Source organism: Bacteroides sp. 14(A) (assembly GCF_000526555.1).
GTDB classification, from domain to species: domain Bacteria; phylum Bacteroidota; class Bacteroidia; order Bacteroidales; family Bacteroidaceae; genus Bacteroides; species Bacteroides cellulosilyticus.
In genome coordinates this window covers 461,372-519,042 of sequence record NZ_JAGH01000005.1, presented here as the reverse complement: position 1 = coordinate 519,042, position 57,671 = coordinate 461,372, and the positions used below count along the sequence as shown (strand labels likewise).

Sequence of the window (57,671 nt, the reverse complement as noted above, 5' to 3'; positions counted from 1 at the left end):
CAACCTGTTTTATCATCAGGAATACGGTCAATACTTCAAAACTCCGCAAGAGTTGACTGAATATCTGAGACAAAAACAGCTCTATCACGAAGGTGGGCGCAATCTTGCTTTTATCTCAGGCATCAGTTTTCCGGTAGAAGGTACCCGCGCCCATGTAGATACCCTGATCTCCCGTCTGACACAGGCAGGTTTCAACATTTATCCCATCACCGGTAGCGGTAAGGGACGCGAAGACCTGATACGTACCCTTCATCCCGACGGATTGATTTATCTGCCTATGGGACGTCTGGGAAATGACTCGCTCATTAACTGGTTACATCAGGAAAATATTCCCCTCTTCATGCCTTTCCCACTGGTACAACCGCGTGAAGAATGGCTGAACCCCAACGTACCTGTAAGTGGAGGTACACTGACGGCACGTGTAGTAGTACCCGAAATAGACGGAGGCATGGCCCCCTTATGTATTTCCACACAAAATGAGAATGAAGAAGGATATATTCTGCACACACCGGAACCGGAACGGATGGATGCTTTAGTTGAGCATATCAGCAAATATATGTCTCTTCGCGATAAATCCAACAAGGACAAACGCGTCGCCATCTGCTACTTCAAGACACCTGGTAAAGATGCCTTGCTGGCAAGCGGCATGGAGGTGATTCCTTCTCTTTATAACTTCCTGAAACGCTTGCGCAATGAAGGATATGACGTAAGCAATCTGCCTGCCACCGTAGAAGAATTCGGAAACAGGATATACCGTGACGGCTCTGTCATGGGTTCGTATGCCAAAGGGGCACAGGAACAATTCCTGAAAACAGCACACCCTGTATGGCTGTCTACCGGACAATATGAAACCTGGGCAAAAGAAGTGATCCTGCCGGAAAAGTACAAGGAAGTGACTGACCGTTATGGAGACGCTCCCGGCAATTTATTAGCCACGGAAGACAGTATCGCCATTGCCTGCCTGCGATTCGGCAATGTGTTATTGTTTCCACAACCCCGTCCGGCATTGGGAGACGACGATTTCAAGCTGGTACATGGCATGCCCGTAGCGCCGCCTCACAGTTATCTGGCACCTTATCTGTATATGCAGAAAGGTTTTAAAGCGGATGTACTGATACACTTCGGTACACATGGAAACCTGGAATATACTCCGGGAAAAAATGTGGGTTTATCACAGGCAGACTGGTCGGAAGCACTGGTAGGTAATCTGCCGCATTTCTATTTCTATACTACGGGAAATGTAGGAGAAGGTATTATTGCCAAACGACGTACACATGCTGTACTCGTCACTCATCTGACTCCGCCGTATGCGGAAAGTGGCATGAGACAGCGATATAACCAATTACTGGAAGATATTCATAAACTTCTGGATGAAGGAACGGAAGGACATCGCATGCTGGGAATACGCGTCAAGAAAGAGACTGTTCGCCTGGGACTTCACCGGGACCTGGAACTGGATTCCGTACCGGACAAACCCTATACTGCCGAAGAACTGGAACGTCTGGATGCCTTTACCGAAGAGATAGCTAATGAGAAGATGCTGGGTGCATACTACACGATGGGTGAACCTTATTCGGAACGTGACTTACTGCAAACCACCTTTGCCGTCAGTGCAGATGCCCTGGCTTACGAAACGGCCAAAGCTGACCGGGATAAAGGCAAGATTACTACGGAACAATTGCAAGACTTTACATATATAGCCCACCATTATCTGCCAACGGCAAAGAAACGACTGACGGCTATGTTACAGAATCCGCCTCATGATACGGTTGCCATTGCCCCGGACCTTCGCCCCGCATTGCGCTATCGCGAACAACTAATAGCTTCTACTGCCAATGAATTCAACGCAATGGTACGCGGTCTGAATGGAGGAACAGTTCTGCCTGCTCCGGGTGGAGATCCGGTATTGAACCCCAATGTATTGCCCACAGGAAGGAATATGTATAGCGTAAATGCTGAAACAACCCCTAATCCACGTGCATGGGAAGACGGAAAACGACTGGCGGAAGCAACCCTGAAACAATACACCGGCAAACATGGGGAATATCCGCGGAAAGTGAGTTATACTTTCTGGGCGGGTGAATTTATCACAACCGAAGGAGCCACGCTGGCACAAGTCTTCTGGATGTTGGGTGTGGAGCCTGTACGCGACGGACAAGGACGTGTAGTAGATTTGAGACTTGTGCCCAGCGAAGAACTGGGGCGACCACGTATTAATGTAGTGGTACAAGTCTCAGGACAGCTTCGCGACATAGCCGGATCACGTCTGAAGTTACTGACGGATGCGGTTCGCCTAGCGTCGGAAGCAAAGGACGAAGCATATCCCAACTATGTGGCATCGGGAACAGTGCTACAGGAAAAGTTACTGGTGGAAAAAGGGACTTCTCCAAAACGTGCACGGGAAATGTCTGTGATGCGTGTATTCGGTCCTGTCAACAGTGGATACAGTACAGGAATCATGGGATATACCGAGCATAGTGGATCATGGGAGGATGAAAAGGAAATCGCCCAAGGATATCTCAATAATATGGGTGCCGCTTATGGTGATGAAGATAACTGGGGCGAGGTTCAGAAAGATTTGTTTGCCTCTGCCCTCTCCGAAACGGATGTAGTGATTCAGCCGCGGCAGAGTAATACGTGGGGACCTATTTCATTGGACCATGTATATGAATTCACCGGCGGATTATCTCTTACTGTAAAAACACTGACGGGTAAAGAACCGGATGCTTATATGGCCGATTATCGTAATCGTACCAACCGCCGTATGCAGGAGACCAAAGAGGCGATTGCTGTGGAGACGCGGGCTACGATATTGAATCCGACATTCATACAGGAACGGATGAAAGGCGGTGCAGGTTCGGCACAAATGTTCGGAGAGATTTTCCGCAATATCTTTGGCTGGCATGTAATGCGTCCGTCGGCAATGGGTAAGGAGATTTTTAATGACCTGTACCGGATGTACATTCAGGATGAAAATAAACTCGGAATACAAGATTATTTTCTCCGGGTGAATCCAGCATCCTATCAGGCTATGACTGCGGTGATGCTGGAAAGTGCACGGAAAGGCTATTGGAAAGCAAGCCCTGAACAGTTGAAAGAAACAGCTGCACTGCACGCACAGATAACCCGTGAGAAGGGTGCCGCTTGCACGGAATTTGTATGCGACAATGCCAAATTACAGTCGTTCGTTGCAGATAATCTGGATGCGAAAGAGAAACAGGAATTCAATCAGGATATGAAAGCAATATATGAAGCCGCTTCGACCAATGGAAAAGATGTAGTATTGAAAGAAAAGAAGCTGACACCGGAACAGGTAGTGCAGAAACGTACTACAAACGGATTAGTGATTGGAGGCGTGGTACTGGTGGTGTTCATTGGACTGGTTGCATTAATTAAAAGAAGAAAAAGTAAATAACTTCATAATGATTAGTGTTTAGTGATAAGTGATTAGCACCATGCGGAGTAATAGCGCAGCCACTAATCACTTATCACTAAACACTAATCACTAACAAATTACCATTCACCCAATAACTATGAATTATGTCATTCCCATATTAGCAATCTTCATCACCCTCAGCTTCCTGCTGAAGGTCGGCTTCTATCCCCGTTGGGGAACGTGGCTGACAGCACTATGTTGTGCCCTATTTGTTTTACTCATTACCCCTTGGGTAACCGAGCAATCTAAGACAGCAATAACAGCCTTTTTCGCTTCCCGGGGAAAAATGCTGGATGTATCTGTTTGCATCACACTGGAAGCCGCCATCCTGATAACCTTTTGCTTCGACTGCTTCTCCGGAATGCGTACAAGAGACACTACATTCAAACGAAGCGTCACCTTTCTGCTCCACCTTTACCCCGGTTTATTGATAGGTGGCGTACTATGCTATGTACTGGCTGAATTATTATTCTCTTTTCCAGGCATTGATTTCAATATGCTCTCATGGACAGTAGCCACCACCACATTCTTACTTATCGGTATCGGTGCCCGATTGCTACAAATCCTATTGGGAGATAAAGCCCTGCGCCTTGAAATCCTTTTTATTGTAAACATATTCATAGTCGTACTGAGCATCATAGCTACCGGCTACTAAATAAACAGTAACTACTAAAATTATAAATATCATTATGGAAACCATTTCAAACTCACTCTTCTGGATATCCAACGGACTACTTGTTCCGGTCATCGTATTATTACTCCTGTTCTTCCTCCGCGCCATTATCCTTGCCGGAGGTTTCTTCGGAGAATTCTACCAACGGATGAAACTGCAAAAACAACTCTCCGAGATGTTGGAAACCATCACTCCTGGAAACATTAACGAACAGTTACAGAGCTTGCCCCAAGCCGGGAAACAACCTTTGCTCCGTTGCCTGAAAAAGCTTGCCGAGCACCGCGATAACGCTGCCTACTGCGAACGCCTGCTTGCCAACTTCGAAGTAGACGCCGAAAAAGAGCTGGGACGCTCGCGCACTTTCATCAAACTCGGCCCGATGCTGGGATTGATGGGAACACTGATTCCGATGGGTCCCGCCCTTGTCGGACTGGCTACAGGAGATATTTCCTCAATGGCTTACAATATGCAGGTAGCCTTTGCCACCACCGTGGTCGGTATGGTGATTGCCGCAGTCGGCGTCATCACTCTGCAAGTGAAACAACGCTGGTATGCCCGTGAAATAAATGATCTGGAATATCTGGACAAGACTCTGCGAAACAAAACCAATGAATAACCCTCAGCCTCATAAAAGAATATGAAACGAAACAGACTGCTCCATAACCAAACGGACTCCGACCCAATGGGTACGGTAGCGAACCTTTTTGATGTAGCCATGGTCTTTGCCGTCGCACTGATGGTTGCCCTCGTCTCCCGCTTCAACATGACGGAAATGTTTTCCAAAGAAGACTTCACTATGGTGAAGAATCCCGGAAAAGAGAATATGGAAATCATTACGAAAGAAGGACAGGAAATCAAGCGATACACTCCCAGCGAGGAACAGGAAACTTCCGGCAAGCGAGGGAAAAAAGTCGGTGTAGCCTACCAACTGGAAAGTGGAGAAATTATCTATGTTCCGGAATAATGATAGACATCCGTCACCCTTTGAATAAAAGTTAAAGAGTCCATACCTATAAACAAGGGTTTTTAACAATAGAAATACCCATCAGTGGGTATTTTCTTGCCCTCATCTTCCCCATATCTTTGCATTTCCAAACAAACGATAATTTTATGATAAAGCAAAGATTCTTAACGACTCTCTTAATGGGAAGTATCGCTGCCGGTGCATGGGCACAGGCTGATAAAGGTGAAACTTCCGTAGATAAAACTGTGGATTTGAATCCTGTAGTAGTAACCGGTACGGGTACGCATCAGCGACTGAAAAATACTCCGGCACCGGTATCCGTCATCACCGCTAACGAAATAAAACGTGCCGGAATCACGGATTTCCAACAAGCCATGACCATGATGGTTCCCTCTCTCTCCTTCTCTCCGAATGCGATGGGTTCGTATCTGATGATGAACGGACTTTCCAATAAATATGTACTGATACTGATTAACGGACGTAAAGTGACGGGGGATATCAGCGGTAATATCGACATCAGTCAGATAGACATGAGCCGTGTGAAGCGTATCGAGGTTTTAAACGGCGCAGCTTCTTCGCTCTATGGTTCGGATGCGATTGCCGGTGTTATCAACATCATCACCAACCAGCCGAAAGATGAAATCTCCTTCACCACCAACAGCCGTTATACAAGAAAGAATCAGTTTTCACAAGGCCTCAACCTGGACATTGCCAAAGGAAAGCTCGCCTCTTACACTGCTTATAAATACGATCACTCGGATGGCTGGCAAAACAGTGGCCTGACCGTAGACAAGAATGATGACCTGGTTGAAACCCTCGATCAGCTTTCCATCGGCTACAGCATGAATAACTTTTCGCAGCAATTCACCTACGATGCTACGGAAAAACTCTCGTTCTATGCCAATGGCGGATATTACTGGCGTATGACCGACCGTCCCGCCAAACGCGACGGCATGACAGGCGGAAATGATTATAATACGCATTACGAAGGCTACAACTGGGGTACAGGAGCCAAGTACAGACTGAATAAACGTTCCTCCATCCAGTTGGATTATGTAGGCAACAATTATACTTCGCGCTACAAATACATGCTGGCAGCCGGTGATTACCAACCGGGGGACTACGCATTCACCAAAAGACAGAAGTTCCATGATGCCGAACTGAAAGGTATCTTCGGTTTCACCACCAACAGTACCACTGTCTTCGGAGTGGACTACCGCAAGGATATTCTTGTTCGTCCCGATGCCGATGTAGACAAAGGAGTATATACTTTGTCGGGCTACGGACAGCATGAGGTAAAACTGTGGGATCACTTCACAGGCATTGTCGGTGCACGCTATGACTATCACGAACAGGCAGGCGGACGTTTCACCCCGAAAGTGGCAGCCATGTACAATATTGGAAACTTCAACGTACGTGCTACATATGCAGCAGGTTTCCGTGCTCCCGGCGTAGACGAATTGTATTACAGCATGTTCAAGAAAATGGGTAGCAAATACACCATCTCCATCGGTGATGCTGACCTGAAGCCTGAACACAGCAACTACTACTCCGTCAATATGGAATACCGCACCAACCGTTTCAGTGCCTCTGTTACGGGATATCTGAATTATCTGACAGATATGGTGTCTTCCAAAGTAACCGCATTCAATGATTTGTCCGCTGAGGCCCAGCAGCAACTGAAGGAAGAATTCCCCGAACTGGCAGACTTATCATCTACCAAGAATGTAAACCTGAAAGAATACATCAACTTTGAAAAGGCTACCGTCCGTGGTTTTGAGGTGAGTTTGTCAGGCAATCCATTCGCCGGCTTTACGCTGAATGGTAACTATACCTACGCTTATGCCCGCGGTAAAGGTGAAGAAGGCTGGCAAAATATTCAACGCAGCATCCGCCACACGGCAACCATCAGCGGAAACTATGCACATTCATGGGGTTACTATACCATGAACCTCAACCTGAACGGCCGTCTACAAAGCAAATGCTACTATCCGGGAGATGCCGACGGAGATGCTCCGGGTTACGGTATCTGGAACCTGAACACTCGCCACTCCTTCGACTGTTTCAGCAGTTTCTTCCTGGAACCCGGTATCGGTATCGACAATATCTTCAACAAGAGAGATATGAGACCTCTGACGAAGAACTTCACCCTGTACTCACCGGGACGTATGTTGGTGGTGAGTCTGACTTTAAAGCTAAAGAATTAACGCATAACAACTTATTATTGATATGAAGCATCTTTTCATCACTCTTTGTTTACTGAGTGTGGCTCTCTTCTCCTCTGCACAGGGGGAGAAGACCGCCCTTCTCATTACCCATTACGGAAGTTCGGACCCTGATACGCGTGCACTGACACTCGACGTAATCACCCGTGAGGCAAAAGAAACTTTTCCGCAGTTTGAAGTGCGCGAAGCGTATATCTCTCCCATCGTTCGGCGCAGGCTGGAGAAGCAAGGCGTTCATAAAGACAGTCCGGTAGACGCACTGCTGAAACTCAGAAGCGAAGGATATTCGCGTGTACTGATACAGAGTACAACACTGATTGAAGGAAGTGAAATGACTTCCGTCCGCCGCGATGCGGAGAGCGTGAAACCCTTCTTTAAAGAAATAAAGGTGGGTAACCCATTGCTTTATACAGTGGAAGATTGCGAAAAGGTTATCGAAATTCTGACACAGGAACAGCCCGGAAAGAAAGAGGACGTCATCTATGTGGGACACGGCAATCAATTGCCAAGTACCGCCACTTACGCCATGCTGGACTATATGATGAAAGCCCACGGACTGAAAAACTTCCACGTCAGCACCATCGAGGGTTATCCTACACTGGACGCTACACTGGCACAGTTGAAGGAGACACGCCCGAAACAAGTGACACTGATACCGTTGTTGCTGGTATGCGGTAATCATACAAAAGAAGACATCGTCGGAGTATGGAAACCGGAAATGGAAAAAGCAGGTTATCAGGCCAATGTCCGCATGCAGGGACTGGGCGAACAACCCGCTATCCGGAAGTTATATATGGAACACATTGAGGCGTTGCTGAAATAGCTACACCCTTTCCCTCTTATGGCTACACCTTTTGCCCCGGATGGCTACACCATTCCAGGCAAAGGGTGTAGCCCTTTTTACACCCTTTTATACCCGAAATTTAGAGAATAGAATGTATCTTTGCATGATAGAAATATAAGCGATATGAAACAGCCAAAGATAATAGTTGCCGGCATCGGACCGGGCAGCGAACAAGACATTACGCCTGCGGTTCTGGAGGCGGTTCGCGAAGCGGATGTAGTAGTGGGATATAAATATTATTTCCGTTTTATCCAGCCTTATCTTCACCCTGAAACAGAATGTATAGATACGGGTATGAAGCGGGAACGCACTCGTGCGGAACAGGCATTTGAATTGGCGGAACAGGGAAAAACGGTTTGTGTCATCAGTTCCGGTGACGCGGGGATTTATGGAATGACTCCGCTGATTTACGAGATGAAGCGGGAACGGAACAGCAACGTCGAAGTAATTGCCTTGCCGGGTATCAGTGCTTTTCAGAAAGCCGCTTCACTGCTGGGTGCTCCTGTGGGACATGATTTCTGTGTGATTTCCCTCTCCGACTTGATGACACCGTGGGAACGGATCGAGCGTCGCATCCGTGCGGCAGCCATGGCTGATTTCGTAACGGCTGTATACAATCCGAAAAGCGAAGGGCGGTATTGGCAACTCTATCGACTGAAAGAGTTGTTTCTCGCAGAAGGACGTACTTCGGAGACTCCGGTAGGTTATGTACGCCAGGCTGGACGGGAGGAACAGGAAGTACATCTGACGACACTCGCCGATTTCAATCCCGAAGAAGTGGATATGTTTACGGTCATCCTGATCGGTAACTCGCAGTCTTATGCGTGGAACGGCAAGTTCATTACTCCCCGGGGATATTATAACCGTCCGGATAAGGATGAACAACCGGCTAAGGGGATAGGTCAGGACATCATGATACAAAGTTTCCGGACCATTGAGTCGGAACTAAAGAATAAGAATATTCCTCTGGATCATAAATGGGCTTTGCTGCACGCCATCCATACCACGGCTGATTTTGAAATGGAAAAGCTGTTGTATACGGATAAAGGTGCTGTGGAAAAGCTTTATCAGAAAATAGCAGACGGTCGGTTGAAAACGATTGTTACGGATGTGACGATGGCTGCCAGTGGTATCCGCAAAGGAGCTTTACAACGGCTGGGGGTAGAAGTGAAATGTTATCTTTCCGATGAACGGGTAGCGGCAATGGCAGCGGAAAAAGGAATCACCCGTACACAAGCCGGTATACGTCTGGCGGTGGAGGAACATCCGGATGCCTTGTTCGTATTCGGTAATGCGCCGACGGCCTTGATGGAACTTTGTGATCTGGTACGTAAAGGAAAGGCTGTACCAAGCGGTATTATTGCCGCGCCTGTGGGCTTTGTACATGTACAGGAATCCAAACACATGGTGAAGCCGTTCATGGAAATACCCAAACTGATAGTGGAGGGACGAAAAGGAGGAAGTAATTTGGCTGCAACACTGGTGAATGCAATCTTGTGCTACAATGATGCGGAACAGTTAAGGCCGGGACGGGATGTGTAACGGGCAAAGCCCGTTAGTTACAAGTTACGAGCTACAAGCTACAAGTTGCTGCGCTATACTCGCTATCACACCGAAAGGCACTCGTAGCTCGTAGCTTGTAGCTCGTAACTTATAAATTCAATAATGATGATACGAAACTTTATTATTATAGGCATGGACGACAACCGGGAACCTTTCTTCCCGCCCGAAGTGCTGCGGCACATCCGGGAAGGAAAAGTTTTCTCCGGTGGTTTGCGGCATCGGGAGATTGTAGAGAAGTTACTTCCGGAAGGTGCGGAGTGGATTTCCATAACAGTTCCACTGGATAACGTCTTTGCCCAATACGAAAACATTTTTGCAGACTTTGAGAAGACTGCTTCCGATGCATCGATTGTCGTATTTGCATCCGGAGATCCTCTGTTTTTCGGCTTCGCCAATACGGTAAAACGAAAACTGCCCGATGCAAAGATACGCCTCTACCCGGCTTTCAATTCCCTGCAAACATTAGCGCACAGACTGGTGATGCCCTACGACGATATGCGTACCGTCTCCCTGACAGGACGCCCGTGGCAGGAACTGGACAAAGCACTCATAGAACGTGCCCACAAAATAGGTGTACTGACAGATCGGGAGCATACCCCTGCCACTATCGCCGCGCGAATGTTGGAATACGGATACACCGATTACACGATATACATCGGTGAACACCTCGGCAATCCCGAACACGAGCGCATTCGTCGGATGAGTCTTGAAGAAGCTGAAAAAGAGACATTTGAGCACCCGAATAACTTGCTGCTCTGCTACGACACCCGTAGGCGGTCAGCTACGACACCCGTAGACGATCAGCTACGGCACCCGTATACGGTCAGCTACGACACCCATAGCAAGGAAGCTCTCCTCCCTATAGATAGTCAGCCCTCCATAACTGAACAACCCCGCCCCTTCGGTCTTCCCGACGAACAATTTGCCCACTTGGACGGACGTGCCCGCATGATTACCAAAGCTCCGATCCGACTCCTTACCTTGCAGGCATTGGAACTGAATCGCCGCCGTGTCTTTTGGGACATCGGTTTCTGCACAGGCTCTGTCTCCATCGAAGCCCGCCTGCAATTCCCGCATCTTACGGTTGTTTCGTTCGAGATACGTCCCGAAGGAGAAGAACTGATGCGCATCAACTCCCGCCGTTTCGGTGCGCCGGGAATCACAGCCTTAATCGGAGATTTCCTGCAAACTGATCTGGAACCTCTCCCCCACCCCGACGCTGTCTTTATCGGCGGACACGGTGGAAAATTAGAAAATATACTGGTACGCCTGAAAGAAGTATTGCAGCCCGGCGGTTGCATCGTCTTCAACTCCGTATCCCCCAATAGCAGGGAATTGTTCCGCAAAGGGGCAGAAAACGCAGGAATGTCTCTGCAACCCTCCCTGCACATTGCACTCAATGATTATAACCCGATAGAAATAATGAAAGTAACCTTATGAATAAAAATAATGAGAGTTGCCCTATGAAGGTAGCTATTATACTGATTTCCGAAAGCAGTTTGCCCATCGCGCGAACGCTGAGTAACGAGTTTCCCGATTCCGAAATAATCACCACGACTCCTGCACCCGACTGCACATACGTTTCTTTTTACGAAGAATTTATGGCTCTGTCTTTCCATCGCTACGATGCCTTTATTTTCATAGGTGCCATGGGCATCTGCGTCCGCACCATCGCCCCGCATGTGAAAGATAAACATACAGATCCCGCCGTGATCTGTGTAGACAGCACTGGCCGCTATGCCGTTTCCGTCCTCTCAGGACACATCGGAAAGGCCAATGAAATGACGGAAAACATCGCCCACATTCTCGGCGCCGAACCTGTTATCACCACCCAAAGCGATCGCACCGGCCTCTGGGCACTGGACACCCTGGGTGATAAATTTGACTGGGCCGCCATTCCCGGTGAGACGGAATATGGTATGATGAATAACATCATCAGCCTTTTTGTGAAGAAAGTTCCCACCGCCCTCTTCCTCGAAGTGCGTGATCAGGGAACGGAATATCTGGAAAAGACCTGCCCGCCACACGTGGATATACATTACGGCTTATTCCGGGATATAGACCTCAGCCGTTACCAGCTGGTTATACTCGTCACTCCTTTCCTGCACAATACGCATGACACCCCTGCGCTCTTTTATGTGCCCAAGGTATTGCATGTCGGCGTAGGTCTGGCACATCAGGCAGGTCCCGTGCATGACATCGTTGAAAACATCCTTGGCACGATGATTAACAGTACCTTCATGCCCCGTGCCGTAAAGTACATCGCCACCATTAACGAGAAACGCAACGAACCGGTCATTAAGGAGCTGGAACGTGCCTATCAGATACGCTATTACAGTGCGGAGGAACTGAAAGAAATCTCCGTCCCCAACCCCAGTCCGGTAGTAGAGAAGCATATGGGTACGCCCAGCGTTTCCGAAGCCGCCGCCTTTCTTTCCGCGAACGGTGGTAAACTTCTGTTGGACAAGCAAAAAGGCGGAAACTACACCATGGCCATAGCCATTGAAGAAGGAGTACTCCGTTACTACGGACATATCGAAATCGTCGGCGCAGGTCCGGGTGATCCCGACCTCATCTCCGTGCGCGGAAGGCAAATGCTGGAGAAGGCAGATCTTATCCTCTACGCCGGCAGCCTCGTTCCCCGCGAACTGACATTCTGTGCCAAACCGGGTGCTACGGTACGCAGTTCGGCTTCCATGGACTTGGAAGAACAGTTTGCACTGATGAAGAAATTCTATGATGAAGGCAAATTCATCGTCCGCCTGCATACGGGTGATCCCTGCATCTACGGTGCCATCCAGGAACAGATGAACTATTTCGACCAGCATCACATGAGTTATCACATCACTCCGGGTATTTCTTCCTTCCAGGCTGCTGCCGCTGCGCTGAAGTCTCAGTTTACCATTCCTGAGAAAGTGCAAAGCATCATCCTTACCCGCGGTGAAGGACGCACCCCCATGCCGGAACGCGAACAACTCCACCTGCTGGCACGCTCGCAAAGCACCATGTGTATCTTCCTCAGCGCCGGCATTGCCGAACAGGTGCAGGAAGAGCTCTTACAGGAATATCCCGAAACCACTCCCGTTGCCGTTTGCTACCACCTTACCTGGAAAGATGAGCGCATCTATCGCGGAGAGTTGAAAGACCTTGCCAAGATAGTGAAAGAGAACAACCTGACGCTCACCACCATGATTGTCGTAGGTGAAGCCATCGACAATCGCGAAGGCCTTTCACGGCTCTACGCCCATGAGTTCAAACATCTCTTCCGTAGATAAGAAGGGAATGATAATGTGATAGGGTGATAAAGTAGCTGTATTATATATCACGGAGTGTTATCCCACTATCACTTTATCACATTATCACATTTTGTTCAACTAAAACCTAAAAGTAATGATATTAATATTAGGCGGAACCACCGAAGGACGCATCGCTGCCCGTACCCTTGAAGAAGCTGGAAAACCATTCTACTACTCTACCAAAGGAGACGAGCAGGAAGTAACTATGCACCACGGTATCCGCCTGCAAGGCGCCATGGACGAACTGGACCTGGAGCGCTGTTGCCGGGAACATAACATTCAATTACTGGTAGACGCCGCCCACCCCTTTGCCATACAACTGCACCAGACCGTAGAGAAAGTAGCCCATACCTTGAACCTGCTTGTCATCCGATTCGAACGTATTTATCCGCCACGCGATGAAGAACACATCATCTGGTGCGAAGATTTTGAAGATACCATCCGGCAAATCAGGAAAGAAGATATCTTCACCCTCTTGGCACTGACAGGCGTACAAAGCATTGCCAAGCTAAAGCCTCTCTGGCAGGAAAGTACCTGTTGCTACTTCCGTATCCTTAACCGTGAGAGCTCCCGCCGCCTGGCCGAACGTGAAGGTTTTCCCGAAAAATATCTGCATTACTACCATGCAGGCGAAGACGAACGCATCCTGTTACAGCAACTTCACCCCGAAGCCATATTGATAAAGGAAAGCGGACTTTCCGGAGGATTCAATGAAAAAGTGGAAGCTGCCCTTCAAGAAGGTATCCGCATTTTTGCAATCCGTCGTCCGCCAATGCCCGGAAGTTTTATGATAGTGAACGGTGAGCATGGTTTGCGCCGGATGATTGAAAAACATTTTCCAGATTTTTATCCTTTGCGTAGTGGTCTGACTACGGGTACTTGTGCAGCCGCAGCCGCTGTAGCTGCAACCTGGGATATTTTCAACGTTCAACGCCAGCCCCGACCCGCAGAATTCCCCGTTATTCTCCCTAACGGAGAAACCATTTATGTTCCCGTCGAAGAGCAAGAACTCTACCCGCATCCCAGCTGTGTGAACGATGACTGGATGCTGGAAGCAGATGCCACTGTCATCAAAGATGCAGGTGATGACCCCGATGTAACCAATGGCATGCAGATCAAGGCCAATGTTGCCGTGCCTTTCCGCTTTGACGATCCAACACCCGCAGAACTTGGAGCTGATGATTATACCGTTATCGTCTGTGGAGGCGAAGGCGTAGGCATTGTCACCCTATCCGGTTTAGGACTGGAAGTGGGAGGACCTGCCATCAACGTTACTCCCCGTAAAATGATTGAAAACAATGTAAAGGCATGCCTTCAACGACTTGGCATTTCCAAACAGCCCAATCCTTTTGCCGTCACTATTTCCGTGCCGGGTGGCGAAGAGATAGCCCGGCGGACTTTTAATCCCCGTCTGGGTATAGAAGGTGGTATTTCTATCATCGGAACTTCGGGCATTGTGAAACCTTTCTCTTCCGAAGCATTTGTAGATTCCATCCGCAAATCCATGGAAGTAGGTCGGGCAACAGGAAGCCCGCGCATCGTCCTTAATTCCGGTGCAAAGAGTGAAAAGTATGTCCGGGGGTACTATCCCGAACTGCCTGCACAGGCATTCATTCATTACGGAAACTTCATTGGAGATACGATAAAGATTGCCGCAGATTTGGAAATCAAACCGGTGACTTTGGGTATCATGATAGGAAAAGCCGTGAAGTTGGCAGAAGGCAATCTGGATACGCACAGCAAACAGGTGACGATGAATAAGGATTTCTTACGTGAAGTGGCCCTTTCTGCCGGATGCGGAGGGGAAACACTTGCAGTTATCGAAAAGATAACTTTAGCCCGTGAGTTATGGACATTGCTCTCTGCTGAAGATTTGCAAGCTTTTTGTTCCCGTTTGCTCGAACTGTGCCATCAATATTGTGACCCGTTGCTACCGGAAGGAGAACTGACGATTCTGCTCATTAGCGAAGAAGGGAAAATAATTACATAGAATAAAAAAACAAGTTTTACATGTAGCCTGTCAGGCTGAAAGCCCTACGCTATATAATGAAAGCCCTTCAGGCTATATGCGAAACTTAAATTAAAAACCTCAAATATGAAACACCCTCAAATAATCCTCGTCACCGGCGCTTCTTCCGGTTTTGGAAGAGTCATTGCTACGCAGTTGGCTGCACAAGGACATATCGTTTATGGCTCCAGTCGGAAAGCAGTATCCGATAACCCCGGCTTCAAAATGTTGCAATTGGATATTACTGATCCTGCATCAGTATCCAATGCCATATCGACAATTCTGAAAGAGCAAGGTAGCATTGATGTACTTGTCAACAATGCCGGGATGGGTATCAGCGGAGCTATCGAACTCACTACCGAAGAAGAGATACAACGTCAAATGAATACGAATTTCACGGGTGCCGTCCGTATGTGTGCAGCAGTACTGCCTTTCATGCGCGAAGCCGGATACGGACGAATCATAAATATCAGTTCCATCGCAGGAGTTCTTGCCGTTCCCTTTCAGGCTTTCTACAGTGCATCCAAGTTTGCGATTGAAGGGTATAGTGAAGCGCTTTATCAGGAAGTTAAGCCACTGGGTATACAAGTTTGCGTAGTCGAACCGGGAGATTTCCAGACTGGTTTCACAGCCCAACGGCAAGTGAGCCAGACCACTCTCTCCCATCCACAATACGAAGAGAGTTTTGCAAAAGCCATGCGAAACGTAGAGCAATCTGAAAACAATGGTTGCCGACCGGAAAAGTTAGGCAAAGCAATCTGCAAACTGGTAAATAGCCGCCGCCCTGCTTTCCGCACAAAGGTCGGTCCATGGGAACAAGTATTCTTTGCACGCATCAAGCCTATGCTGCCGTTTAGTCTGGTAGATTGGTTGATCAGGAAATTCTATTAGTTAGCTGTGTAACCCATCCCCTTTGGGCAAAACTTTATAGAATAACATTTTGTGTGTTCTTTCCAAAACACTACCTTTGTGGCATACCCATTCAAAAAGGAGGATGTATGACAACTTTTGAATTAAAACGTAGTATTTTGCAAGATATCAACGCATTGATGGATGATGAAGCGGCGATGCGCCGTATAAGTCGTTATATACGTCGTTTGCGTAATTCTACATCAACAAAAGATGTAGCACATGAAGACATGATTCCGTATACAATGAATGAATTACATGAGCGAATTGATAAAGCAGAAAAAGCGATCATCGAAGGAAATGTAATTGATTCTGAAACAGAAGACGCCAAATTAGCAGACTTCATGCGCACACTATGAAAATAAAGACTTATCCTGAAGCTACTCAGGAGCTACGCAAGATTGCTGCTTTTTGTAAACAGCAATGGGGCATTGAGATTGCACACAGATTGATTGAAACCTATCAGAGAAACAAAAAACGTCTTTCTTCCAATCCTTATATGGCTCCAATAGAGCCTTTATTAGCAAATCGGGAGTATGTTTACCGAGGATTAGTCATTCATAAATATTGTAAGGTAATATATCGCATAGATGAAACTGCGGGCATAATTTATATCGTAGATGTATGGGATACCCGTCGTGAGCCCCACAAAATATAGCACAGCCACTCGTAGCCCGTAGCTTGTAGCTCGTAGCTTATAATATTCCCCCAACAGGAATTGTATGTAATCATATAATTTATATCTTTGCGAGCAAATAAACATCAACCCCTTACAAGGTTCAAGTAATGAAACAGACTATTCTCACTATTTTCTTTGCAATCATAGCATTGGGAGCAAATGCCCAATCCCCTATCTCATTTCAGGTAAAAGCCGGAGTCGGTACCTCCAACTTCTATGGAGAAAATGTAGAAAGTGACACACGCATCGCCTACAAAGTAGGTGTCGGCATGAACTATGAGCTCAACCGCACATGGGTGGTTCAACCATCACTGAACTTTGTATCGATAGGTGCCCGCGAAGAAGTGGAATATGTAGGCAAAGTGAACATGAACGAGTTGTATATCCAGCTCCCCATCATGATGGCCGCCCGCCTCAACCTTGGAAAGAATTACAGTGCTTCCCTAAGTGCCGGTCCATATATTGCCTATGGCGTAGGCGGAAAGACATCCGGTGAGATGGAGGAATATGATTACAGTAGTGAATACAATCCTAACAGAAGCTACAGATTCCGTATAGATACTTTCGGTAACCGGATAGATGACAAAATGGGAAACAAACGCTTTGACGCCGGCCTTATGTTCGGCCTCAACATAGAATATCACAAATTCATATTCGGAGCAGAGCTTCAATTAGGAATGATCAAGGTAAACGACCAGCTGGATAATCTATTGCAATCATCCGGCATTGAGAAATTCTCTCCCAAGAATCTCGCTTCGTTCTTCACCGTAGGATACCGGTTCTGATTTACAACTGCTCCGCCTGCTTTCGTTTCATTTCATTCAGTACACTGCATGTCAACGGTATGGCAAGAATGAACGTCAGAAGATCAGCAGTAGCCTGACACATTTCCACACCCTGCAACCCCAGATAGTGAGGCAGAATAAAAATCAGCGGAATAAAGAACAATCCTTGGCGGGCAGAAGAAATAATGGTAGCCTTTACCGGTTTACGAATCGTCTGCAACATCATATTACTCATCACAATCCATGAACCCAACGGAAAAGTAATGAACTGCCAACGCAAGGCAGCAGCACCTACTGCAATTACATCCGGGTCTCCCTTACGGAACAAAGAAACAATCTCTTCTGCAAATCCCATGCCTGCCAGCGCGCACACCAGCAAGAAGATGAATCCCACCTTTACACAAAACCAGAATCCCTGACGGACACGCGCATACAACCCTGCACCATAATTGAAACCGCATACCGGCTGGAAACCTTGTCCGAAGCCTATCAGGAAAGCATTAATGAACATTGCGATACGGGTAACAATAGACATGCCCGCAATAGCCGCATCTCCATAAGCCCCGGCAGCCACATTCAGCAAGATAGTAGCTACACTCGCCAGTCCCTGACGGGCAAGCGAAGGAGTACCACCACCGATAATTTCCTTTATGAAAGCCAGTGAAGGCGTGAAGTTCCTGAAACGGATACGGATATTGCCCCCCTTTCTGCACATATACAACAACAGGGAGAAACTACATATCTGACTGATGACCGTAGCCAACGCAGCACCCGATATACCCATATCGAAGACAAAAATCAGAATAGGGTCCAGTATCACATTAATCACCACGCCCGATACGATTCCTACCATCGCATACGCTGCATTTCCCTGGAAACGAATCTGATTGTTCAGTACCAACGAAGCAGTCATGAAAGGGGCACCCAGCAATATGATGCCCAGATATTTCTCTGTATAAGGCAGGATAGTAGGTGTAGAACCCAATGCAAGCGACAACGGGGTAAGGAAGATAAGTCCCACCACTGCCAGAAATATACCCATAAACAACGCCCAGAAGAAACCGGTAGCCGCCATCTTCTCTGCATTCCCAGTCTCCTGCGCACCGAGTTTCCGCGAAATATAGTTCCCCGAACCATGCCCGAAGAAAAAGCCCACCGCCTGAATAATGGACATGACCGAGAACACAATACCTACAGCCGCCGTCGACTGGGTATTGATCTTTCCCACAAAGTACGTATCCGCCATATTATAGAATGACGTAACCAACATACTGATAATCGTAGGTACAGCCAATGATACTATCAGACGGGGCACCGGGGTGGTAGTCAGATAGAGATAATTATCTTTTGTCGAATGTCTCATAGAATTTTCACAATCTCTGCAAGCAGTTCATCAATGGTTTGCACAGTCACCGCTTCGCCGTTTACGGGGTGCAGTACAAAAGTACCGTCCCCTTTCAAATCTCCCGTTTCAATATAAACGTCCGACTCCACGTTTCGGTTTGCCAGAATACCATTTCTTTGCAAAGCTTTCCGCACCATAGCATATTTTTGTCCATGCCCGACAATACGGATCTGGGAAGTATACTCATTGTTCACCCGGAATAATCCTGTCTCCAGATCAAACACAATTCCTTTACGGGCAAAGAAACTACTGAGGGTTCCATCCAGTGAGAGGTCTTCGGGAGTTCCGATAGTCACCCCGTTCACCTTATCCATCAACCAGATTTTATCCGCAATCTGCAAGGCAAGTTCCAGGTCATGGGTAGACAGGAAAATAGTCTTATCTGTCTGCCGGCTCAGCTGATGGAGCAATTGCATCATTTCCACTTTACTCGGAAAGTCAAGGAAGGCAGTAGGTTCGTCCAGGAAAATCACCGGAGTTTCCTGTGACAGTGCCTTGGCAATCATCACTTTTTGTCGTTCACCATCACTCAGTGTATGTACCATGCGATGTGCCAGGTGAGATATTCCGACCAGGTTGATAGCATGATCCACTACCTCTTTATCTTCTTTGGAGAGTGTTCCCCAGAAACCGGTATATGGACTGCGTCCCAGACCGATAAGTTCCACAGAAGTCATATTGCGGATGTCGCACTTTTCAGTCAGGACTACACTGATCACTTTTGAAAGCTGTTTGTCCGTATAAGAGCCAATCTCTTTTCCCTGTATACGTATTTCACCGGATAACTTCGGTTGAAATGCAGAAAGCGTACGCAACAATGTAGACTTCCCTACCCCATTTGCACCCAGCAGACAGGTCAACTCCCCGCTATTGATTCCGGCACAAATATCGCTTGCCACGACTTTCACATCTCCTTTACCGGGATAGCCAATGGATAGTTTCTCAATATGTATAGTTTCCTGTTTCAAGACCTCTTTATTTTCAATTCTCAATTATTCTTCCAGTTCCCCTTTACGCTTCCTGAAGAGCACGGATGCCACCACCGGAGCACCTACCAAAGCTGTCACCGAATTCACCGGTAAAGCTCCTTCAAATCCCGGCATGCGGGCTATGAGGTTGCACACCAACGCCAACGAAGCCCCTACCAACAATGTGGCAGGCATCAGTATCCGATGGTCGGATGTATGAAATATAGCCCGGCAAAGATGGGGAACAGCCAGACCGATAAACATAATCGGACCGCAATATGCCGTCACAATCGCCACCAATACACCTGAACAGGAGATTACCAACAGGCGTGCCCGCTTAATGTTCAGCCCCAGGTTCCGTGCATACCCATCGCCCAGCAGCAACAGGTTCATTGTCTTTATCAGCAGAAACGAGAGTGGCAACAAGACCGCCATGATACAAACAAACAGTATCATCTGATCCCCCGACACACGGGCAAAACTACCCAGTCCCCAAATGACGTATGCACGAATATCTTCCTCCACACTGAAATATTTCAATACACCGATAATAGCACTTGCCACATAACCAATCATCACACCGATAATCAGCAGCGTCACATTTCCCTTTACTTTCTGTGAAACGTATACGATAAGCGCCATCACGGACAGTGCTCCGATAATAGCTGCAATGGACAACGCCACTTCTCCCATATATCCGAGCTTGCTCAATGCCACACCGCCCATCGCTCCCGATAGCAATACCACACAAGCTACTCCCAGGCTGGCACCCGAACTAATACCCAATACCGACGGTCCTGCCAGCGGATTCCGGAAAACTGTCTGCATCTGCAAACCACTCACCGATAGCCCTGCTCCCGCTACCAATGCCGTCAATGCCTGCGGCACACGGGATTTCCAAATGATATTCTGCCAGATAATGGACTCATCTGTATTCCCCCATAAGATGTTCCAGACGGAACGAAAAGGAATATGGACAGAGCCTAACAGCAGGTTCAGCAAGAAAAACAGGAATATAGATGCCAGTATCACCAACATCAGGAGCAGTGTCGGTCTTTTCATTGCAAACGTGCGTAGTATTTCGGTTGGTAATCAGGTAATAAATCGGGGTGGAACGCATGGATCAGATCTTCCAGTACTATTTCCGGTTCCATCGGCATACTTTCGTAGAAAGGTTGCTCGCGCATATTGCAATAAATAACGCCTTTGTCACGGAATGCACGGAAGTCGGCATAACGGGGATCAAGAGACTTCAAAGCGTCATAAGAGAATGTACCGTCGTAACTATTCACAATACGCCAGTAATCAGCACTCTCCGCCTGGCTGTATACTGTTTCAAAATCCAGTGTAACACCACCGGAACGGGGATCGTCTTTCAAGAAGTAATCGGCTCCCGCATCACGGAACAGTTCGGCCAGGAAGCTCTTACCGCCTACTGCATACCAGTTTCCTCCACGTATCTCACCGCTGAATACTACCGGACGCTTCTTCACATCAGCAGCCAGTTGTTTCAGATCATTATAATGCTTTTCTATTGCAGCAAATTTTTCATTTGCCTCCTCTTCCTGTCCAATAAACAAGCCAATGAATTTAATCCATTCCGCCTGTCCCAGCGGAGTCATTTCCTTATATCCCAGGTGCGGAACCAAAGGTATTCCGATTTCACGCATCGTATCATATCCGCCACGCTTGAAAGGAGAGATAAAGATTACATCCGGATTCACACTCATGATCACTTCATTATCAAAGTTACCTTCAATTCCTATTTTAGCAGTCTTACCCGATTTCAAGCGCTCATTCATCTCTTTGTTGAACAAATGCCGTGTACTGGTTATCCCTACTACTTTATCGCAGGCTTCCAGTTTGATGAAATTAGATAATTGTAAAGAAGTCATGCAAATGGCACTGCGTACCGGTGTTTCAATCACGGTATAATCAGAAGGAATCCCTTCGGGTTTTGTTCCCCGGGGCACCAATGCATAATGGAAAGTATTACTACTTTCATTTTGAGGATCGCGCAAGTCCACCAAGCGGACATGATTGGGAAGATATTTCACCTCAAACCCTTGGGCATAGACCGGATAAATAGAGTCTGTGGCTGATACAGAAGCTGTGGTAGCCTGTAGATCAGTAGAATTTTGTTTGTTTTTCGGGCCACAAGCCACACATAAAAGACTTAAAAGAGAGACGGTTATTGCAGTAGTTTGCTTCATGACAATAAAGATGTATAAAATTCGAGCACAATATTCGTCATTTTTGGGGAGATACGCAAATACCTGTCCCATAAATTAACCGAATTTGTGCCCGAACACCTCTTATATAAGAATGTCTAAAAACTCATCAGATCATTCAATGCTTCGCTCATGCTGGGATGCGTAAATATATAATCACGCAAGAAAGTATATTCCTGTCCTGTTTTCATTACAATAGATACGATATTAATGATCTCACTTGTTTCCGGTCCGAACAGGGAACAACCCAGAATCTTATTTGTATCGGCATCCACTACTACCTTAAACAACCCGTCAGTCTCGCCTAAAGTACGTGCCCGCGGAATGGCTGCTACGGGAAGTGTATTCACCTTTATGTTCAGTCCTTTCTTACGGGCCTCCATTTCACTCAGTCCTACACGTGCCAGAGGAGGATCCATAAATACCGAATAACTCACAGGCTCACGGTCGTCTGTACGCCGTTCTCCTGCACCGAATAAATCCTCGCGGATAATGCGATAATCGTCCAATGAAATATAGGTGAATTGTAATCCACCTTTTACATCGCCAATGGCACGGATGGCCGGATTAGTAGTACGCAGCCACTCATCTACCATAATGGCTCCCCGTTCATTCACTTTCACGCCGGCAATTTCCAGATTCAACCCCGAAGTATTCGGACGACGCCCTGTTGCCAATAAGATAGCATCTCCTTCCAGATGATGGATTTCATGGGTTACAGCATCCTCATAAATCACTGTTGCACCGTCCACGGATTGTACCTTTGCATTGAGATGGAATACAATACCTTTCTTTTCCAATACGGTCTGTACACTGGCGGCAATATCCCTGTCTTCACGACCAATCAGTTCGGGATACCCTTCGAGTACCGTCACCTTCGAACCGAAAGAGGCATACATGGAAGCAAATTCCAGGCCGATATAGCCTCCACCCACAATCACCAGCCGTTCGGGAAGTTCTTTCAGTTCCATGATGGAAGTGCTAGTGTATACGCGGGGATTCTCTTTTATTCCATCAATAGACGGTACGATGGTTTCCGCACCGGTATTTATAAAGATCTGAGACGACTGCAATTCTATGACTTCTGTCTCCGTCCGTACTTCTACCACATCAGGACCGGCAAACGATCCGACACCTGTATACACCGTCACATTAGGATTATCAGCCAGATTATGATAGTTCTTATTCCGCAGGAAGGAAGTCACCTCTTCTTTACGACCAATGGCCTGACGATAATAGTCCTTCTTCTCTTCCCACGTAGCCTTTACCGGAGTTTCCTTAGCCAGATGTACCAACGTCTTTGTAGGAATACAGCCGATGTTGATACACGTGCCTCCATACATGCGATCCGAACGTTCTACTATGGCAACCGTCTTCTGACGTTTTGCAAATTCGGCAGCCAGGGTCTTCCCACCCTTGCCGAAACCAATGATAATGGCATCATACTTTTTCATATCTCTATTTTTTTAATTGTTCCAGTACGCTCTTCGCACTGTCTGCTAATATAACAATTGCGCCGGCCAAAATGGCTGTATCTTTTATAACTAATCTTCCTGCACCGGTCAATAAAGGGAAACCGAACTCTCCACTGCCCAGGTTGGGCACCCATACTTCGGGTGTGGTGACAAGGAAAGAAAGCGTTCCGAGAGTCATGATAATGGCAAGCCCAGCTCCTACCAGTCCTACTTTCGGCCAAAATATGCCGAGGAATGTAAGGATACCGATGCTCATAATAAGAATACCCAATCCGTGAGAAAAACCATACGTATTATTCTCTTTGTGCCACTCATGCTTCACAGCATCAAATTCTCCTTCTTTCAGCTTATACTCTTTATAGTCGGGAGCATCGTGTGTATAGAAGAAGCTCATGAAAGGGCTGTTTGCCACAAAAGGCACAATGCCTTCCGCTTCATAATTCCAGAACTTCAACCCGCCGATCCAAACGAAAATAATAAAAATCGCCACACGGATAAGATTGATACCTAACTTTTGAGTAGATGCAGCCAGTGTCAAAGCTGCTACGAACATAGATTTTAATTTTGTTTCCATACGATTATTGCATTAATTAATTGTTTTGTTTTCCTGATGCAAAAATCGGGGTTTATGTCGGAGCATGAAATGGCAATTCTGCCGTATCAGTTGGCAATATTTCCCGTTGTGTTCAATTTACGGAAATTCGATACACTTTCACCGGTCATTTTCTTGAAAAAGCGGCTGAAAGTGGACAAATCCTCGAAGCCCAGCAGTTCGCTGATTTCCTTGGCACTTTTAGGGGTATAGAGCAGTAATCTCTTGGCCTCCGACTCTATCCGTTCATGGATAATACGCAACGGAGAAGGTACTCCGCAAGAGGCAAACAAATTGGAGAGTGTCTTTGGGGAACGAAATAACAGGTCGGCATAATCCTGTACCTGCTTCTTTTCGCGAAAGTGCTGGTCAACCAGAATATAAAAACGACGGACAATATCAAAAGCTTTTTCCTGTTCCGGCGTGACGCCACACTTTTCACGGGCAATGCGGGTACAGGTGATGATAAAACGTTTGAGAATGATACGTAACATTTCCTCTTGCAGATTATCGCGAACGGCGGACTCCTGCCGGAAGATACGAATAATGTCATTCAGATTAGCGGATTGTTCCGGCGAAAGTTTCAGTTTCATCACCCGGGAAGAACCATGAAAAAGGAAACCGTTACAGGATACTTCGTCATCATGACCGAATATACAGTAGAAATTGCTGTTGAACAGGAAAGTGAGGTACTCTCCCTCCACCGATTTAATTTCAATATGCTGCAAAGGAGTAAGACTTATGATTTCGTCCTGTTCCAACTGTATGGGAATATGGTCTATCTCCAGAGTCAAGTTTCCACTCCGTACCCAAATGAACTTATATAAAGTAGTATCCTGTTGCAGTGCTTTATTTTCGTGGAAACAAAAGGTCATTGCCAAGTTTCCGTTCAGGCGGGTATTTAATTGATAATCTATCATGATGTTAAAAAGTTAGAGTTCTTTGTCGTATGCCGAAGTACAAATATACGCTATTCCGGAAGCTAATGCAAATAAAAGAAGCAATCTATTTCATCATCTCCGCTTTTCGTAACGCCCTACCCCATGTAAGGTCATATTTCGTTATAACTATATTTCAGTTTATGAGTAGAATATACAATCCCGTCCCTAATAAAATAGAGCAAGCCATATTCTTAAAAAGCATTTGAATAACGACTACACAGATACCCGATAGTATTTCCGGAGTGCCGTATGAAGGTGATAGAAAATCTATATCTTTATAGCAATAAACTACCAACATACCGAATATGGCTGGAGGTAGTACTCTACCTAAATAGTTTACATATTGGGGAGTGTGCGCAGAAGACCTGAAAACCCAGAAAGGGATCCAACGGGTAAGTTGCGTGACAAGCGCCACGATGAATATAGTGACAATTTGTTCTGTGACCGTCATACCAATTTCTCCTTATCCTTTGTAGTCAACCAACGCACCATAAAAATAGTAGTGATAATCAAAATGGTAGGAAGCATGAAATATGTCTTGCCAAAAAGTAGAAGACATCCCCCCGCAACCACTAATCCTAATATGGAACTGCCGTGTGTGCGTTCTTTTTGCCACTGGCTAATAAATATCACGATAAACAGGGCTGTCATTACAAAGCCCACTCCCTTGATGTCCACAACGGCTTTACAAGCAGAAACTGCACCAACAACAGTACCCCCTATCCATGATATATAAAGATACAACGAAACAAATAACATGAACCAATTCCGGTCTGTTCCCGGAGGCACATCTGTCATATAGTTTAACGAAAACGCTTCGTCTATCAATCCGGAAACAGCCCATAGTTTCTTTCTTCCCATTCCCCTATACTTTTCCAACATGGATATTCCATAAAACAGATGTCTTCCGTTCACTATCAGCGTCAGCAACAAGGCATAACCGGGATTGAACGTACTAAGCAATAAGCTGACGGTAACAAACTCCATTGAACCGGCAAATATAGTAGCCGCCATGCAGATAGGCCATATCATGTCAAAACCGCAGGAACGCATATACACCCCATATCCGACACCAAGAAAAGCTATACCAAGCATTACCGGAAATGCTTTTGTCAGTGCCAGTTTACGTGCATTATGAAAATCTTGATTTTTATTATTCAGCATATATATCGTATCTATAACTTCGTATTTGTTTTTTATTCATATACATTTGTAACAGTTTGCAAATATACAAAAAGTGCCATTCATGGGAGGTGATGAGCCCACTTTTTATTGTTTTTCAGTGAAATAAGACGGTCTGCCCGGCGCTGAACCCGACCAATCGGCAAAGGTTTTCCATGTACAGCATTTCACGGAAACAGGGAAACCGCGCAACTGCCTTTGATCCGCATTAATTTAAAAACACTCTATTGTAAAATCATAGGAATTGTATACAAAAACAGCTTATTATTCTCTTTTTTTCGTCGCTTTTTATTTACCATTCCCGTGAAAACAGAAGAGATGAACAAATTGTAATCATCAAAAATAAATCACAACAAAGTTAACAACCCTATTAATAACAATAAACAGCGTTTTTAAAGAATAACAGGAACATTTTTAAAGAATGTATCCAACGTTTATTAAAAACGTAAAAGGGGTACTTAAAAGCAAAAAGCGATAAATACAAACAAAAAAGGCGATAATCCTTATGAGGAAGTATCGCCTTTATCGTTTTTCGTATGTAATTATTCCAAGAACGGATATCCCAATTCTAAACAATAAAATTATATTACTAAAAATAAGAAAACCGGCAGTAATAATACATATCCGCCAAAGTCCGGAAAAGAAAGATTAGATTTTGTCATTTGCTAAGTTTTTTAGGTTTACTATTAAAGTTATGTTCTCTCCAAAGCCCTACAAATATACTACATCAGGAAGGAGAAATCAAGTCTTTCAACCGTTTTTTCCAACAGTTTTCAGACTTTACACGCTAACCTTTTCTCGTACAGGCCTTTGCTTCATTAAACGGCAGACAAGTATATTGATAGCATCAAGTTGGCAAGCAAGCTATTATTGCATTCGGTTCATTAAAAAGTACCGTTGCACCAGAGCGTTTGACTTTAGTAAGCAAGAAAAGATAGATAAACAAGAAATCGGGTTTTATTTTGTTTTATATTCAGAAAATCCCCAATTTTGCACTCCCCATAAAAGTTATTATGAGGGTGCTTATCACTAAACACTAACCATTAATCACTAACAAAATGTCCAACCCCGTCATATTCGTATCCCTCGGTCCCGGCGAACCGGACCTTATCACCCTGAAAGGCTTGAAAGCCCTGCAAAGTGCCGATTGTATCTTTTGTCCTGAAACTCGCACTGCAAACGGACGGATATTCTCGCGTGCTGCCGACATACTGCATGCACTGAATATTCCAAATACCACCCTCTCCCGCTTTGCATTGCCTATGAGTAAGAACCGAGAACAGGCTTTCGCAGCTTATGATAAAGTATATAGCGAAGCTTCCCTTCTTCACAAAGAAAATAAAAAAGTCTGTATCGTTGCCGAAGGAGACGCAGGTTTCTATTCTTCCATACACTATATCTTTGAGAAACTACAAGCCGACAATATTCCTGTGCAACACATTGCCGGTATCCCCGCCTTCATTGCAGCAGGTGCCTGTGCAAGACTCCACATTGCCAGCCAGGAGGAACGTCTGACCGTCATTCCCGGTATCATTACCGCCGAAGAAATAGAGAAATATATGGAGGAAAAGACTACCATTGTCATCATGAAACTTTCTCAATGTACCGAAGAAATTCACCGTTGCATCCATCTCCATCCCGAATATAACTATCATTATTTCGAGAATATAGGCACGGAAAAAGAGAAATACCTGCATGATACAGAGTTGATTTCGGCACTCTCTTTCCCTTATTTTTCACTATTAATCATACGCCACAGCACCTTCTGAGGCGCATTTAATACTATTTCGCACATCATTGGATTAATTTTCACAAAAATGCCTTACCTTTGCCCACTGTGTAATACAAAAGATTTATAGACATGAAAAGACTTACATTGTATATGTTTATGCTCGTACTGAGCATTGGTTACGTTTCGGCACAGGGGAAAGCTGATATTAAGTTTGATAAGACCTCACATAACTTCGGTACGTTTTCTGAAAATGATCCGGTAGTAAGTTGTGTATTCACATTCACCAATGTGGGCGATGCTCCGCTGGTTATACATCAAGCCGTAGCTTCCTGTGGATGTACAGTTCCCGAATATACCCAGGAACCCGTATTGCCGGGCAAAACCGGAACCGTTAAGATTACTTACAACGGAACAGGCAAGTATCCGGGACACTTCAAAAAGTCCATCACTTTGCGCACGAATGCCAAAACAGAAATGATGCGACTCTTTGTAGAAGGAGATATGACACCGAAAGATGCAAAATAAGCATCTTTATATATAAGAATAAAGGAGAATTTTTCAATTCTCCTTTTTTTTTGCTTTCTTTGAAGCTGATTTGGATAAAATAAACAATTAATTGACGACATAATAACTATAAAACATAAAAGCAATTAAGAAACTATGAAACAAGAAGAAGAGAAATTGACCGGTCTGCCGGAAAATGCATTCCGTGAACTGAAACCGGGCGAGGTCTACAACCCGTTGATGAGCCCTGACAAGAAGTACCCGGAAGTTAACCTTTGGTCTGTATTATGGGGTATCGCTATGGCTATCCTCTTTTCGGCTGCGGCAGCCTATCTGGGATTGAAAGTAGGACAAGTGTTCGAAGCAGCCATTCCTATTGCAATTATTGCCGTGGGCGTATCAGGCGCAGCCAAACGTAAGAATGCGTTAGGTGAAAATGTCATTATCCAATCCATCGGCGCCAGTTCCGGCGTTATCGTGGCAGGTGCCATCTTTACCCTGCCCGCCTTATACATTCTGCAAGAAACTTATCCGGAAGAAATCACAGTTACTTTCACCCAGGTATTCATCAGCTCTCTGCTGGGAGGTGTGTTGGGTATTCTCTTCCTCATTCCGTTCCGTAAATATTTTGTAAGCGATATGCATGGCAAGTATCCTTTCCCCGAAGCAACAGCTACCACACAGGTACTGGTATCGGGCGAGAAAGGCGGAAGCCAGGCCAAGCCGTTGCTGCTGGCAGGTATCATCGGAGGTTTGTATGACTTCATCGTTGCCACATTCGGCTGGTGGAACGAAAATTTCACCACACGCGTATGCGGCTTTGGCGAGATGCTGGCTGATAAAGCAAAACTGGTATTCAAAGTGAATACAGGTGCGGCCGTACTTGGTTTGGGCTATATTGTAGGTCTGAAATATGCTTCTATCATCTGTGCCGGTTCACTGGCTGTATGGTGGATTATCATTCCGGGAATGTCTATGATTTGGGGTGACAGCGTGCTGAACCAGTGGAATCCGTCAATTGTGGCTACCGTAGGCAGCATGGCTCCCGAAGAAATTTTCAATTATTATGCCAAGAGCATCGGTATCGGTGGTATCGCTATGGCAGGTATCATCGGTATCATCAAGTCATGGGGTATTATCAAGAGTGCCGTAGGACTGGCAGCTAAGGAGATGGGTGGAAAATCCAATGTAGAAGCCAGCATGAAGCGTACTCAGTGCGATATTTCTATGAAGATTATTGCTATCGGTTCTATTATAACGCTGTTACTGGTATTCTTATTCTTCTACTTCGATGTGATGCAAGGCAGTTTGCTGCATACTGTGGTAGCTATTCTGTTGGTGGCAGGTATCGCTTTCCTGTTTACGACTGTGGCTGCCAATGCCATTGCAATCGTAGGTACGAACCCGGTTTCCGGTATGACGCTGATGACATTGATTTTGGCATCGGTAGTGATGGTATCTGTTGGTTTGAAAGGTCCTGAAGGAATGGTAGCTGCATTGGTAATGGGTGGTGTTGTGTGTACGGCACTATCTATGGCAGGTGGTTTCATTACTGACTTGAAAATCGGTTATTGGTTGGGTAGTACACCCGCCAAACAGGAAGCCTGGAAGTTCCTCGGAACGATTGTTTCAGCTGCAACCGTAGGTGGTGTAATGATTATCCTGAATAAGACATACGGATTTACCAGCGGACAACTGGCTGCTCCACAAGCTAATGCGATGGCGGCAGTTATTGAACCGTTAATGAATGGCGTGGGTGCTCCCTGGTTGCTTTACGGCATTGGTGCAGTACTGGCTATCGTACTGAATGCATTCAAAATTCCCGCATTGGCATTTGCATTGGGTATGTTTATTCCGTTACAACTGAACATTCCCCTCGTTGTGGGTGGTGCTGTGAACTGGTACGTAACCAGCCGTAGCAAAGATGCTGCTCTTAATGCAGAACGTGGCGAAAAGGGTACGTTGCTGGCATCCGGTTTCATTGCCGGTGGTGCGCTTATGGGCGTAGTCAGTGCAGCAATGCGTTTCGGAGGTATCAACCTGGTGAATGATGCCTGGGTAAACAATACGTGGTCAGAAGTACTGGCATTGGGTGCTTATGCATTGCTGATAATTTACTTTATCAAGGCTTCGATGAAAACCAAATAATAGAAATACAATGAGAATAATTTTATTTATCACAGCACTGTTTATGTCAACTCTGCTATCTGCTCAGAAGCCCGTTGAGATACCCTTGTGGCCCAACGGTGCTCCTAATACAAATGGCCTGACAGGAGATCAGGAAGATTTGAACGGCGGCCGTGTGGCCAATGTCGTTAATCCCACCATCACGGTTTATCGTCCGGCAAAGCCGAACGGCATGACTATCTTGATGTGTCCGGGCGGCGGATATGCCCGCCTGGCAATGAATCACGAAGGCCATGACATGGCATCCTGGTTCAACACACAGGGAATCACGTATGCCGTTTTAAAATATCGTATGCCGAACGGAAACCGCGAAGTACCCCTCTCAGATGCAGAACAGGCTATCCGCATTATTCGCCAGCATGCAAAAGAATGGGGTATCAATCCGAATCAGGTAGGCGTTATGGGAGCATCGGCAGGAGGACACCTGGCCGCTTCTCTCTCTACACTTTACAGTAGTGATGAAACGCGTCCGGACTTTCAGATATTACTTTATCCGGTAATCTCGATGGTACCGGGTATTACTCATGGAGGTTCGCGCAAGAACCTTCTTGGTGATAATCCGACCAAGGAACTGGAAGATGCGTATTCTCTGGAACGTCGTGTATCTCCCCGCTCTCCACAAGCTTTCATCGTACTTTCTGCTGATGATGGCGCTGTGCCGCCCATGAATAGTATCGGCTACTTCCTTGCTCTCAACCAACAGAAAGTTCCCGTTTCCATGCACATCTACCCCATTGGCGGACATGGCTGGGGCTTCCGTGATAACTTCACTTACAAACGCCAGTGGACAGAAGAACTGGAGAAGTGGTTGCGTGACGGGGTGAAATTCGAGAAAAAATAATTAATATATCAACTCATGAAAAAATTGACTTTTATCACCTGTCTCGTATTACTACCCCTCGCCCTTCAGGCACAGGAAGACCGTTACGACCAGTTGACCAATCCGAAGTTGACCAGTATCAACAAGGAGGCTCCCCGGAGTACATTCACTTCTTATGCCACCGAAGAAGATGCTATCGTCAACGACCGGACGAACGGAGCCAGCCGCCTATCCCTCAACGGGAAATGGAAGTTCAACTATGTGGAAAACTTTGCCGACCGTCCCACAGACTTCATGAACGTGCGTACTGAGGTGAACCGTTGGCCGGACATCAATGTGCCGGGTAACTGGGAATTGCAAGGCTTCGGTACTCCGATCTACGTCAACCAGCCTTACGAGTTCTGTTCTAAGGGTTACGAACCTTATTGGGACAAGCCTAATCCGCCTTATGTACCCAAGGACTGGAATCCGACAGGTACGTATCGCCGTGATTTCGTTGTAGGTAATGACTGGGATGGAAAAGAAATCTTCCTTAGTGCAGATGGTGTGCGCGGTGCTGCTTTCTATTACATGAATGGCAAGTTTGTAGGTATGAGCAAGGATGCCAAAACTCCTGCCCGCTTCAACGTTACCGCCATGGTCAAAAAAGGCAAGAATATGATTGCCATTCAAGTACACCGTTTCTCGGATGCCAATTATCTGGAATGTCAGGACTTTTGGCGCATCAGCGGTATAGAGCGCGATATCTATCTCTATGCCACGCCCAAAATCCATATTGCAGACTTCAAGGTAGAGACTCCGCTGGATCCTTATTACAAGGATGGTATCCTGCAACTGAAAGTGAAGCTTACGAACGAAAGTGATATAAAGTCTCCTTATGTAGTTTCCTATCGTTTACTCGATGATCAGGATCAGCAAGTGACCCAATCCTCTACCCGTGTGGAAGGTGATCAGAATGAAGTAGAATTCACGAAGAAAACCCTCCGTGGTGTAAAGCATTGGACAGCTGAAACGCCTAATCTTTATACACTCGTCATCAGCCTCAAGCGCACCAATGGCGAAGTAATAGAAGCTACCAGTTGCAAGGTAGGTTTTCGTACGATAGAGATTAAGGATAAGCAACTGCTTGTGAATGGCGTGCCTATCCTTATAAAAGGTGTGAATGTACATGAGCATAATGAATACACGGGACATTACGTTCCGGAAGATCTTATGATTAAGGATTTCGAACTCTGGAAAAAGTATAATGTGAACACCGTACGCACTTGCCACTACCCGCAACAGGAACGCTTCTACGAACTTTGCGACCAATATGGCATGTACGTAATTGATGAAGCAAATATTGAAAGCCACGGTATGGGTTATAACCTCAATGTAGGTGGTACTTTGGGTAACAATCCGTTATTCATGAATGCTCACCTCGACCGTACCATGAATATGTACGAACGCGATAAGAATCATCCGTCTGTAATCATCTGGTCACTGGGTAACGAAGCCGGAAACGGACTGAACTTCTACGTTACCTATAATACGCTGAAGATGCTCGATAGCCGTCCTATCCAGTACGAACGTGCCGGATTAGAATGGAATACAGATATTTACTGTCCGATGTACTCTTCTCCCCAATCTATTGAAAAGTATGCCCAGAATAAGGAAATGACTCGTCCGCTTATCTTGTGTGAATATGCTCATGCTATGGGTAACAGTCTTGGCAACTTCCAGGACTATTGGGATGTGATTGAGAAATATCCGATATTGCAGGGTGGTTGCATCTGGGACTGGGTAGATCAAGGCTTTGCCGCCAAGACCAGCGACGGACGCAAATACTGGAATTATGGTGGTGACTATGGCGATACCGGAACTCCTTCCGATGGCAACTTCTGCATCAATGGTGTAGTTTATCCCGACCGCAGTATAAAGCCCCAGACTATTGAAATGGGTAAGGTTTATCAGAACATTAAATTCATTAAGTTCGATCCGCAAACCTGCACGGTGCAGATACGCAATGACTTCTCATTTACTGATCTGAATAAATATGATTTCCACTATGTCGTTCGCGATCATGGAAAAGAGATTTATAAAGGTCAGATGGACAATATCAATGCTGCTCCGGGCAAGACAGCTACCAGTGCATTCCTGCAAGGTATTCCTAAAGAAAAGAATACTACGGGAGATGTACGCATCGAGTTCTATGCAACCATACGTAATGCAGAACCTTTCTTACCGGTTGGTACGGTAATCGCACGTGAACAAACTTATGTTCATCCGTTCTTTAAGAAAGAAGTGGTACGCATGGATCCCGCGAAAGTAGATGAAGTCTTTTCACAGGTTGTTTTCAGCGGTGATGATTTCAAAGCTACATTTGATAAACAAAGCGGCTTGCTGACCTCTTATATCTATAAGAAACAAGAGTATATCCATAACGGTCAAGGTCCGCAACCTTTCTTCTGGCGTGCACCTACCGATAATGATTACGGAGCAAAGCTTCCCACTCGCCTGAAAGCATGGCGCGAGGCCAGTTACCAGACACCTAAGGCAGAATCGTTCAATATTTCTAAAGATGGTGACAAGTCCATTGTAAAAGTCACCTATCGTTTTCCGCAGGTAGATGCGCAGTGGGAAATTACCTATAAGGTATTTGCCAATGGTATTATCAAAGTGGATAATCGCTTTGTAGCCGAAGGTACGGAAACTCCGATGATACCCCGTGTAGGTTTGCGCATGCAATTATCGGAAATATTAAACGACCTTACTTACTACGGCCGTGGTCCGGAAGAGAACTATCGTGATCGTCGCACTTCCCAGTTTATCGGAGAATATACTACTCCGATAAAGGACTTGTACGAACCGTACATCCGTCCACAAGAAAATGAGCATCGTACGGATATTTACTGGTGTGCACTCACCACTAAGCAAAAAGCCGGTTTACTCTTCATTGCCGACCGTACGTTTGAACTGAATGCTTCCAACTATCTGCTTGGAAGTCTGGATAGCGGCGAAACCATCGACAATGGTGCTCCACGTACCAACGAAACGAATCACCGTCACCTCACCGACCCACAACCTGTAAAACAGGTAGATATGTTTATCGACTATCGTATGATGGGTGTAGGTGGTGATAATAGTTGGGGAGCTATAGCACACGAACCGTATCTGATTCGGTCCGGCGTAGAAAATGCCATTGAATACGGCTTCTCCATCGTACCATTTGACAAAAAGGCGGATTACAAAAATTTAATCTATCAATATTAAATTTAATCTGTCCAAATTAAGGATTTATGAAAAGGATGTCGTACTTTTGCGACATCCTTTTTTATTTATATTAATAAAACGAAAGAACAATGAAAACAATGATTACACTCCTGTTCAGTGCGCTTTGTGTAGCTACTGTCAGTGCTCAGACAGATGAAAAAGACAACGCCATGCTGAACAATGGAATAAATTTTCTGGATATTCCTTACGTAGCACATACGTTGGAAGTTACCGATGGCGAAGAAGAACTTATCATCAATTGTGATGAAGTAGACTGCACCACCTTTGTAGAATATACTCTTGCTATGGCCCTCTCTCCTACCGAAGACGGACAGGTAGCTGAAGGCGATTTTGCTACCAATCTGCAAAAGATTCGCTACCGTGATGGAAAAATCAACGGTTATCCTTCACGCCTGCACTACATTGCAGACTGGGTAAACAATGGTGTTCGTAACGGTTTCCTGGAAGACGTAACAACAGCTTACAGCCCATACACCCAGAAAGTTTCTCTTTCCTACATGTCTTCTCATCCGGAACTGTACAAGCAGCTGAGTAATTCTCCGCAGAATGTAGCGAAGATGAAAGAGATAGAAAAGTCATTGAATGGTCAGGAATTCCATTATGTTCCCAAAGATCAGTTGCCGTTCAACGGTCTCCCTTGGATAAAAAATGGAGATATTATTGCTATTACGACTAATACGCCGGGATTGGATGTAGCTCATATGGGTATTGCTTTCTATATTGATGGTAAACTTTGTTTGTTGCATGCTTCTTCTAAAGAAAAGAAAGTGATGGTTTCTAAGGTTGCTCTGGGACAAATGTTGCAAAGTAATGATAATTGGACAGGAATCAGAGTGTTGAGAATGAAGAAATAAACTTTAGACATTTCTATAAAATGAATGCGGGAGTTTCGATTTGTTCGAAACTCCCGCATTCATTTTTATCCAGTGCATTTCAGCATATTCAAGAATTTTTATAATGCTGCTTTAGTTTTTCGCGCAACTTCTTATTAACTGTAAGATTTCGTTCATCTATAGCATTTTCTCGTCCATCATATTTCACCGACGCTGTATATGAAGGGTAATCATCGGCCTTGCCTAAATTATTTTTATAGTGCAGTGCCCTTAGATTCAGCAAATTATCATCGCCACCTAATGACATTGGTAGTATATGATCAATAACCCATCCGAAGGGGTTATTTTTCCCCAAATTTACCCCACATAATCAATGCTCCGCAAGCATCTTTACGAAACATGGAATCATCCAATCCATCCACAGAACGGGCCTTCTTCCACACCAATAACTTTATATCTTCATCCATTGCAGAACCTTCATGTTTTTGTAAAGATAGAATAATTTGTATACAAGAACAAGTTTCTCAATCAGAAATCCTCAAGCATATAACAATGGTAGCAGGTTCTCATAATCCGTTCGCCCCTTCCGTATCTCCGTCTTGTACTTGCTGAAAATTCCATTCGTATAAATATCGTTACGCTTTTCTGTTCACAAGACACCACATATAGTTTTTCCTATGCCCGAAGCGGGTCTGGTCATATTAGTAGATGAACTCAAGAAATCATGAAACGAAGTTATTTTTTCATTTCGTTCTATTACTAAATTCGATTTCTCTATAATTATAACCAAATATTCAATAACGTTTTTTTAGACGAATATTGCATCTTTCAAAATATTAGTTTTAAATGATTCTCTGAACGATTCTCTGAAATTGACGACATCAACTTTATAATTAGTTAATTTCTCCAATTCCTCCTTAATAACGACTAAAGTAAAAAAGTCCGGCTCTTCCAAAATTACTACTACGTCCAAATCACTCGTTTCCTTTTGCTGCTTTCGAGCAAATCAACCCAAAAAGCCTAAAGTCTTTATGCCATATTTATCAGCAAAATTGACTTTAAATTTCCGCAATATATCAATGGCAGCTGATGTATTCATAATCTAATTTACTACCATTATTAATACTAAATACCAATATAGCACTAATTATTTAATCAACAAGAAGATAAAAGAAAAAAGCCGGAATGAACTCAATGAATCATTCTGGCTTTTTTAATAAAACTGTAATATTTCGCACCTATTATTTCTTGCAACATCCTTTTATCTGTTCCACAATATAAGCCACATCTTCATCCGTCACCCAAGGACCGGCAGGAATACATAAACCCATATTAAACAAACGTTCAGAAACTCCATTCACATAACAAGGATTAGCTGCATAGACAGGCTGCAAATGCATAGGTTTCCACAAGGGACGAGTCTCAATTCCCCGCTCATCTAATTTCCGACGGACTTCATCATAGTTAGTGCCGGTCTTCACTGGATCTATCAGAATAGTAGACAGCCAATAATTAGCGTTGAAACGATCATCAGGATTAGATTTCAACGTTATACCATCCACACCTTCAAAAGCATTCTCGTAAAGAGCATGTACATGGCGGTGATGCGCTATATGCTCATCCAATACGGTCATCTGACCACGACCGATACCCGCACAAATATTACTCATACGGTAATTGTAACCGATCTTTTCATGCTGGTAATGAGGGAAAGGTTCACGAGCCTGCGTAGCATAAAACATCGTCTGCTTCTTGGTGCTTTCATCAGGAACGATCAAAGCCCCGCCACCCGAAGTAGTGATCATCTTATTACCGTTAAAAGACAACACGCCAAAGGTACCGAAAGTACCGCACTTCTGCCCCTTAAACTCAGAACCCAAAGCTTCCGCAGCATCCTCCAGCACTGGGATTTCATATTTAGCGGCTATCGCGCAAATCTCATCAATCCTGGCAGGCATACCGTAAAGATGAACAGGAAGAATAGCTTTCGGCTTCTTACCCGTCTTTGCGATTCTGTCCTTGATAGCTTCTTCCAGCAAAACAGGGTCCATATTCCAGGTATCCTCCTCACTGTCGATAAACACTGGTTTAGCTCCCTGGTAAGCTACAGGATTGGCCGACGCACAGAACGTAAACGACTGGCAGATAACCTCATCACCGGCTCCTACACCAAGTTGGATTAATCCCAAATGGATGGCCGCCGTACCCGCAGACAAAGCAACAACTTCCTTATCCTGTCCTACAAAATGTTTCAGTTCATCTTCGAAAGCATTCACGTTGGGGCCCAAAGGAACAACCCAGTTAGTATCGAAAGCTTCCTTTATAAAAGCCTGCTCCTCGCCGCTCATGTGAGCAAGGCAAAGATAAATTCTCTTGTCCATTAAATTATTATGATTAAAAAAGAAACAACAATTCGAGAAGTAAAAAGAAAATTATTTATTCCTTATATAATAAGGGATAAATAACCAACACAACAACTTACCCAATTTCAAAATAATCATTAGGAATTTATAAATATCTATTCTCTATATTTTAAAACCTTTGCAGGTATACCTGCCATTACAGCATTTGTTGGTACATCTTTAATAACTACGGCACCAGCACCAATAAGACAGTTTTCTCCTAATTCATGTACACCAGTCATTATAGTAGCACTAATGCCTATATAAGCATACTTATGTGCAATAATTGAAGCACCAAAATTTACTCCAAAGGAAAGAAATACTCCTTCTTCTAAAATTGTATGATGAGAAACTACACTATTAACACTCATCATTACAAAGTCATGTATGTTACACCAAGGCATAATTACCGTTTTAGGAAGAATATATATCCCCTTATCTCCAATTTTAACATTAGGAGAAAGCACCACTGTAGAATGAATAAAATTAGGAACCTCATATCCCAGACTTAACGCACGTTTCAATATTTCAACCCGCAATTTATTATTTCCTAAAGGACAATAAACAGCTTCAACATCATATTCATCTTTCAAACAAGCAAGAAAATCCAATTTCCCCAATACAGGAATGCCACATACCTTTTGGTTGATATACCTAGGATCATCATCCAAAAAACCTACAATTTCAACACCGGCCTCTTGAAGATAAGCCAAATAGACTTCTCCATAAGTGCCTGCACCAATAATAACACTTTTCATATTCATTTCCTTCAATTATGCCCGTTAAAAGGCACAGTAGTGGCCTCTCCCTCTTTTGATATCCCTTCCCTAATAAAAACTTTTCTTATTGTAGCAAATGCTATTTTCATATCTAAAGAAAAAGTGCAATGGTCAACATACCATACATCGAGCTCAAACTTTTTTGTCCAACTCAAATTATTTCTTCCATTAATCTGTGCCCACCCTGTTATTCCCGGACGTACTTCATGGCGTCTCATCTGCTCTCTAGAATACAAAGGCAAATAATAAGTTCTTAAAGGACGAGGACCGATCAGAGCCATATCACCTTTCAGCACATTGATTAATTGGGGCAATTCATCAATAGAGGTAGAACGGACAAACTTTCCTATTTTTGTCAAGCGTTTCTCATCCGGCAATAAGTTACCATTTTCGTCACATTCATCAGTCATCGTCTTAAATTTGATAACTTTGAAAATCTCACTATGCTTGCCAGGACGTTCCTGAGTAAAAAAAGCACCGGCTCCTTTATTGGCAAAATGTAACCAAAGGGTGATTAACAACAGTATTGGCCAGATGATGGACAATACACAAAATGCGAGGGTGAAATCTATTCCTCGTTTGAAAAAACAGGAGTACATAAAAAACGATTGTGAGTAGAAGTTGAAAACAGATATGATATTGACAGCTTGTATTGAGCAATGATTAGCGAAGATCCTAATAAAGCACAAAAAATAAATCTTTTCAAAAAAGCCTAAAGTAAGTGCTTACATTTCAAATCTACTGAGCCAATTATCGAATCGATAATAATCTATAAGCCCACTCTTCACCTGAACAAAAGGACGAGACATAAAATCCGCCAATCCTTTTAAATTCGAATTATCTATAATAAAAATGTTATTCGAGTTATAGAATGGAGCATATTTTAGAAGAGGATTATTGCTAATCAATTTCTTGTTAAAAAAGAGACTTTCCATCACTCTTAATGAATACCCCTCTTGACCTTCCTGCAATATTTCCAATATTGCACCAGATTTTTTTATAGTCGCAATTACATTGGAATAGGCAATAAAAGGCGAATAATTATTTCCTTTGGGACTTTTTTTATCCGCAATTATATGAAAATCAGTTTTAATTCCTAATTGTTCTATTTTCGATTTAAGAGCGCATAACTCCTCATAACGACCTTTGTCGCGTCCAACAAAATAAATTGTTCCATTGTTGGTTGTCACAGGCTCAGGGTTCATAAAATAGTAAGTAGAATTAAATCTCAAATTGTATCGCATACAGTCAGATTGAGTAAAACTCCATAACTCGCTATGCTTCCTCAGTGATTTGGACGGCTTCGGAGATGTTTCCCCGTCTACAGGATTCCAATACCAATATATTATTCTTCCTCTATAACCTATCTTTCTTAGGGTCGCCGGAACAGTGCTATTAATAACGTTTGCATTTATGATAATATTCTGATAGGAGTTTAATCTATCAATCCAACTACTTAAATAGGATTTAGTGGATAAACCACAGACAGAAAGAACATATCGTTTAGCTCTCTTCAAAAGACCACAAGAATCATAAAGAGGCTCATGATCAACTAAATTCGGAAAATTCTGATTTATGTACTTTGGAAAGTCATCAGATAAACTGGGCCAAAGCATCAAGATCGTAGAACGTGATGAACTATGAATCATAGAATTATTGATTTGATTTACTTTACCTTACTTTTCATTTAATAGCTCACGAGCAGTACTAAGAATCACCGTTTTCGCACATTCAATGTCATAGCGCATGGCTACTTTCGCATTATGCTCACCAAAAGTTTTACGCAGAGATTTATCTGAACTAAGTATCATTAAAGCTTTTGCAAATCCATCCACGTCATACGGAGATAAGCAAAATCCTGTTTCACCATCATGGGCGTAGTCTTTTATTCCTCCAACGGTTGAACTTATCAATGGAAGCCCGGATGCCATAGCTTCCAAAGGAGCGATACCCAAACCTTCTCTAACTGACGGATGAACAAATATATCGGCCACTCTACATAAATCAGGTATATCTTTTCTAAAACCTACAAAATGCACCTTTTGCCTTATGTTCAGACTAGAGGCTAGAAGCTCAAGTTTTGTTTTGTCAGGTCCTTTACCACACACAACATAATGCTGATTATCTAAATTGCATTTAGCAATAGCCTTTATTATAACCTTCTGATTCTTATGGATTTTAAGCTCACCAACAGAGAGAATCATGACGTCATCATCTGATATTCCGATTGATTTTCTTAATTTCTTATAAAAATCTACACTTAAAATATGGTCCATGAACTTTTTCACATCCAATCCTATTCCATGAATTTTTCTAACATTCCGAGCCTTAAATTTTAATGCTCTTGTATAGTCCTCCTCATTTATTGTCATAAGCATATCTACATATCTGGACATTATGTACTCAATGGGATAATATAATATCCAATTTATCAGAGGAGCTCCGCTAAAAAAGTGGAATCCATGAGCCAAATACCACACTTTAGATCCTTGCCGACGTGCTTCTCTCGCAGCTATACGTGTTACTACACTCATCACTGGACCATGTGTCCATATCACGTCGTAATTGCCTGAATCTACTATTGCCTTGACTTCACGCAAACCTTTGAGATTACGACAAACCTTGAAAGGGCTTCTCGCTAAACCAACTGTGTAAAATTTGATATTCTCATTAAAAATATTACGTAACGTATCTCCTCCTCCAATATAATCAGAACATGCTATATCTATTTCCCATCCGTCATTAATCAAAGCCTCAATATGAGGTTTCAAGAAAGCTCTAATCATACTGTCAGGCGCAGTGACCAACATTCTTTTTTTAGATTCTTTCATTTTCGAATCGATTTAGATTTCATAATAAAATAAGTTGCGCTTAAAAGACTTTTTAAGGAGTCTCTGAAAACAATATTTTGTATCATTAGTATCAATCCCAAGCCACATACCAAGACTACCCAATTCTCAGTGTACAAGGAAATAAAAATGTGAAATACCGCAAACAATAACTCATATAGCGACATTGACATCGTTTTTACTTTCATTAATTTTCCTATAATTTGTTCTGAAATAAAACATCTAATCGCCCCTATAGCCACCATACTAATAAGAGTCAGTACCAATGAATTGAAAACATAGACGCTAATAACTCCGAAAACAACACTAAGCGCAAGTATAAGATAATTTACATACATCATTTCCTTTTCACGCCTTAATACCTTAAAGTAAGTAATAAATACCAGATTCATCTTAGCGTCGAATATGCACATAGGTAATAGAATTGCTAAATACGCAACACTATCCGCATAATTCGGTAGCCACAGATTTATCAGCCATTTGCCCGGTATCATCAGAAAATATATCCACGGCATTAAGAAAAAGCAAAATCGGAACATATTAATGTAAGCATATAACTTTCCGTCATCTGATGTACATCGCAGAGCCGGGGAGAAAACCATCGAAACCTGCCGGATAAAGACAAGAGCAAACGCAGTAAGAGAAAGAGCCAAAGAAACTTTACCAAAGACAATAATACCCCAATGGCTATCTATAAAAAAACGGTCGATTCCCGCAATCAGCAAAGAAGCTATTCCAGATAGCATTAGAGTGACTCCAACCTTTATAGAATCTTTCAACTCCGGCCATATTTTTTTATATGGCACTGATATATTTGCCAGAAAATAACGACCTTTATAAAGACTATAGCATAAATTAAGTAAAGAACCGGCTATAAAAACACATAGGAATATGTATATATCCCTAATTCCAAATAAAATAAGTACTATTAAAGATAATAGAAAAAAAAGTTTGTCAATTATCACAGAAAAAGAATACCAATGTGTATGATTTGCAGCTTGAAAGATATAACCCATATACATTGAACAATTGAAAATAACCATATAGATGACACTAAAAAAAAATATGATTCTCCTTTCGTACGTCATGGGGGCAAGAATCAGTATAATGGTTATTATTACCGCAAAAATCATCTGTATCATCACAACTATGCGAAACTGCCCGCTAACAGCATCGCGATTCATTTCGCTAAAATCCAAGCCACTATATTTAAGATAAACGCCATCGTTTATTCCGCAATGAAAAAAGCCAACATAAGCAGAATAAAAAATGAATAACTGCCAAAATGAATACCCTTCCACACCTAAGAATTTGGGAAGTAAAAGAGTAACAACACAACTTTGAACAAGGGATATTATCTGGGCTGTAAAGGCAACTCTTAGATTTCTACCTAACTGACCTATGTTCATATTGAGCGAATAATGTTCGTTTTCCGTATAATAATACCAATAAAGAAAAGATTATAATATAGACTAGCTGACTAATGCTCAAAACAAAACGAATTAAGCATTCGCCTATTCCCTGCATAGCAATTCCATAAATTAGAAATGAATAAAGCATTAAATATATGGGGTGTCCACCCCATTTCCTTAACAAATGATAAGCAATTCCAGCAAAAAAACCGATTAGACACTCTATTATATACACACCAACTAAACCAAAGTCATAATAATACGTTCTAAGAGCTGTATAAATATTAGTCGATTTGCCTTTCCCAACGGAAACAAATGGCAGAAAGTGAATATCATTGGGCACAGATATTCCACAAGCATTTAAAAGTCCATAAAAGCCAAAGAATGTTTCCTCTCCAAAAAACCTATTATCAGGTTTATATACTTCAAGACTCCGATCTAATGCTATTATGGCCGCTCCACTATACCCAAAAAGCATCTCATCCCACGAGGATTTTCCAGTTTTTCCCGTCAAAAGGCCCAATGTTTGGAACACTGCAAAAAATATAACAAATGCTACAAACATCCTTTTAATCACACTAAAAAGACGATTTAAGCCCAATCGAGTCCTTTTACTTTTGAATATATTTAGGTAATAAGCGGCAATAAAAACAAAACAAATATATTGAAGCATAAAGGTACGTCCTGATCCCAATGCACTAATGAGCAAAGAAACAAGAATAACAATCATTTCCAATTTACTCTGCAACAGTGACGTACCGACCTTTTCTTCTCCGATTACAATTTTCTGAATCAAAAGATAGGAATAAAAGTAACCACTTACTTGGACGAAAAATGAGACAAGCGTTAATGCCATATTTCTAGATTCTATCGTACCATGAACCGAAGCAGCCCTATTATATTCCATCATATTGCTATAATCAGCATTTACGCTAACTGAAAGAGCAGTACTTATTGCATTTTGAATTCCCAAATACAATATGAAAACGCAAAATATAAGATAAATAAATGTGATTTTCTTTTTAGGCAAACGCAAAATCACCACATAGTTACTATACTGTTTTCCTGCAATCGTGGTACCATAAGCACTACCAAAAAAGAATGAAAGGGCAAATGCCGCCAGCACACTTACTATGAACAAGGACGTTCCAAAGCTTATGTCAACTGGAGTACCAATAACATTAGACAAAGCTATTAAAGAAGTAAGAAGAAAAGACTCACATACCAATGGAAATGGAGCCATAGGATCGCAATTGGATGAAACAAGTGCAAAAATAGTCAATAAAAAAAGCATTAGTACTAATGCTAACATACCCGATTTCCCTTTTTTAATTGTCTATATATCGCCTTCAGTTTATCAGCAGATAAACTGATATCAAACTTGGTATTTTCAATTTTCCGCCTTGCTTTTTCACGGTCGTAATCCTGCAATGACCAATCTATTGCCTTTATCCAATCTTCCAATGGAGCGTTTAAGTCTAAAAAACGGACATTACCTGTCACATCAACGGCTTGCGTTACGACAGTAGACGTAACTATCCGAAGGCCAGCTGCTTGCGCCTCAACAATCGCATTGGGGAGTCCTTCAAATTTTGACGGGAATAAGAAACTGTCAAAAACGCCCAAAAGGCATTTAACATCGCTTCGACTCCCTAAAAAACGCACTTGCTCCGATATTCCTAACTTAGATGCATATTCTTTCATTTTTTCCTGTAACGGTCCATCACCCACTAAAACCAGACTTACATCACTATGAAGTTTAAAATATCGGCTGAAGAGTTCTAATATAAAAACGTGATTTTTCGCCTCTACAAACCGACCAACATGTCCAATTATCTTAGCCTTTACACCCAATTTAGTTTTTAATTCTTCAAGTGCTTTTTGAGGAAAAACAAATGTTTTGCTATCAACTCCGTTGTCTATAACTTCAAATGCCTTGTTCCCATGCATCCATATTCCCGCCTCGGGACCGCAAGCGAGACGTTTATAAGGAATATTTCTTATTTTATATCGATTATAGTAGTGAAGACACTTTCCTATAATACCACCTACGTTATTTTGGGTATTCCTTGAATGAAGGATAATATTTATATTTCTGGAATGTGCTTCAAAAATTGGTATCGTGTTCAAAAGGGCATTAACATGAATGTGTATACAGTCGTATCTTCCATTCAGTAATTCACCTAATTGCCTTTTATGCTCAAGTGGATGCTTGAAGAAAGGCGGTAAAACAAATATTTTACCTCCACGCTTATCAATCATCTCCCTTAAACGCATATTAGTAATATCCGAATTTTGTATACAAAAATCTATTTGAAACTCGTTTGAATCCAAAAAGGGAAGCAAATTCGTCAGAGTAGTTTCAACCCCTCCTATATTCAGACCATATAAATAATGTAAAATACGCATTACTGATTATATTTATAACATATTTAAAATGTAAACTATAATACCGAACATTGCAAACAGAATCTATAAACAGATATAAAAGTGGAGTCTATTTACCTATACAAAAATAATATATTCCAACATCCATCACTTCTTTCTTTTCATAGATGTTTCTTCCGTCAATCACCATTGCCTTCTTCATCGTCTTCTTCAACACTCCCCAACTCGGCATCCGGAACTCTTTCCACTCCGTCACAAGCAACAACGCATCCGCATCCAGCACCGCATCATACATATCCGTAGCATAGACAACCTTATCCCCTATCCTACGCCTACATTCATCCATCGCAATCGGATCATAAACCTTCACGCTTGCACCAGCCTCTATCAACTTATCAATCAAAACCAATGCCGGAGCCTCTCTCATATCATCCGTTTCAGGCTTGAAAGCCAAACCCCATAAAGCGATTTGCTTACCTTTCAAGTTTCCACTATAATGTTTCAACAACTTCTCAAAAAGAATGCTCTTTTGTCTCTCGTTCACCTCTTCCACAGCTTTCAAAACACGCATCGGATAACCATTCTTTTCAGCAGTCTTTATCAACGCCTTTACATCTTTCGGGAAACAAGAACCACCGTATCCACAACCGGGATACAAAAATTTACTGCCAATACGACTATCTGCACCAATACCTTTGCGAACCATATTTACATCAGCACCAACCAGTTCACAGAGGTTAGCGATATCATTCATAAAGCTAATTCGTGTAGCCAACATAGAATTTGCCGCATATTTTATCATCTCGGCACTAGGAATATCAGTAAATATCAAGCGATAGTTATTCATCATGAAAGGCTTATAAAGACGTTCCATTATAGCCTTAGCCTTTTCTGACTCCACACCTACTACCACACGGTCGGGCTTCATAAAATCATCTACCGCATCACCTTCTTTCAGAAACTCGGGATTGGAAGCCACATCAAACTCTATCTTTACATTACGCTTGTCAAGTTCTTCCTGAATGGCAGACTTTACCTTTTGTGCAGTCCCCACAGGAACCGTACTCTTAGTCACAACCAGCACATACTTATTCATATTACAGCCAATGGTACGCGCTACCTCCAACACATATTTCAAATCAGCACTGCCATCCTCATCAGGAGGAGTACCAACAGCACTAAACACAACCTCTACATCATCCAGACACTCCTTCAAGTCCGTTGTAAATTTCAGACGACCCGCAGTATAGTTACGATGAACCATATCTTCCAAGCCCGGCTCATAAATGGGAATAATACCTTTCTTCAGTTTTGCTATCTTACTGTCCTGCACATCCACACAAGTCACGTCAATCCCCATCTCCGAAAAACAGGTACCTGTCACCAAACCGACATAGCCGGTACCAACGATTGCTATTTTCATATTATCTTAGTTTACTTTTGATTACAATTGATAAAAAGAACGATACCAGTCTATCGTTTCCTGAACTCCCTCTTTAATAGGTTTGTCAGGCTTAAATCCCAACTCATTCTGCAAAGCCGAAGTATCTGCATTTGTCTGATAAACATCTCCCGGTTGCATCGGAAGATATATTTTCTCTGCAGGATGTCCAATAGCTCCTTCAATTGCCTGAATAAAGTCCATAAGTTTCACTGGATGAGAATTACCTATATTATATATTTTATATGGAGCGGTAGAAGAACTGGGATCAGGAGCCTGAGCACTCCAGTCAATATCAGGAGCAGGAATGTAGTCTATTACACGAAGAATCCCTTCAACGATATCATCAATATAAGTGAAATCACGCAGCATATCTCCATTATTGAAAACCTTTATTGGCCTCCCGTGCAACATAGCATCAGCAAAAAGGAAAGGTGACATATCCGGACGTCCCCAAGGACCATAAACCGTAAAGAATCGTAAACCGGTAGAAGGAATACCATATAAATGGCTGTAAGTATGAGCCATTAATTCATTTGATTTCTTTGTCGCTGCATAAAGACTCACAGGATGCGCTATACTGTCTTTTTCCGAAAAAGGAACCTTCCCATTCAAACCATAAACACTACTGGAACTGGCATAAATCAAATGTTTCACCTGATAATGCCGACAACCTTCCAGCACATTCAAGAAACCATCTATATTACTTTCTACATAAGCATACGGGTTTTCTATGGAATAGCGTACTCCTGCTTGAGCTGCAAGGTTCACAACCTTATCAAAATACTCATTGGCAAAAAGCATTTGCATAGCCTGTTTGTCTTCCAAATTCATACGGACAAACCGAAAATGCTTATATGTACTACTTTGGACAAATTTATACCAATCAACTGTATTTTTATCAATGCCTAAAGTCCCCAAACGTCCATACTTCAAATTGACATCATAGTAGTTGTTGATATTATCAAGGCCTACTACCTCATCTCCGCGAGAAAGCAGGCATCTACAAACATAAGAGCCTATAAAACCTGCAGAACCAGTAACTAAAATTTTCATTTATCTCATTTATACAATTAAATATGCACTTGGGTAGTGATTCGACTCAGTCTTAAAAGTAAAATCTTCCAATAAATTCACTACTATACATCGAATTTAATTTTAAGTTCGTAACAAAGCCACATACTCTCAATACCTAATTTGAACACTTACTTTTATTTGATTAAATATTGAAATATTCATCCAATCTCTACCAACCTAGGATGCCTCTTATCCTTCTCACTCAACACTACTTTATCCATTGGTATCCTCCAATCAATTCCCAAATCCGGATCATCCCAAGCCAAAGCACCTTCACACTCCGGAGCATAAAAGTTATCACACTTATATTGAAATATCACTTCCTCACTCAACACACTAAAACCATGTGCAAAGCCTCTGGGGATAAAGAATTGGCGATGATTTTCTTCTGTAAGCTCTACAGCTACATGCTGTCCGAAAGTCGGAGAACCTTTTCTAATATCCACAGCAACATCCAAAGCAGCTCCTTTCACTACGCGCACCAACTTACTCTGAGCGAAAGGCGGTTCCTGAAAATGTAAACCACGAATGACACCGTAAGACGATTTGGATTCATTATCCTGCACAAACGTCGTCTTACAAACTTTTTCTTCAAATTCTCTTTGGTTGAAGGATTCAAAAAAGTAACCGCGATCATCTTTAAAAAGACGAGGTTCAATGATGACAACGCCCTCTATTAATGTTTTTATAACTTCCATATTGTTTCAAAAGTGTATATGCAGTGAGCATTTATTCATCAACATATTCCCATGGATAAGGATTATCCACCACATTTTGGAACTCCTCAATAGCTTCCCGCTGACCGGAAGTAAGCGATGCAGAATTCCAGGAATCGATAATAGCACGACCTTCGTCAGCCAAAGGCTCGTCGAACACTTCACCATAGCAGGCGGTAAGCAGACGAAGTTTCAATAATGAAGCGGGAAGGACTTCAAGGATATCCCAACAACGATCCAAAACTTCCTGGACATGCTTCTGCTTCTCACCATGGTCGATGAATGAGGCATTGTAGCCCATCAGAAGCGCAAGGCAGACATTCGCCTGTTCCTCAACTGTAGAACCCTGGACACCGGAATTATATAATGCCGTGGTCAGGCGGTAAACTTCGCCATTACGACGGGAAAGGTCGTCGCTATAGACAGGACTCCCGTCCATACCCAAATACATCAGATCGTGCGCCGCACGCTGAAGAGTAAGTGTTTCTTCGGAAAGAGACATAATGATTTATGATTTATTATTTGATTACTTCTATAAGATCCGGGTGGATAGTAGCCATGGCAACAGCGATGACGCCTTGTATCTCGACAACCACACGGCGATCACGCGCACCTTTCACTTTCAGGAAAATACCTTCCTGCCCCTCGAAGTCACCACCCGTGACACGAACTTTAGTACCTTTAACCAAATTCAGCTCATCGGGCTGGAAGTACAGAAGATGGTCGTTATAGGTACCGGCAACGGCAATGAAACGCTGCATCTCGCTGTCCGAGATGATAATCTTCTGACCGCTACGGGTATCAGTGATATATTGCAAATAAGTTACCTGAGATTTTACACGCTTCACATCAGAAGGGCGGGCATGAACAAAAAGCAAGTTATGGATCACCGGAACCAAGGCACGAACCTTCTTCCCTTTCTTTATGCTGATCTTGTATTGCATGGGAACAAAACAGCCCATCCCCTCTTTTTCAAGTAGATGCATAGCATCTGGCTCTCTACGGTAGGTGGCGCGCATCGCATACCATATTTCGGTTTCTTTATCCACTTCCATTTTAGGGGTTATTTCAGAAAAGGGTGTTCTCTCGGGGCTTTGAAACCCTTACACATTCCTGAGTTTCAATCACTTGCGAACGCTTTATGTAAAATACAACAAGCTTTGCGTCCCTCTTGCCAACAGATTTTATGAAGTAGTTCATTACCTTGAAGGTAAAAAGCTATAAACGAATCAGTTAAATAGAAATATTATCTTTTAATCGTTCGTTTTTTATGCGTAAAGATTTTTAAAATCCTCAGGATTGAGATAGGTATAAAAAGAATTGATATTAACTAATATTTTTATAAAATCTTTATCACTTATATTCAATAACTTAGATAGATAAAACAGACATTACTAAAATATTTTTCATCAAACATTTTGTCAGTTAAAAAAACACATTTATCTTTGTGCACATTAAACGAACGTTTTTTGTACACCCATCAAATATTACTACAGTAATCTATATATCAAACACTTATCATCCAACAAACATCTTATTTTTCACTTATTACGCGTTCTATTTTCACTCTTCATATTTATCTTATACTTTTGCACCTTTTTTAACACTGCAAATATCAGTTAACAAACAATCAACATGTAAACAAAATGGAAAGTAATAAAAAAGCGAAGAATCTAAAGATTCTAACCAGAGAAGTAAGAACTATCGTATTGTAAAACAGAGAAATCTAAAGAGAAAAGGAGTGAGTGACGTCAGCATTATTAAAGAAGAATGGCTGGCAGAGCGCAAATATTTCGGAAAAAACACCCACATATATGTAGGTGCACTCAGAGCCTTCAAATTAGGGGCTTATAGAGGAATCGGAATCAAGACAATCAATGATTTAGCAACACATTTATTCGCAAATGGAGATATGTTAAAGCACAACAAAGAAGAAGGTATTCCGCTGAAATTAAACAGTTTAACTACAGAACTAAGAAAAGTGTGGGCAGTGATAAAAGTGGAAGATACGGAAAACATAGATCCTTATGGATATGACGTGACATTAAATCCATAATAGTTCATTCAAAAAAAAGAGGCGACCTTTGCACAAAATAAAAAAAAACGCAATGGAAAACTCTTTTAGAATGTCGCTATTCATGCCCCCTATCTCTCCGATAAAGGACAAAGCAACCGGAAGGATCGTGAAAAACGCCACGCTGACTCCACTACGCACAGTGGAACTCAACGAAGTATACAAGTTGGTCACTGCAAACGCGAAACTTGCCGCGCTCACGCTTGATGTACGAAACGCCGTACAGCAGGGTGACGACAGTGTCTGCCGCCTATTGAAGCAGCAGACACTGCCCTACGTGACCCCGTGCGGAGTCTTCACCCGACGCAGAAGCGACTGTATAGAAGAGACGTCAGGACTCGTGGTAGTGGACGTAGACCATCTCGAATCTAACGAAGAAGCAAAAAAACTGCGCCAACTACTATTCGAAGATCCCTATCTACACCCCGCGTTAGTGTTCATCAGTCCCACCGGAAAGGGCGTGAAAGCCTTCGTGCCCTGCGCACCCGGACAAAGCGCCACAGATGGAATCCGCTGGGCGATGCGCTATGTACACTGCATGTACGACACCGACCACCGGAATTCGGGTAAAGGAGTGGATACCTCAGGAAAAGACCTCGTACGCTCCTGTTTCCTGTGCCATGACCCGGAAGCGTTGATAAGAACTGAAAAGGACGAGTTATAAATTACGAATTACAACAACCAATGGAACCACTATCTTCATTACACCTCCTGACCGAAGCCGTCAGAAATGCGGGAGCAGACATCGCTCCCAGTTATCAAGAGTATATACAACTGGCCTTTGCCATCGCCACCGACTGCGGCGAGGCAGGGCGTCAGGATTTTCTCGCCCTGTGCAGCCTCTCATCCAAGTATGACCATCGGGCAGCAGAACAACTATTCAGCAATGCGCTGAAGACCGGACATAACGACGTACACATAGGCACCGCCTTCCATCTGGCCAAGCTGTGCGGTGTGAAAATCGAATATGAAAATCCAGGCACCGTTGGTACAGTTGGTACAGTTGGTACAGAAGTTCGCCCACCTTCTGGCACACACACACGCACACGCGTAAAAGAGGTGTACTCACAAGAGAAAAATGACTTCTCTTGTGAAGAAGAAACTTCGTCGGGTAGCGCTCCGCTGTCTCCTCTGCCCACTTTCGACAAGAACATCCGATGGCCTTATCCCCTGGAACACATCATGAGTTGCGCCACCTCCGATGCCCAGAGCGACGTCCTGCTGCTGGGAGCACTCAACGTTTTGGGAGCCACCATGGGGCCGCACGTCCGGTGCGCATACGGAGGAAAGATGGTATCGCCCTGCATGCAGACGTTCACTTCGGCCAACTCCGCATCCGGAAAAGGAGTCCTGTCGCTAGTACGCCTGCTGGTAGAACCTTTTCACGATGAGATACGCAAGCAGGTGGCAGAAAGAATGGTGTGCTACCAACGCGACAAGGCAAAGTACGATGCACTGGGAAAAGAACGGGCAAAAGCCGAGATTCCGACACTGCCGCCCAACAAAATGTTCCTCATCTCAGGAAACAACACGGGAACGGGCATCCTGCAAAATCTGATGGACTCCGATGGCATCGGACTGATATGCGAAAGCGAAGCCGACACCATATCCTCCGCCATCGGCTCGGACTACGGACACTGGAGCGACACCCTGAGAAAGGCTTTCGACCACGACCGGGTGGCCTACAACCGGCGCACCGACAGGGAATACCGTGAAGTAAAGAAAACGTATCTTTCAGTACTTATATCCGGCACTCCCTCACAAGTGAAGTCGCTGATACCTACTGCCGAAAACGGGCTTTTCTCACGACAGATTTTCTACTACATGCCCTCCATACGACAATGGCAAAACCAGTTCGACCGGAACGACCGGAATCTGGAAGAGCCCTTCACCAAGATGGGGGTGGAATGGAAAGAAAAGCTGAAGATCATCTATATGGGAGGAATTTTCACCCTACACCTCTCCGACGGCCAGAAAGAGGAATTCAACCGGCTGTTCTCCCAACTCTTCACCCGCTCCGAATTGACAAACGGCAGCGAAATGTCGGGCAGCGTGGCACGTCTGGCTATCAACATCTGCCGCATCATGGAAGTGGTGGCCATGCTGCGTATGCTTGAAAGTGAAGATATAGCCACGTCACCACATCTTTCGCCCGACCCCGGCACTTCTGCCGATAATCTGAAAGACCACATCGTAAGCTTATGGAACCTTGACATCACTGAAGATGATTTCCACGCCGTGCTGTCGATGGCCGAATGTCTATATCGCCACGCCACCCATATCCTTTCCTTCCTGCCCGCCACCGAAGTAACCCGTCGGGGCAATGCCGACCGGGACGCACTGGTACAGTGTATGAAAAAGAGATTCACACGGATTGAATTCCTGCAAAAGGCTGAAGAGATGGGCATAAAAACCGCCACCGCTTCAACCTGGCTGAAACGGATGCTGAAAAACGGGCTGGTGGAGAATATGGATGGAAAAGGAACTTATCAAAAGCCCTGATAGATCTTATCAAAAACCTTGATATAACAACGTGCACTATAATATAAAACGCGTACGTGCGCACGTGTGTGTGTGCCAGAAGACCAGTGAACTTCTGTACCAACTGTACCAATCCCCCGTTCTCCTTTGCGCTGCCAAACCTCACCTTTACGCCGCTCAAGCTCACCTTTACGATGTCCAAACGTAACCTCAGGGTTCCCCCAGTGCACCCACTATCAGGCTCACCTGGGCGGGCGTATAGGAGCGTGAACGGGGAGAAAGCCCCAGGGCGGACAGACCGGCACGCAGACCGGGATAAAGATCAATCCAATGTTTCAACTTACGGTAAGCAGCCTCCGGACAAAGATCGGGGCAATAGAGTTGGGCAAGTTCAGTACGCCCATAGGTACGGATTTCAAAAGAGTTCATATCTGATATTCATGTGTTATATTTCATCAAAGATAGACATAAATCATGACATTATCAAAGATATATATGTAAATAACAGACTAAAACAGACCTCAATCGACTCTAACAGTCTGAAAGTGACAAACGCCTATACCGACAATATTACCTTTGCATTGTTGAGTTCAACATCGTGAATCTTTTAAATTATAATTGTTTAATCTTTTAAATTATTTATCAAATTATGATTCGTTACAAAAAGTATCAAGTGACAGGCGAAAACAGCCTACTGAAAGGTCTCTGGTATGCGCGTCCCGTAATTGAAGAGACGTTCGACATTGAGAGACTTGCCAAACACATGTCCAACCACAATACTCCCTACTCAAGTGGCGTCATCAAGGGAGTGTTGACAGACATGGTTTCCTGCACCAAGGAACTTATTCTGGATGGCAAGAATGTAAAAATGGATGATCTGGCAATTTTCTCCGTAGGGATTGTCAGTAAAAAAGGCGCAAAATCTGCCGCCGACTTCTCATTGGCTAATAACGTAAAGGGATTGAAACTCCGCGCCCGTGCCACGGGTGAGCTGAGCAATGCTCAGATTAATCTGGAAGGGCAAATGAAGGAGGCTTCCATGTACACCGTGGGAGGAGGCAGCTCATCCGGTGACACTCCCGGCGGTGGTTCCGGAGGAGACGGCGGACTCGATGAAAAACCCGTTGGGATAACTCCTGATTCGCATAAATTATAAATCATCAATCATTATGAATGAAGAAAAGAAGTCAAAAAACGTATGGGGCATTGTCCTCAAAGTAATCATCACCGTAGCCACCGCCATTGCGGGAGCTTTAGGGTTAGGCGCCTGCAAGTAGCTATGCGCACGATTACCCTACTCATTATTCATTGCTCGGCCACGCCTCAGGGCGTGGGCCTGAGCTTCGAAGATTGCCGCCGCGATCACATTCGCCACCGCGGCTTCAGTGACATCGGCTATCATTTCTACGTGACTCGTGACGGTGAGATCCACCGAGGCCGCCCACCGGAAAAAATCGGAGCGCATTGCCTCAATCATAACCGGCACTCCATCGGTATCTGTTATGAAGGAGGTTTGGATGCCGGCAGTCAGCCATCCGACACTCGCACCTTAGAGCAAAAAGCTTCGCTGCTTGCACTGCTGCGCGAACTGAAGCGCATCTTTCCACACGCTCTGATTGTGGGTCATCATGACCTGAATTCCATGAAACCTTGCCCTTGCTTCAATGCGGAAAGGGAATATAGGGGGCTGTAAAGTCCCCTTTGTTTTTATTTCAAAGAATGGATTAAGGTTTCAGATAATTCATTGAAGCTACATATACGCCATCCTCTCTTTGATAGGCCCCACCAACAGCAGTGAGCACCATCAAGAAGGAAGGTGACTTTTCATCACTTTTCTCTTCTATCTTAGCTTTCAAGGTTTTAAGAGATGTCGCTCCAGCTTCAATAAGTTCATCACCACCTAATTTTATCTCAATTGCTCCCCATCTGCCATCATCCAAATGAACAACAGCATCACATTCCAATCCGGCATTATCTCTATAGTGCAAAACATCGCCTCCCAGTGTACCGGCATATATCTTCAAGTCACGCACGACCATATCCTCAAAGAAAAGACCAAAACTCTCAAGGTCTCGCAGTAAGTCATCAGACATGATATTCAACGCACGGCAAGCAATAGATGTATCAACAAAATGCCTTGTTGGTGTAGAACGGATGGAAGATACATAATTCCCATTATTTTCAGTTATTCCTTATTTTTATCTGGCTTCCACTCATAGAAATTAAGTCAACTCCAAAACATCTAACAGCTTGTTTCTTCAAAAGAGAAAATAGGCAAAAAGCAATAGAACATATTACCGCTTTATGCAGAAAAGCAAAGAATATTACATCTTTACGCCCACCTTTCCCAACATTAACCGGACTACTCTTGCTGCAACGAAGCAGCACGGAATACCCACTACACAAACCAGTGACAATCTCATCAAAGGAGAAACCGGCAAAAGCTCCATAATAAACACACAACCCACTACAATTACCGGATGAATAAAATAAGCCGCGTAACTATCAGTGGACAATTTCTGAACCAAAGGCATCGGTTTGTTCCAATGAGCCTTCCCGTATGCTAACAGAAAATAGCAAATACCCACACACATAACTGGTTCCCAAAGGGCATAAAATAAAGCCTGCAAATTCCATCCACCCGAGAATAAATCCATCTGTTCTGAAAAACTACTCATTACAATCAATAAAGAAGGAATGCCACAAAGAATTGCTATAAGAAACCAGGGAAGTGCATTCTTCACACAGATTTTATCCAACCAATGATTACGATGCGCCACAATTCCCAACAAATACATACCTATATATAAAGGAAAGAACCCCAGCTGCAATCCTAAAACTTCACTTCCTACAGGAACATAAAGCCGAATGAGGAATGCTGCGGCACCCGTCATTAGCATAAATAGAAGAATACCCATTATTGCAGGATATTTCCAATTCAGTGCCAACCGCTTTGTACAAAAATGGCGATAAACAGCATAACTCAATTCAAAAATCAACAGTGTAAATACAAACCACATCGGTCCAAAACCCGGTCTACCCCATACACCGTATATCCAATATATTAATAGAGGATTGACTAGAAAACTATAAATCAAAAGAGGAATACCCAAACGGTTGAGACGATCGCATATAAAAGATTTCATTCCTTTACGATCAAAAGAAAAGGGCATCAGATAGGCAGAGATAAAAAAGAAAAGACTCATAAAATAGGATTGGTCAATGCCCATAGATGCTGAGAGCAAGCCTTGAGTTAGGCCGGTAGTTGTTTCCTTCGATATGTAATACCATCCACCGGAAGCTCCGAAAGCAACCGCAGAATGATGATAGAACACCAACATAGTAAGGAAAACCCGTAATAAGTCAAGATAATAAAAACGCGTCCGATTCATAGTATTTATATTTATGGTTAATCAAAATAGCTTGGAGATATTTTAAAGAATATCTCCAAGCCCCCAGAAAAACTAAAATAACAATCTGTTACCCTCGCATCAGCAATTCCGGGAATGTAAATCCTTGCATGGTATAGCAGATAAAGAAGATGGTAGCACTAACAATCCACAGAATGAGCAATGTCCACTTCAACCCGGAAACCATAGGTTGCCAATTGAACACCGGACGGAAGATTGCGAAAACAAGGCTAACCAGAGGAATACCCACTACGAGGATACCTGCAATATATAGTACGATGGCTGACAAAGGAGATGTAGGTAATACAAAATCAATAGCCGGGAACCAAGACATCAACGCTGCACCACCACCAATAGCAACTGCAATAGCGGCAAAGAGCAAAGCCACAAATACAATACCGAAAACAAACAGTACCGGACTGCAAATGATAGCCACAATAATCAGACAAATCTTCAGGAACCAACCGACAATCATTAACAACGTATCACCGGTCCTTTGCATAGAAGTACGAGGTTTATCAGACTTCATATAATCGTTTACATTATTTGTAACTCTCTCAAAACCATCAGTTACAGTCTTTCCAATGTTCTCTACCGTAACAGCTTCACCACGCATGTTCAACTTCTCAGCTGCTGTACGAGCTTCGGGAATCACTATCCAGCAAATGATATAGATAGGGATCAAGAACTTGAAACCAAAAATTGCGCAAAAAACAAGAACCAAACGGAACCAAGTGGAATCCCAGCCTAAATAAACACTAAGTCCCCCTATCACGCCACCCAGCATTTTATCGTCCGGATTGCGGTACAAACGGCGACGAGTTGAAGTATAAGAAGAATTATTATCACCATTCCAGGAGCCGGAACCATAGCCTTCACCGGAGGCACCCTTCGTATTTCCGGAACCTGAAGCAGCATTCTCCTCAGTCCCTGTTTCCATCTCTTCAGGTTTCCCCATACGATTGATTACTTCTTCTACATCAGTTATAGTGATCACCTGAGAGCCAGCAGTCAGCTTCTCTAAAAAAAGTTCAGAGATGCGGAGTTCGATGTCATTTACAATCTCGTCAGCACCGGCTTGTCTTCTAAAGTGCAGTTTCAGATTGCATAGATAGTT

Annotated in this window: 54 protein-coding genes and 1 pseudogene (2 of these 55 running past the window's edge); 26 read left to right on the top strand and 29 right to left on the bottom strand. The window is 43.7% G+C overall.

Annotated features, from left to right (window positions below; genetic code table 11):
- The 14 genes from K429_RS0125030 to K429_RS0124965 all read left to right on the top strand — a co-directional run.
- Positions 1–3,415, top strand: partial view of a cobaltochelatase subunit CobN gene (locus tag K429_RS0125030; protein ID WP_029328524.1) — the 3' portion only. 497 nt of this gene lie to the left of the window's left edge; only the last 3,415 of its 3,912 coding nucleotides appear in the window; its start codon lies beyond the left edge, outside the window; the stop codon is at positions 3,413–3,415.
- Positions 3,416–3,533: 118 nt separating this feature from the next.
- The gene (locus K429_RS0125025) at positions 3,534–4,091 is read left to right on the top strand and encodes a hypothetical protein (RefSeq protein ID WP_029328523.1); all 558 of its coding nucleotides are present in this window, start codon (positions 3,534–3,536) and stop codon (positions 4,089–4,091) included.
- A gap of 34 nt (positions 4,092–4,125) precedes the next feature.
- Positions 4,126–4,725 (top strand): MotA/TolQ/ExbB proton channel family protein, encoded by a 600-nt coding sequence (locus K429_RS0125020; RefSeq protein WP_029328521.1) that lies wholly within the window; start codon positions 4,126–4,128, stop codon positions 4,723–4,725.
- A 21-nt stretch (positions 4,726–4,746) separates the two neighbouring features.
- Positions 4,747–5,073 carry a DUF2149 domain-containing protein gene (locus K429_RS0125015; protein WP_007213923.1) on the top strand — a complete coding sequence of 109 codons (327 nt, stop codon included), beginning with the start codon at positions 4,747–4,749 and terminating at the stop codon, positions 5,071–5,073.
- A 146-nt stretch (positions 5,074–5,219) separates the two neighbouring features.
- Positions 5,220–7,280, top strand: coding sequence for a TonB-dependent siderophore receptor (locus tag K429_RS0125010; protein WP_029328519.1), 2,061 nt, complete (start codon positions 5,220–5,222; stop codon positions 7,278–7,280).
- Positions 7,281–7,302: 22 nt separating this feature from the next.
- Entirely contained in the window at positions 7,303–8,121 is an 819-nt protein-coding gene (locus K429_RS0125005; RefSeq protein ID WP_029328517.1) for a sirohydrochlorin cobaltochelatase, read from the top strand.
- A 144-nt stretch (positions 8,122–8,265) separates the two neighbouring features.
- Positions 8,266–9,684, top strand: coding sequence for a precorrin-3B C(17)-methyltransferase (cobJ, locus tag K429_RS0125000; RefSeq protein WP_029328516.1), 1,419 nt, complete (start codon positions 8,266–8,268; stop codon positions 9,682–9,684).
- 126 nt (positions 9,685–9,810) lie between these two features.
- Positions 9,811–11,145, top strand: a complete 1,335-nt coding sequence (locus tag K429_RS0124995; RefSeq protein WP_029328515.1) for a bifunctional cobalt-precorrin-7 (C(5))-methyltransferase/cobalt-precorrin-6B (C(15))-methyltransferase — start codon at positions 9,811–9,813, stop codon at positions 11,143–11,145.
- 23 nt (positions 11,146–11,168) lie between these two features.
- Positions 11,169–12,980, top strand: coding sequence for a precorrin-4 C(11)-methyltransferase (gene cobM / locus K429_RS0124990; RefSeq protein WP_029328513.1), 1,812 nt, complete (start codon positions 11,169–11,171; stop codon positions 12,978–12,980).
- Between the two features lie 115 nt (positions 12,981–13,095).
- Positions 13,096–14,991: a cobalt-precorrin-5B (C(1))-methyltransferase CbiD gene (gene cbiD / locus K429_RS0124985; RefSeq protein WP_029328512.1), complete on the top strand. Its 1,896-nt coding sequence runs from the start codon at positions 13,096–13,098 to the stop codon at positions 14,989–14,991.
- Positions 14,992–15,096: 105 nt separating this feature from the next.
- Positions 15,097–15,900, top strand: coding sequence for an SDR family oxidoreductase (locus tag K429_RS0124980; RefSeq protein WP_029328510.1), 804 nt, complete (start codon positions 15,097–15,099; stop codon positions 15,898–15,900).
- A 107-nt stretch (positions 15,901–16,007) separates the two neighbouring features.
- Positions 16,008–16,277 carry a hypothetical protein gene (locus K429_RS0124975; RefSeq protein WP_029328509.1) on the top strand — a complete coding sequence of 90 codons (270 nt, stop codon included), beginning with the start codon at positions 16,008–16,010 and terminating at the stop codon, positions 16,275–16,277.
- The gene (locus tag K429_RS0124970; protein WP_022209147.1) at positions 16,274–16,576 is read left to right on the top strand and encodes a type II toxin-antitoxin system RelE/ParE family toxin; all 303 of its coding nucleotides are present in this window, start codon (positions 16,274–16,276) and stop codon (positions 16,574–16,576) included. Before K429_RS0124975 ends, K429_RS0124970 begins: the two co-directional genes overlap by 4 nt.
- A 128-nt stretch (positions 16,577–16,704) precedes the next feature.
- On the top strand, positions 16,705–17,382 hold the full coding sequence (locus K429_RS0124965) for a porin family protein (RefSeq protein ID WP_007213914.1): 678 nt from the start codon (positions 16,705–16,707) through the stop codon (positions 17,380–17,382).
- Between the two features lies 1 nt (position 17,383).
- On the opposite strand, the gene K429_RS0124960 is transcribed toward K429_RS0124965, so the two are convergent.
- From K429_RS0124960 to K429_RS31355, 10 genes and pseudogenes are all read right to left on the bottom strand, one after another.
- Entirely contained in the window at positions 17,384–18,745 is a 1,362-nt protein-coding gene (locus K429_RS0124960) for an MATE family efflux transporter (protein WP_029328507.1), read from the bottom strand.
- Positions 18,742–19,755 (bottom strand): ABC transporter ATP-binding protein, encoded by a 1,014-nt coding sequence (locus K429_RS0124955; protein WP_029328506.1) that lies wholly within the window; start codon positions 19,753–19,755, stop codon positions 18,742–18,744. Before K429_RS0124955 ends, K429_RS0124960 begins: the two co-directional genes overlap by 4 nt.
- A gap of 24 nt (positions 19,756–19,779) precedes the next feature.
- Positions 19,780–20,817, bottom strand: coding sequence for an iron ABC transporter permease (locus tag K429_RS0124950; RefSeq protein WP_007213911.1), 1,038 nt, complete (start codon positions 20,815–20,817; stop codon positions 19,780–19,782).
- On the bottom strand, positions 20,814–21,968 hold the full coding sequence (locus K429_RS0124945) for an ABC transporter substrate-binding protein (RefSeq protein ID WP_029328504.1): 1,155 nt from the start codon (positions 21,966–21,968) through the stop codon (positions 20,814–20,816). The genes K429_RS0124950 and K429_RS0124945 overlap by 4 nt, the downstream gene beginning before the upstream one ends.
- Before the next feature lie 116 nt (positions 21,969–22,084).
- A complete protein-coding gene (locus K429_RS0124940; RefSeq protein WP_029328502.1) occupies positions 22,085–23,440 on the bottom strand; it encodes an FAD-dependent oxidoreductase in 1,356 nt (451 codons plus the stop codon).
- 4 nt (positions 23,441–23,444) lie between these two features.
- Positions 23,445–24,035, bottom strand: coding sequence for a DUF417 family protein (locus K429_RS0124935; protein ID WP_029328501.1), 591 nt, complete (start codon positions 24,033–24,035; stop codon positions 23,445–23,447).
- An 86-nt stretch (positions 24,036–24,121) separates the two neighbouring features.
- On the bottom strand, positions 24,122–24,970 hold the full coding sequence (locus tag K429_RS0124930) for a helix-turn-helix domain-containing protein (RefSeq protein ID WP_029328500.1): 849 nt from the start codon (positions 24,968–24,970) through the stop codon (positions 24,122–24,124).
- A 157-nt stretch (positions 24,971–25,127) separates the two neighbouring features.
- On the bottom strand, positions 25,128–25,445 hold the full coding sequence (locus tag K429_RS30090; protein ID WP_007213905.1) for a branched-chain amino acid transporter permease: 318 nt from the start codon (positions 25,443–25,445) through the stop codon (positions 25,128–25,130).
- Entirely contained in the window at positions 25,442–26,158 is a 717-nt protein-coding gene (locus tag K429_RS0124920; protein WP_029328497.1) for an AzlC family ABC transporter permease, read from the bottom strand. The genes K429_RS30090 and K429_RS0124920 overlap by 4 nt, the downstream gene beginning before the upstream one ends.
- Before the next feature lie 130 nt (positions 26,159–26,288).
- Positions 26,289–26,378: pseudogene (locus tag K429_RS31355) on the bottom strand (mobilization protein); the annotation flags it as partial.
- Positions 26,379–27,234: 856 nt separating this feature from the next.
- On the opposite strand from K429_RS31355, the gene K429_RS0124915 reads away from it, so the two are divergent.
- From K429_RS0124915 to K429_RS0124890, 6 genes are all read left to right on the top strand, one after another.
- Positions 27,235–27,945 (top strand): precorrin-2 C(20)-methyltransferase, encoded by a 711-nt coding sequence (locus tag K429_RS0124915; RefSeq protein WP_029328496.1) that lies wholly within the window; start codon positions 27,235–27,237, stop codon positions 27,943–27,945.
- 92 nt (positions 27,946–28,037) lie between these two features.
- Complete coding sequence (locus K429_RS0124910; protein ID WP_007213899.1) at positions 28,038–28,433, top strand: DUF1573 domain-containing protein; 396 nt, start codon at positions 28,038–28,040, stop codon at positions 28,431–28,433.
- Positions 28,434–28,568: 135 nt separating this feature from the next.
- Positions 28,569–30,560, top strand: a complete 1,992-nt coding sequence (locus K429_RS0124905) for an OPT family oligopeptide transporter (protein ID WP_029328495.1) — start codon at positions 28,569–28,571, stop codon at positions 30,558–30,560.
- Positions 30,561–30,570: 10 nt separating this feature from the next.
- Positions 30,571–31,440 (top strand): alpha/beta hydrolase, encoded by an 870-nt coding sequence (locus tag K429_RS0124900; RefSeq protein WP_029328494.1) that lies wholly within the window; start codon positions 30,571–30,573, stop codon positions 31,438–31,440.
- Positions 31,441–31,455: 15 nt separating this feature from the next.
- Complete coding sequence (locus K429_RS0124895) at positions 31,456–34,671, top strand: glycoside hydrolase family 2 TIM barrel-domain containing protein (protein WP_029328493.1); 3,216 nt, start codon at positions 31,456–31,458, stop codon at positions 34,669–34,671.
- 89 nt (positions 34,672–34,760) lie between these two features.
- Entirely contained in the window at positions 34,761–35,546 is a 786-nt protein-coding gene (locus K429_RS0124890; protein ID WP_007218291.1) for an N-acetylmuramoyl-L-alanine amidase-like domain-containing protein, read from the top strand.
- A gap of 320 nt (positions 35,547–35,866) precedes the next feature.
- Here K429_RS0124890 and K429_RS31210 read toward each other — a convergent pair whose 3' ends face one another.
- The 15 genes from K429_RS31210 to K429_RS0124815 form a co-directional block, all read right to left on the bottom strand.
- Positions 35,867–35,992 carry a hypothetical protein gene (locus tag K429_RS31210; protein WP_255347663.1) on the bottom strand — a complete coding sequence of 42 codons (126 nt, stop codon included), beginning with the start codon at positions 35,990–35,992 and terminating at the stop codon, positions 35,867–35,869.
- A gap of 341 nt (positions 35,993–36,333) precedes the next feature.
- On the bottom strand, positions 36,334–36,480 hold the full coding sequence (locus K429_RS31055) for a hypothetical protein (RefSeq protein WP_230324667.1): 147 nt from the start codon (positions 36,478–36,480) through the stop codon (positions 36,334–36,336).
- A gap of 286 nt (positions 36,481–36,766) precedes the next feature.
- Positions 36,767–37,906 carry a DegT/DnrJ/EryC1/StrS aminotransferase family protein gene (locus K429_RS0124875; RefSeq protein ID WP_029328492.1) on the bottom strand — a complete coding sequence of 380 codons (1,140 nt, stop codon included), beginning with the start codon at positions 37,904–37,906 and terminating at the stop codon, positions 36,767–36,769.
- Positions 37,907–38,043: 137 nt separating this feature from the next.
- Complete coding sequence (locus tag K429_RS0124870; RefSeq protein ID WP_007218286.1) at positions 38,044–38,685, bottom strand: acetyltransferase; 642 nt, start codon at positions 38,683–38,685, stop codon at positions 38,044–38,046.
- A gap of 11 nt (positions 38,686–38,696) precedes the next feature.
- Entirely contained in the window at positions 38,697–39,305 is a 609-nt protein-coding gene (locus tag K429_RS0124865; RefSeq protein ID WP_007218285.1) for a sugar transferase, read from the bottom strand.
- A 126-nt stretch (positions 39,306–39,431) separates the two neighbouring features.
- Positions 39,432–40,355 (bottom strand): hypothetical protein, encoded by a 924-nt coding sequence (locus tag K429_RS0124860; RefSeq protein WP_007218284.1) that lies wholly within the window; start codon positions 40,353–40,355, stop codon positions 39,432–39,434.
- Positions 40,356–40,382: 27 nt separating this feature from the next.
- On the bottom strand, positions 40,383–41,537 hold the full coding sequence (locus K429_RS0124855; RefSeq protein ID WP_007218283.1) for a glycosyltransferase: 1,155 nt from the start codon (positions 41,535–41,537) through the stop codon (positions 40,383–40,385).
- Positions 41,534–42,964 (bottom strand): hypothetical protein, encoded by a 1,431-nt coding sequence (locus K429_RS0124850; protein WP_007218282.1) that lies wholly within the window; start codon positions 42,962–42,964, stop codon positions 41,534–41,536. The genes K429_RS0124855 and K429_RS0124850 overlap by 4 nt, the downstream gene beginning before the upstream one ends.
- Positions 42,942–44,279 carry an O-antigen polymerase gene (locus tag K429_RS0124845; protein ID WP_007218281.1) on the bottom strand — a complete coding sequence of 446 codons (1,338 nt, stop codon included), beginning with the start codon at positions 44,277–44,279 and terminating at the stop codon, positions 42,942–42,944. The genes K429_RS0124850 and K429_RS0124845 overlap by 23 nt, the downstream gene beginning before the upstream one ends.
- On the bottom strand, positions 44,273–45,376 hold the full coding sequence (locus K429_RS0124840; RefSeq protein WP_007218280.1) for a glycosyltransferase: 1,104 nt from the start codon (positions 45,374–45,376) through the stop codon (positions 44,273–44,275). Before K429_RS0124840 ends, K429_RS0124845 begins: the two co-directional genes overlap by 7 nt.
- 88 nt (positions 45,377–45,464) lie before the next feature.
- Positions 45,465–46,778 (bottom strand): UDP-glucose/GDP-mannose dehydrogenase family protein, encoded by a 1,314-nt coding sequence (locus K429_RS0124835; RefSeq protein WP_029328491.1) that lies wholly within the window; start codon positions 46,776–46,778, stop codon positions 45,465–45,467.
- A 21-nt stretch (positions 46,779–46,799) separates the two neighbouring features.
- Positions 46,800–47,852, bottom strand: a complete 1,053-nt coding sequence (locus K429_RS0124830; RefSeq protein WP_007218278.1) for an NAD-dependent epimerase — start codon at positions 47,850–47,852, stop codon at positions 46,800–46,802.
- 179 nt (positions 47,853–48,031) lie between these two features.
- Entirely contained in the window at positions 48,032–48,571 is a 540-nt protein-coding gene (gene rfbC, locus K429_RS0124825; RefSeq protein WP_007218277.1) for a dTDP-4-dehydrorhamnose 3,5-epimerase, read from the bottom strand.
- A 31-nt stretch (positions 48,572–48,602) separates the two neighbouring features.
- Positions 48,603–49,091, bottom strand: coding sequence for a UpxZ family transcription anti-terminator antagonist (locus K429_RS0124820; protein ID WP_007218276.1), 489 nt, complete (start codon positions 49,089–49,091; stop codon positions 48,603–48,605).
- Between the two features lie 16 nt (positions 49,092–49,107).
- The gene (locus K429_RS0124815) at positions 49,108–49,644 is read right to left on the bottom strand and encodes a UpxY family transcription antiterminator (protein WP_029328490.1); all 537 of its coding nucleotides are present in this window, start codon (positions 49,642–49,644) and stop codon (positions 49,108–49,110) included.
- A gap of 686 nt (positions 49,645–50,330) precedes the next feature.
- On the opposite strand from K429_RS0124815, the gene K429_RS0124810 reads away from it, so the two are divergent.
- The 3 genes from K429_RS0124810 to K429_RS0124800 are packed head-to-tail and all read left to right on the top strand — an operon-like array spanning position 50,331 to position 53,165.
- Positions 50,331–50,645, top strand: a complete 315-nt coding sequence (locus K429_RS0124810) for a hypothetical protein (RefSeq protein ID WP_007218274.1) — start codon at positions 50,331–50,333, stop codon at positions 50,643–50,645.
- Between the two features lie 52 nt (positions 50,646–50,697).
- Positions 50,698–51,327 carry a BT4734/BF3469 family protein gene (locus K429_RS0124805; RefSeq protein ID WP_029328488.1) on the top strand — a complete coding sequence of 210 codons (630 nt, stop codon included), beginning with the start codon at positions 50,698–50,700 and terminating at the stop codon, positions 51,325–51,327.
- A gap of 20 nt (positions 51,328–51,347) precedes the next feature.
- Entirely contained in the window at positions 51,348–53,165 is a 1,818-nt protein-coding gene (locus tag K429_RS0124800; RefSeq protein ID WP_029328487.1) for a DUF3987 domain-containing protein, read from the top strand.
- Between the two features lie 189 nt (positions 53,166–53,354).
- Here K429_RS0124800 and K429_RS0124795 read toward each other — a convergent pair whose 3' ends face one another.
- The gene (locus K429_RS0124795; RefSeq protein ID WP_007218271.1) at positions 53,355–53,573 is read right to left on the bottom strand and encodes a DUF4248 domain-containing protein; all 219 of its coding nucleotides are present in this window, start codon (positions 53,571–53,573) and stop codon (positions 53,355–53,357) included.
- Positions 53,574–53,793: 220 nt separating this feature from the next.
- Here K429_RS0124795 and K429_RS0124790 point away from each other — a divergent pair, with 220 nt between their 5' ends.
- From K429_RS0124790 to K429_RS0124780, 3 genes are read left to right on the top strand one after another with little or no spacing between them, the layout of a single operon-like run.
- Positions 53,794–54,300, top strand: a complete 507-nt coding sequence (locus K429_RS0124790; protein WP_029328486.1) for a DNA-binding protein — start codon at positions 53,794–53,796, stop codon at positions 54,298–54,300.
- A 13-nt stretch (positions 54,301–54,313) separates the two neighbouring features.
- Positions 54,314–54,421, top strand: coding sequence for a smalltalk protein (locus K429_RS31350; RefSeq protein WP_007218269.1), 108 nt, complete (start codon positions 54,314–54,316; stop codon positions 54,419–54,421).
- Positions 54,422–54,423: 2 nt separating this feature from the next.
- A complete protein-coding gene (locus tag K429_RS0124780; protein ID WP_029328484.1) occupies positions 54,424–54,837 on the top strand; it encodes an N-acetylmuramoyl-L-alanine amidase in 414 nt (137 codons plus the stop codon).
- 31 nt (positions 54,838–54,868) lie between these two features.
- On the opposite strand, the gene K429_RS0124775 is transcribed toward K429_RS0124780, so the two are convergent.
- The 3 genes from K429_RS0124775 to K429_RS0124765 all read right to left on the bottom strand — a co-directional run.
- Positions 54,869–55,333, bottom strand: coding sequence for a DUF4143 domain-containing protein (locus tag K429_RS0124775; RefSeq protein WP_081750938.1), 465 nt, complete (start codon positions 55,331–55,333; stop codon positions 54,869–54,871).
- A 135-nt stretch (positions 55,334–55,468) separates the two neighbouring features.
- The gene (locus K429_RS0124770) at positions 55,469–56,536 is read right to left on the bottom strand and encodes an acyltransferase family protein (protein ID WP_081750937.1); all 1,068 of its coding nucleotides are present in this window, start codon (positions 56,534–56,536) and stop codon (positions 55,469–55,471) included.
- Between the two features lie 88 nt (positions 56,537–56,624).
- Positions 56,625–57,671 carry the 3' portion of a PspC domain-containing protein gene (locus tag K429_RS0124765; RefSeq protein WP_029328481.1) on the bottom strand. It continues 75 nt past the right edge of the window, so 1,047 of the gene's 1,122 nt are visible here — the last part of the coding sequence; its start codon lies off the right edge, out of view — the gene reads right to left on this strand; the stop codon is at positions 56,625–56,627.

Excerpts from the sequence above, each read along its gene's own strand:
- K429_RS0124905 (WP_029328495.1), top strand. The coding sequence starts at position 28,569 with ATGAAACAAGAAGAAGAGAAATTGACCGGTCTGCCGGAAAATGCATTC.
- K429_RS0124935 (WP_029328501.1), bottom strand. The coding sequence starts at position 24,035 with ATGGAAACAAAATTAAAATCTATGTTCGTAGCAGCTTTGACACTGGCT.
- K429_RS0124950 (WP_007213911.1), bottom strand. The coding sequence starts at position 20,817 with ATGAAAAGACCGACACTGCTCCTGATGTTGGTGATACTGGCATCTATA.
- K429_RS0124850 (WP_007218282.1), bottom strand. The coding sequence starts at position 42,964 with ATGAACATAGGTCAGTTAGGTAGAAATCTAAGAGTTGCCTTTACAGCC.
- K429_RS0125010 (WP_029328519.1), top strand. The coding sequence starts at position 5,220 with ATGATAAAGCAAAGATTCTTAACGACTCTCTTAATGGGAAGTATCGCT.
- K429_RS0124830 (WP_007218278.1), bottom strand. The coding sequence starts at position 47,852 with ATGAAAATTTTAGTTACTGGTTCTGCAGGTTTTATAGGCTCTTATGTT.
- K429_RS0124875 (WP_029328492.1), bottom strand. The coding sequence starts at position 37,906 with ATGGACAAGAGAATTTATCTTTGCCTTGCTCACATGAGCGGCGAGGAG.
- cbiD (WP_029328512.1), top strand. The coding sequence starts at position 13,096 with ATGATATTAATATTAGGCGGAACCACCGAAGGACGCATCGCTGCCCGT.
- K429_RS0124790 (WP_029328486.1), top strand. The coding sequence starts at position 53,794 with ATGATTCGTTACAAAAAGTATCAAGTGACAGGCGAAAACAGCCTACTG.
- K429_RS0124860 (WP_007218284.1), bottom strand. The coding sequence starts at position 40,355 with ATGATTCATAGTTCATCACGTTCTACGATCTTGATGCTTTGGCCCAGT.
- K429_RS0125025 (WP_029328523.1), top strand. The coding sequence starts at position 3,534 with ATGAATTATGTCATTCCCATATTAGCAATCTTCATCACCCTCAGCTTC.
- K429_RS0124805 (WP_029328488.1), top strand. The coding sequence starts at position 50,698 with ATGGAAAACTCTTTTAGAATGTCGCTATTCATGCCCCCTATCTCTCCG.
- K429_RS0124900 (WP_029328494.1), top strand. The coding sequence starts at position 30,571 with ATGAGAATAATTTTATTTATCACAGCACTGTTTATGTCAACTCTGCTA.
- K429_RS31210 (WP_255347663.1), bottom strand. The coding sequence starts at position 35,992 with ATGGATGAAGATATAAAGTTATTGGTGTGGAAGAAGGCCCGTTCTGTG.
- K429_RS0124970 (WP_022209147.1), top strand. The coding sequence starts at position 16,274 with ATGAAAATAAAGACTTATCCTGAAGCTACTCAGGAGCTACGCAAGATT.
- K429_RS0125005 (WP_029328517.1), top strand. The coding sequence starts at position 7,303 with ATGAAGCATCTTTTCATCACTCTTTGTTTACTGAGTGTGGCTCTCTTC.
- K429_RS0124780 (WP_029328484.1), top strand. The coding sequence starts at position 54,424 with ATGCGCACGATTACCCTACTCATTATTCATTGCTCGGCCACGCCTCAG.
- K429_RS0124980 (WP_029328510.1), top strand. The coding sequence starts at position 15,097 with ATGAAACACCCTCAAATAATCCTCGTCACCGGCGCTTCTTCCGGTTTT.
- K429_RS0124845 (WP_007218281.1), bottom strand. The coding sequence starts at position 44,279 with ATGTTAGCATTAGTACTAATGCTTTTTTTATTGACTATTTTTGCACTT.
- K429_RS0125020 (WP_029328521.1), top strand. The coding sequence starts at position 4,126 with ATGGAAACCATTTCAAACTCACTCTTCTGGATATCCAACGGACTACTT.
- K429_RS0124895 (WP_029328493.1), top strand. The coding sequence starts at position 31,456 with ATGAAAAAATTGACTTTTATCACCTGTCTCGTATTACTACCCCTCGCC.
- rfbC (WP_007218277.1), bottom strand. The coding sequence starts at position 48,571 with ATGGAAGTTATAAAAACATTAATAGAGGGCGTTGTCATCATTGAACCT.
- cobJ (WP_029328516.1), top strand. The coding sequence starts at position 8,266 with ATGAAACAGCCAAAGATAATAGTTGCCGGCATCGGACCGGGCAGCGAA.
- K429_RS0124770 (WP_081750937.1), bottom strand. The coding sequence starts at position 56,536 with ATGAATCGGACGCGTTTTTATTATCTTGACTTATTACGGGTTTTCCTT.
- K429_RS0124995 (WP_029328515.1), top strand. The coding sequence starts at position 9,811 with ATGATACGAAACTTTATTATTATAGGCATGGACGACAACCGGGAACCT.
- K429_RS0124840 (WP_007218280.1), bottom strand. The coding sequence starts at position 45,376 with ATGCGTATTTTACATTATTTATATGGTCTGAATATAGGAGGGGTTGAA.
- K429_RS0124920 (WP_029328497.1), bottom strand. The coding sequence starts at position 26,158 with ATGCTGAATAATAAAAATCAAGATTTTCATAATGCACGTAAACTGGCA.
- K429_RS0124975 (WP_029328509.1), top strand. The coding sequence starts at position 16,008 with ATGACAACTTTTGAATTAAAACGTAGTATTTTGCAAGATATCAACGCA.
- K429_RS0124820 (WP_007218276.1), bottom strand. The coding sequence starts at position 49,091 with ATGTCTCTTTCCGAAGAAACACTTACTCTTCAGCGTGCGGCGCACGAT.
- K429_RS0124940 (WP_029328502.1), bottom strand. The coding sequence starts at position 23,440 with ATGAAAAAGTATGATGCCATTATCATTGGTTTCGGCAAGGGTGGGAAG.
- K429_RS0124870 (WP_007218286.1), bottom strand. The coding sequence starts at position 38,685 with ATGAAAAGTGTTATTATTGGTGCAGGCACTTATGGAGAAGTCTATTTG.
- cobM (WP_029328513.1), top strand. The coding sequence starts at position 11,169 with ATGAAGGTAGCTATTATACTGATTTCCGAAAGCAGTTTGCCCATCGCG.
- K429_RS0124815 (WP_029328490.1), bottom strand. The coding sequence starts at position 49,644 with ATGGAAGTGGATAAAGAAACCGAAATATGGTATGCGATGCGCGCCACC.
- K429_RS0124965 (WP_007213914.1), top strand. The coding sequence starts at position 16,705 with ATGAAACAGACTATTCTCACTATTTTCTTTGCAATCATAGCATTGGGA.
- K429_RS30090 (WP_007213905.1), bottom strand. The coding sequence starts at position 25,445 with ATGACGGTCACAGAACAAATTGTCACTATATTCATCGTGGCGCTTGTC.
- K429_RS0124835 (WP_029328491.1), bottom strand. The coding sequence starts at position 46,778 with ATGAAAATAGCAATCGTTGGTACCGGCTATGTCGGTTTGGTGACAGGT.
- K429_RS31350 (WP_007218269.1), top strand. The coding sequence starts at position 54,314 with ATGAATGAAGAAAAGAAGTCAAAAAACGTATGGGGCATTGTCCTCAAA.
- K429_RS0124945 (WP_029328504.1), bottom strand. The coding sequence starts at position 21,968 with ATGAAGCAAACTACTGCAATAACCGTCTCTCTTTTAAGTCTTTTATGT.
- K429_RS0124800 (WP_029328487.1), top strand. The coding sequence starts at position 51,348 with ATGGAACCACTATCTTCATTACACCTCCTGACCGAAGCCGTCAGAAAT.
- K429_RS0124910 (WP_007213899.1), top strand. The coding sequence starts at position 28,038 with ATGAAAAGACTTACATTGTATATGTTTATGCTCGTACTGAGCATTGGT.
- K429_RS0124960 (WP_029328507.1), bottom strand. The coding sequence starts at position 18,745 with ATGAGACATTCGACAAAAGATAATTATCTCTATCTGACTACCACCCCG.
- K429_RS0124795 (WP_007218271.1), bottom strand. The coding sequence starts at position 53,573 with ATGAACTCTTTTGAAATCCGTACCTATGGGCGTACTGAACTTGCCCAA.
- K429_RS0124855 (WP_007218283.1), bottom strand. The coding sequence starts at position 41,537 with ATGAAAGAATCTAAAAAAAGAATGTTGGTCACTGCGCCTGACAGTATG.
- K429_RS0124915 (WP_029328496.1), top strand. The coding sequence starts at position 27,235 with ATGTCCAACCCCGTCATATTCGTATCCCTCGGTCCCGGCGAACCGGAC.
- K429_RS0124890 (WP_007218291.1), top strand. The coding sequence starts at position 34,761 with ATGAAAACAATGATTACACTCCTGTTCAGTGCGCTTTGTGTAGCTACT.
- K429_RS0125015 (WP_007213923.1), top strand. The coding sequence starts at position 4,747 with ATGAAACGAAACAGACTGCTCCATAACCAAACGGACTCCGACCCAATG.
- K429_RS0124865 (WP_007218285.1), bottom strand. The coding sequence starts at position 39,305 with ATGTACTCCTGTTTTTTCAAACGAGGAATAGATTTCACCCTCGCATTT.